General features: G+C 36.3%; 65 protein-coding genes and 3 riboswitches (2 of these 68 cut by a window edge). Of the genes, 49 read left to right on the top strand and 16 right to left on the bottom strand.

The features are described 5' to 3' along the window. Positions 1-571: the 5' end (the start) of an S-methyl-5-thioribose kinase gene (gene mtnK / locus K9B36_RS03355; RefSeq protein ID WP_223700583.1), read on the bottom strand. 623 nt of this gene lie to the left of the window's left edge; 571 of the gene's 1,194 nt are visible here — the first part of the coding sequence; the start codon lies at positions 569-571; its stop codon lies off the left edge, out of view. 94 nt (positions 572-665) lie between these two features. Continuing rightward, a riboswitch (SAM riboswitch) is annotated at positions 666-822 on the bottom strand. Positions 823-1,323: 501 nt separating this feature from the next. Between mtnK and cspD the strand changes: the two genes are divergently transcribed. The 3 genes from cspD to K9B36_RS03340 all read left to right on the top strand — a co-directional run bounded on the left by cspD (position 1,324) and on the right by K9B36_RS03340 (position 2,000). Next, entirely contained in the window at positions 1,324-1,521 is a 198-nt protein-coding gene (gene cspD, locus K9B36_RS03350) for a cold-shock protein CspD (RefSeq protein WP_064100611.1), read from the top strand. 151 nt (positions 1,522-1,672) lie between these two features. After that, complete coding sequence (locus K9B36_RS03345; RefSeq protein WP_223700582.1) at positions 1,673-1,843, top strand: hypothetical protein; 171 nt, start codon at positions 1,673-1,675, stop codon at positions 1,841-1,843. Beyond that, complete coding sequence (locus tag K9B36_RS03340) at positions 1,830-2,000, top strand: hypothetical protein (protein WP_223700581.1); 171 nt, start codon at positions 1,830-1,832, stop codon at positions 1,998-2,000. The genes K9B36_RS03345 and K9B36_RS03340 overlap by 14 nt, the downstream gene beginning before the upstream one ends. Before the next feature lie 600 nt (positions 2,001-2,600). On the opposite strand, the gene K9B36_RS03335 is transcribed toward K9B36_RS03340, so the two are convergent. Continuing rightward, a complete protein-coding gene (locus K9B36_RS03335) occupies positions 2,601-3,383 on the bottom strand; it encodes a carbon-nitrogen family hydrolase (RefSeq protein ID WP_223700580.1) in 783 nt (260 codons plus the stop codon). 183 nt (positions 3,384-3,566) lie between these two features. On the opposite strand from K9B36_RS03335, the gene K9B36_RS03330 reads away from it, so the two are divergent. From K9B36_RS03330 to cbpA, 7 genes are all read left to right on the top strand, one after another. Continuing rightward, on the top strand, positions 3,567-4,739 hold the full coding sequence (locus K9B36_RS03330) for a pyridoxal phosphate-dependent aminotransferase (protein WP_223700579.1): 1,173 nt from the start codon (positions 3,567-3,569) through the stop codon (positions 4,737-4,739). Between the two features lie 83 nt (positions 4,740-4,822). Beyond that, a riboswitch (SAM riboswitch) is annotated at positions 4,823-4,930 on the top strand. Between the two features lie 167 nt (positions 4,931-5,097). Further along, positions 5,098-6,342, top strand: coding sequence for a 2,3-diketo-5-methylthiopentyl-1-phosphate enolase (gene mtnW / locus K9B36_RS03325; protein WP_223700578.1), 1,245 nt, complete (start codon positions 5,098-5,100; stop codon positions 6,340-6,342). Further along, a complete protein-coding gene (locus K9B36_RS03320) occupies positions 6,339-7,028 on the top strand; it encodes a 2-hydroxy-3-keto-5-methylthiopentenyl-1-phosphate phosphatase (RefSeq protein WP_223700577.1) in 690 nt (229 codons plus the stop codon). The genes mtnW and K9B36_RS03320 overlap by 4 nt, the downstream gene beginning before the upstream one ends. After that, entirely contained in the window at positions 7,000-7,650 is a 651-nt protein-coding gene (locus K9B36_RS03315) for a methylthioribulose 1-phosphate dehydratase (RefSeq protein ID WP_223700576.1), read from the top strand. Before K9B36_RS03320 ends, K9B36_RS03315 begins: the two co-directional genes overlap by 29 nt. A gap of 98 nt (positions 7,651-7,748) precedes the next feature. Further along, positions 7,749-8,282: a 1,2-dihydroxy-3-keto-5-methylthiopentene dioxygenase gene (locus K9B36_RS03310; RefSeq protein ID WP_223700575.1), complete on the top strand. Its 534-nt coding sequence runs from the start codon at positions 7,749-7,751 to the stop codon at positions 8,280-8,282. 161 nt (positions 8,283-8,443) lie between these two features. Continuing rightward, the gene (locus K9B36_RS03305) at positions 8,444-9,781 is read left to right on the top strand and encodes a CoA-disulfide reductase (protein WP_223700574.1); all 1,338 of its coding nucleotides are present in this window, start codon (positions 8,444-8,446) and stop codon (positions 9,779-9,781) included. Between the two features lie 126 nt (positions 9,782-9,907). After that, on the top strand, positions 9,908-10,546 hold the full coding sequence (gene cbpA / locus K9B36_RS03300; RefSeq protein WP_223700573.1) for a cyclic di-AMP binding protein CbpA: 639 nt from the start codon (positions 9,908-9,910) through the stop codon (positions 10,544-10,546). Between the two features lie 179 nt (positions 10,547-10,725). On the opposite strand, the gene K9B36_RS03295 is transcribed toward cbpA, so the two are convergent. After that, positions 10,726-11,502 carry a divergent polysaccharide deacetylase family protein gene (locus K9B36_RS03295; RefSeq protein ID WP_223700572.1) on the bottom strand — a complete coding sequence of 259 codons (777 nt, stop codon included), beginning with the start codon at positions 11,500-11,502 and terminating at the stop codon, positions 10,726-10,728. Between the two features lies 1 nt (position 11,503). Further along, on the bottom strand, positions 11,504-11,818 hold the full coding sequence (locus tag K9B36_RS03290) for a YkvA family protein (protein WP_223700571.1): 315 nt from the start codon (positions 11,816-11,818) through the stop codon (positions 11,504-11,506). A 190-nt stretch (positions 11,819-12,008) separates the two neighbouring features. Here K9B36_RS03290 and K9B36_RS03285 point away from each other — a divergent pair, with 190 nt between their 5' ends. Further along, on the top strand, positions 12,009-12,218 hold the full coding sequence (locus K9B36_RS03285; protein WP_223700987.1) for an aspartyl-phosphate phosphatase Spo0E family protein: 210 nt from the start codon (positions 12,009-12,011) through the stop codon (positions 12,216-12,218). On the opposite strand, the gene K9B36_RS03280 is transcribed toward K9B36_RS03285, so the two are convergent. Next, positions 12,202-12,933: a ZIP family metal transporter gene (locus K9B36_RS03280; protein WP_223700570.1), complete on the bottom strand. Its 732-nt coding sequence runs from the start codon at positions 12,931-12,933 to the stop codon at positions 12,202-12,204. The genes K9B36_RS03285 and K9B36_RS03280 overlap by 17 nt on opposite strands. A gap of 374 nt (positions 12,934-13,307) precedes the next feature. Between K9B36_RS03280 and K9B36_RS03275 the strand changes: the two genes are divergently transcribed. The 12 genes from K9B36_RS03275 (at position 13,308) to K9B36_RS03220 (ending at position 26,920) form a co-directional block, all read left to right on the top strand. After that, entirely contained in the window at positions 13,308-14,210 is a 903-nt protein-coding gene (locus tag K9B36_RS03275; RefSeq protein WP_223700569.1) for a phosphate/phosphite/phosphonate ABC transporter substrate-binding protein, read from the top strand. A gap of 95 nt (positions 14,211-14,305) precedes the next feature. Next, the gene (phnC, locus tag K9B36_RS03270) at positions 14,306-15,079 is read left to right on the top strand and encodes a phosphonate ABC transporter ATP-binding protein (protein ID WP_223700568.1); all 774 of its coding nucleotides are present in this window, start codon (positions 14,306-14,308) and stop codon (positions 15,077-15,079) included. Beyond that, positions 15,076-15,876: a phosphonate ABC transporter, permease protein PhnE gene (gene phnE / locus K9B36_RS03265; RefSeq protein ID WP_223700567.1), complete on the top strand. Its 801-nt coding sequence runs from the start codon at positions 15,076-15,078 to the stop codon at positions 15,874-15,876. Before phnC ends, phnE (K9B36_RS03265) begins: the two co-directional genes overlap by 4 nt. Then, positions 15,876-16,673 (top strand): phosphonate ABC transporter, permease protein PhnE, encoded by a 798-nt coding sequence (phnE, locus tag K9B36_RS03260; RefSeq protein ID WP_223700566.1) that lies wholly within the window; start codon positions 15,876-15,878, stop codon positions 16,671-16,673. Before phnE (K9B36_RS03265) ends, phnE (K9B36_RS03260) begins: the two co-directional genes overlap by 1 nt. Positions 16,674-16,831: 158 nt before the next feature. Further along, on the top strand, positions 16,832-18,412 hold the full coding sequence (locus tag K9B36_RS03255) for a bifunctional metallophosphatase/5'-nucleotidase (RefSeq protein WP_223700565.1): 1,581 nt from the start codon (positions 16,832-16,834) through the stop codon (positions 18,410-18,412). A gap of 317 nt (positions 18,413-18,729) precedes the next feature. After that, positions 18,730-19,182 carry a MarR family winged helix-turn-helix transcriptional regulator gene (locus K9B36_RS03250; protein WP_399201224.1) on the top strand — a complete coding sequence of 151 codons (453 nt, stop codon included), beginning with the start codon at positions 18,730-18,732 and terminating at the stop codon, positions 19,180-19,182. A 106-nt stretch (positions 19,183-19,288) separates the two neighbouring features. Further along, entirely contained in the window at positions 19,289-20,983 is a 1,695-nt protein-coding gene (locus K9B36_RS03245; protein WP_223700563.1) for a M3 family oligoendopeptidase, read from the top strand. Positions 20,984-21,404: 421 nt separating this feature from the next. Further along, entirely contained in the window at positions 21,405-22,895 is a 1,491-nt protein-coding gene (locus tag K9B36_RS03240) for a UDP-N-acetylmuramoyl-L-alanyl-D-glutamate--2,6-diaminopimelate ligase (RefSeq protein WP_223700562.1), read from the top strand. Between the two features lie 132 nt (positions 22,896-23,027). After that, positions 23,028-23,948, top strand: coding sequence for a polysaccharide deacetylase family protein (locus K9B36_RS03235; RefSeq protein ID WP_223700561.1), 921 nt, complete (start codon positions 23,028-23,030; stop codon positions 23,946-23,948). Between the two features lie 189 nt (positions 23,949-24,137). Continuing rightward, a complete protein-coding gene (locus K9B36_RS03230; protein ID WP_223700560.1) occupies positions 24,138-24,977 on the top strand; it encodes a hypothetical protein in 840 nt (279 codons plus the stop codon). A gap of 156 nt (positions 24,978-25,133) precedes the next feature. Then, positions 25,134-26,156, top strand: coding sequence for a YkvI family membrane protein (locus K9B36_RS03225; RefSeq protein ID WP_223700559.1), 1,023 nt, complete (start codon positions 25,134-25,136; stop codon positions 26,154-26,156). 269 nt (positions 26,157-26,425) lie between these two features. After that, positions 26,426-26,920: a LiaI-LiaF-like domain-containing protein gene (locus K9B36_RS03220; protein WP_223700558.1), complete on the top strand. Its 495-nt coding sequence runs from the start codon at positions 26,426-26,428 to the stop codon at positions 26,918-26,920. 33 nt (positions 26,921-26,953) lie between these two features. Here the strand turns inward: K9B36_RS03220 and K9B36_RS03215 are convergent, their stop codons facing one another. Then, positions 26,954-27,355: a hypothetical protein gene (locus K9B36_RS03215; RefSeq protein WP_223700557.1), complete on the bottom strand. Its 402-nt coding sequence runs from the start codon at positions 27,353-27,355 to the stop codon at positions 26,954-26,956. Between the two features lie 259 nt (positions 27,356-27,614). Beyond that, complete coding sequence (locus tag K9B36_RS03210) at positions 27,615-28,241, bottom strand: CPBP family intramembrane glutamic endopeptidase (protein WP_223700556.1); 627 nt, start codon at positions 28,239-28,241, stop codon at positions 27,615-27,617. A 121-nt stretch (positions 28,242-28,362) separates the two neighbouring features. On the opposite strand from K9B36_RS03210, the gene K9B36_RS03205 reads away from it, so the two are divergent. Then, on the top strand, positions 28,363-28,485 hold the full coding sequence (locus tag K9B36_RS03205; RefSeq protein WP_223700555.1) for a DUF6254 family protein: 123 nt from the start codon (positions 28,363-28,365) through the stop codon (positions 28,483-28,485). A 65-nt stretch (positions 28,486-28,550) separates the two neighbouring features. On the opposite strand, the gene K9B36_RS03200 is transcribed toward K9B36_RS03205, so the two are convergent. Continuing rightward, on the bottom strand, positions 28,551-29,891 hold the full coding sequence (locus tag K9B36_RS03200) for a DUF2254 domain-containing protein (protein WP_223700554.1): 1,341 nt from the start codon (positions 29,889-29,891) through the stop codon (positions 28,551-28,553). Positions 29,892-30,142: 251 nt separating this feature from the next. Then, positions 30,143-30,188, top strand: a riboswitch (PreQ1 riboswitch). Between the two features lie 273 nt (positions 30,189-30,461). On the opposite strand from K9B36_RS03200, the gene queC reads away from it, so the two are divergent. The 7 genes from queC to K9B36_RS03165 all read left to right on the top strand — a co-directional run bounded on the left by queC (position 30,462) and on the right by K9B36_RS03165 (position 34,633). Further along, positions 30,462-31,130 (top strand): 7-cyano-7-deazaguanine synthase QueC, encoded by a 669-nt coding sequence (gene queC / locus K9B36_RS03195; protein ID WP_223700553.1) that lies wholly within the window; start codon positions 30,462-30,464, stop codon positions 31,128-31,130. Beyond that, positions 31,130-31,570, top strand: coding sequence for a 6-carboxytetrahydropterin synthase QueD (gene queD / locus K9B36_RS03190; protein WP_223700552.1), 441 nt, complete (start codon positions 31,130-31,132; stop codon positions 31,568-31,570). The genes queC and queD overlap by 1 nt, the downstream gene beginning before the upstream one ends. Before the next feature lie 7 nt (positions 31,571-31,577). Beyond that, positions 31,578-32,294, top strand: coding sequence for a 7-carboxy-7-deazaguanine synthase QueE (gene queE, locus K9B36_RS03185; RefSeq protein ID WP_223700986.1), 717 nt, complete (start codon positions 31,578-31,580; stop codon positions 32,292-32,294). Between the two features lie 15 nt (positions 32,295-32,309). Further along, the gene (gene queF / locus K9B36_RS03180; RefSeq protein ID WP_223700551.1) at positions 32,310-32,807 is read left to right on the top strand and encodes a preQ(1) synthase; all 498 of its coding nucleotides are present in this window, start codon (positions 32,310-32,312) and stop codon (positions 32,805-32,807) included. A gap of 242 nt (positions 32,808-33,049) precedes the next feature. Next, positions 33,050-33,259, top strand: coding sequence for a hypothetical protein (locus K9B36_RS03175; RefSeq protein WP_223700550.1), 210 nt, complete (start codon positions 33,050-33,052; stop codon positions 33,257-33,259). Positions 33,260-33,572: 313 nt separating this feature from the next. After that, complete coding sequence (locus K9B36_RS03170) at positions 33,573-34,244, top strand: oxidoreductase (RefSeq protein WP_223700549.1); 672 nt, start codon at positions 33,573-33,575, stop codon at positions 34,242-34,244. Between the two features lie 74 nt (positions 34,245-34,318). Continuing rightward, positions 34,319-34,633: an AbrB/MazE/SpoVT family DNA-binding domain-containing protein gene (locus K9B36_RS03165; protein WP_223700548.1), complete on the top strand. Its 315-nt coding sequence runs from the start codon at positions 34,319-34,321 to the stop codon at positions 34,631-34,633. Positions 34,634-35,042: 409 nt separating this feature from the next. Here K9B36_RS03165 and K9B36_RS03160 read toward each other — a convergent pair whose 3' ends face one another. Further along, complete coding sequence (locus tag K9B36_RS03160) at positions 35,043-35,219, bottom strand: YkvS family protein (protein ID WP_223700547.1); 177 nt, start codon at positions 35,217-35,219, stop codon at positions 35,043-35,045. Between the two features lie 772 nt (positions 35,220-35,991). Here K9B36_RS03160 and K9B36_RS03155 point away from each other — a divergent pair. The 8 genes from K9B36_RS03155 (at position 35,992) to K9B36_RS03120 (ending at position 42,595) form a co-directional block, all read left to right on the top strand. After that, positions 35,992-36,186, top strand: a complete 195-nt coding sequence (locus tag K9B36_RS03155; RefSeq protein WP_223700546.1) for a hypothetical protein — start codon at positions 35,992-35,994, stop codon at positions 36,184-36,186. 222 nt (positions 36,187-36,408) lie between these two features. Then, a complete protein-coding gene (locus K9B36_RS03150; RefSeq protein ID WP_223700545.1) occupies positions 36,409-36,735 on the top strand; it encodes a YolD-like family protein in 327 nt (108 codons plus the stop codon). A gap of 272 nt (positions 36,736-37,007) precedes the next feature. Continuing rightward, complete coding sequence (locus K9B36_RS03145) at positions 37,008-38,537, top strand: spore germination protein (RefSeq protein ID WP_223700544.1); 1,530 nt, start codon at positions 37,008-37,010, stop codon at positions 38,535-38,537. Positions 38,538-38,559: 22 nt separating this feature from the next. Continuing rightward, on the top strand, positions 38,560-39,663 hold the full coding sequence (locus K9B36_RS03140) for a GerAB/ArcD/ProY family transporter (protein WP_223700543.1): 1,104 nt from the start codon (positions 38,560-38,562) through the stop codon (positions 39,661-39,663). Beyond that, positions 39,650-40,723, top strand: coding sequence for a Ger(x)C family spore germination protein (locus tag K9B36_RS03135; protein ID WP_223700542.1), 1,074 nt, complete (start codon positions 39,650-39,652; stop codon positions 40,721-40,723). Before K9B36_RS03140 ends, K9B36_RS03135 begins: the two co-directional genes overlap by 14 nt. Positions 40,724-40,751: 28 nt before the next feature. Continuing rightward, complete coding sequence (locus K9B36_RS03130; RefSeq protein ID WP_223700541.1) at positions 40,752-41,744, top strand: nucleoside hydrolase; 993 nt, start codon at positions 40,752-40,754, stop codon at positions 41,742-41,744. A gap of 353 nt (positions 41,745-42,097) precedes the next feature. Continuing rightward, entirely contained in the window at positions 42,098-42,415 is a 318-nt protein-coding gene (locus tag K9B36_RS03125) for a TIGR04104 family putative zinc finger protein (RefSeq protein ID WP_223700540.1), read from the top strand. A 21-nt stretch (positions 42,416-42,436) separates the two neighbouring features. Next, on the top strand, positions 42,437-42,595 hold the full coding sequence (locus tag K9B36_RS03120) for a hypothetical protein (RefSeq protein WP_223700539.1): 159 nt from the start codon (positions 42,437-42,439) through the stop codon (positions 42,593-42,595). A gap of 39 nt (positions 42,596-42,634) precedes the next feature. Here K9B36_RS03120 and K9B36_RS03115 read toward each other — a convergent pair whose 3' ends face one another. Then, on the bottom strand, positions 42,635-42,790 hold the full coding sequence (locus tag K9B36_RS03115; protein WP_223700538.1) for a hypothetical protein: 156 nt from the start codon (positions 42,788-42,790) through the stop codon (positions 42,635-42,637). A 303-nt stretch (positions 42,791-43,093) separates the two neighbouring features. Between K9B36_RS03115 and K9B36_RS03110 the strand changes: the two genes are divergently transcribed. From K9B36_RS03110 to K9B36_RS03080, 7 genes are all read left to right on the top strand, one after another. Next, a complete protein-coding gene (locus K9B36_RS03110; RefSeq protein ID WP_223700537.1) occupies positions 43,094-43,873 on the top strand; it encodes a hypothetical protein in 780 nt (259 codons plus the stop codon). Then, positions 43,870-44,247 (top strand): GntR family transcriptional regulator, encoded by a 378-nt coding sequence (locus tag K9B36_RS03105; protein ID WP_223700536.1) that lies wholly within the window; start codon positions 43,870-43,872, stop codon positions 44,245-44,247. The genes K9B36_RS03110 and K9B36_RS03105 overlap by 4 nt, the downstream gene beginning before the upstream one ends. Beyond that, on the top strand, positions 44,240-44,935 hold the full coding sequence (locus K9B36_RS03100) for an ABC transporter ATP-binding protein (protein ID WP_223700535.1): 696 nt from the start codon (positions 44,240-44,242) through the stop codon (positions 44,933-44,935). The genes K9B36_RS03105 and K9B36_RS03100 overlap by 8 nt, the downstream gene beginning before the upstream one ends. 12 nt (positions 44,936-44,947) lie before the next feature. Then, positions 44,948-45,712, top strand: a complete 765-nt coding sequence (locus K9B36_RS03095; protein WP_223700534.1) for a hypothetical protein — start codon at positions 44,948-44,950, stop codon at positions 45,710-45,712. Between the two features lie 18 nt (positions 45,713-45,730). Next, positions 45,731-46,645, top strand: coding sequence for an ABC transporter ATP-binding protein (locus K9B36_RS03090; RefSeq protein ID WP_223700533.1), 915 nt, complete (start codon positions 45,731-45,733; stop codon positions 46,643-46,645). 1 nt (position 46,646) lies between these two features. Continuing rightward, positions 46,647-47,591: an ABC transporter permease gene (locus K9B36_RS03085; protein WP_223700532.1), complete on the top strand. Its 945-nt coding sequence runs from the start codon at positions 46,647-46,649 to the stop codon at positions 47,589-47,591. A 227-nt stretch (positions 47,592-47,818) separates the two neighbouring features. Further along, positions 47,819-48,031, top strand: coding sequence for a hypothetical protein (locus tag K9B36_RS03080; RefSeq protein WP_223700531.1), 213 nt, complete (start codon positions 47,819-47,821; stop codon positions 48,029-48,031). 273 nt (positions 48,032-48,304) lie between these two features. On the opposite strand, the gene K9B36_RS03075 is transcribed toward K9B36_RS03080, so the two are convergent. The 3 genes from K9B36_RS03075 to K9B36_RS03065 form a co-directional block, all read right to left on the bottom strand. Continuing rightward, positions 48,305-48,760, bottom strand: coding sequence for a DUF2269 family protein (locus K9B36_RS03075; RefSeq protein WP_223700530.1), 456 nt, complete (start codon positions 48,758-48,760; stop codon positions 48,305-48,307). A gap of 120 nt (positions 48,761-48,880) precedes the next feature. After that, positions 48,881-50,572, bottom strand: a complete 1,692-nt coding sequence (argS, locus tag K9B36_RS03070) for an arginine--tRNA ligase (protein WP_223700529.1) — start codon at positions 50,570-50,572, stop codon at positions 48,881-48,883. 337 nt (positions 50,573-50,909) lie between these two features. After that, positions 50,910-51,119 (bottom strand): aspartyl-phosphate phosphatase Spo0E family protein, encoded by a 210-nt coding sequence (locus tag K9B36_RS03065; RefSeq protein WP_223700528.1) that lies wholly within the window; start codon positions 51,117-51,119, stop codon positions 50,910-50,912. A gap of 531 nt (positions 51,120-51,650) precedes the next feature. Here K9B36_RS03065 and K9B36_RS03060 point away from each other — a divergent pair. After that, a complete protein-coding gene (locus tag K9B36_RS03060; RefSeq protein WP_223700527.1) occupies positions 51,651-51,905 on the top strand; it encodes a hypothetical protein in 255 nt (84 codons plus the stop codon). Between the two features lie 217 nt (positions 51,906-52,122). On the opposite strand, the gene K9B36_RS03055 is transcribed toward K9B36_RS03060, so the two are convergent. The 3 genes from K9B36_RS03055 to K9B36_RS03045 all read right to left on the bottom strand — a co-directional run bounded on the left by K9B36_RS03055 (position 52,123) and on the right by K9B36_RS03045 (position 53,772). Next, positions 52,123-52,908 (bottom strand): alpha/beta fold hydrolase, encoded by a 786-nt coding sequence (locus tag K9B36_RS03055; protein ID WP_223700526.1) that lies wholly within the window; start codon positions 52,906-52,908, stop codon positions 52,123-52,125. Between the two features lie 19 nt (positions 52,909-52,927). Continuing rightward, positions 52,928-53,383 carry a hypothetical protein gene (locus K9B36_RS03050; RefSeq protein ID WP_223700525.1) on the bottom strand — a complete coding sequence of 152 codons (456 nt, stop codon included), beginning with the start codon at positions 53,381-53,383 and terminating at the stop codon, positions 52,928-52,930. A 287-nt stretch (positions 53,384-53,670) separates the two neighbouring features. After that, a complete protein-coding gene (locus K9B36_RS03045; protein ID WP_223700524.1) occupies positions 53,671-53,772 on the bottom strand; it encodes a YjcZ family sporulation protein in 102 nt (33 codons plus the stop codon). A gap of 761 nt (positions 53,773-54,533) precedes the next feature. On the opposite strand from K9B36_RS03045, the gene K9B36_RS03040 reads away from it, so the two are divergent. Beyond that, positions 54,534-55,544: a C40 family peptidase gene (locus tag K9B36_RS03040; RefSeq protein WP_223700523.1), complete on the top strand. Its 1,011-nt coding sequence runs from the start codon at positions 54,534-54,536 to the stop codon at positions 55,542-55,544. 520 nt (positions 55,545-56,064) lie between these two features. Further along, positions 56,065-56,978 carry the 5' end (the start) of a zf-HC2 domain-containing protein gene (locus K9B36_RS03035; RefSeq protein WP_223700522.1) on the top strand. Its footprint extends 1,222 nt past the window's final position, so the window shows 914 of its 2,136 coding nt (coding positions 1-914); the start codon lies at positions 56,065-56,067; its stop codon lies beyond the right edge, outside the window.

The following is a 56,978-nucleotide window of genomic DNA, read 5'->3' as shown; positions in this document are numbered from 1 at the left end:
TTGTATCACTATTGAAAAATGGATCGGTGAATACTAGGTCTTCAGTAATCTTGCAAAGTTCAGGATTACTGAACTTTTGTTGCAACTTTTTTTTCTCCTGCTGATTTAAACCAAAATCAGAGGTGTAGAAAAGGGTTTTAGCTAAATATTCTCCAATATGGACGGATAGCAGTGGAAAATGATTAAGTTCAATCAAACCATTTCTTGCAATTTTTAAGTTGGAAAGGTCCTCCATAATTGTTATCGCTCTTTCTTCATCGGTATAATATATTTTTGGTACGAAATTAGGAACAATGGTGGTTGCGTTTTTTAAATAATTCCCTTCGATAGTGGCACGGTACAAAGTAAGTGGCCAGCTTTCCCCAACCACTTTTGCATAAGGAAGGGCTTGCTTGATTATGATGGATTTATTTTCCTCATCTTGAATATGAAACACTAAGTTTAGGTTTCCATCTCCAATTTCTTTACAATATAACAAAGAGTGGTCTTCAAAAAAACCGAGATTTTTTGCAAGTTGCTGTGCAGTACTTTCTGTTAGTGGTTCATACCCAGTTTTAAATACTATCGACATGTGTTTTTTCCTCCTTGAAAAACGTTTTTAGGAGGGGCAAAAATTAAAAGCCCCTTTCCATAAGAAAGAGGCTTGAAGTGTTTATTCTTCTCCCCTCTTATCTGCCAGAAAAAAATTCTGCTGGAATTAGCACCGTGCCTTAAGGGACTAAAGTGTCCCGGCTTTAAATATAACGCCCTATCTCGCGATAGTATTACGGTCGGTTGCTGGGTATCATCGGGCCAAATCCCTCCACCTGCTCTTGATAAGAGATCGTGATAAATGAATCACGATAGATATTTAATTATTTGAAAATTATCAGTTGTTGAAAATAATAGCAAGAGTAAAAGATAATTGTCAACAAAAATTTGATTATTTTAATAAAAGGCTATTTTCGCATTGAGTGTTATCTTTTCGTAAGTTGGTACCAATCGTTACCATTGTTGTTGTCGTGCTACTTTCCTGTTTTAAAAAATTACACTTAATTTTGAGGGAATAGGGAAGTAAGAATTCCAAATGTGAATTTTTTACTGGTTTCTAGCATCAATCCTTAAGAAAAGAGCTAAACAAAAAATTAAAGGACGCATTTTGGTTGCTGACGAAAAGAATTACAAAGTGTATAGAATAGTAAGAATAATCAGTTTTAATATTGAAAAAGAGGATCACATCTGTTATTATTAAACTATTATTTTTGTTCGTTATCAAAGAGTTATAGATAGGTAGAGCAAGAATAGTAATAATTTTTACGTGGTAAGCCACAAGGAGGAGCAAACATGTTACAAGGTAAAGTAAAATGGTTTAATGCTGAAAAAGGTTTTGGATTTATTGAAGTGGAAGGTCAGGATGATGTATTTGTACATTTTTCCGCTATCCAAGGAGATGGCTTCAAGACTTTAGAAGAAGGCCAAGAAGTTTCTTTTGAGATCGTTGAAGGCGCTCGTGGACCTCAAGCAGCAAACGTTACAAAATAATGCTAGGCAAATAGAAATGATCCCAATTTTGGGGTCTTTTTTTTGGGGGAAAGAAGACTAGGTTGAAGAGGGAGTGGAAGGCTTTAGACGTTGCTTTCATGGGAAGCAATGAGCCCACCGAACGTGGAAAAAGTGTCAACGGAAGGTCTCAATGCAGGGGAATGAGACCATCGAACATGGAAGTATCGCCAACGGAAGGTCACAATGCAGAGGAATGAGACTATCGAACGAGGGAAAAAGACAGTCGATGGTCTCAATGCAGGGAAAGAGACCATCGAACGAAGGAAAAGGGTCAACGGATTGTATCAATGCAGGGGAATGAGACCATCGAACATGGAAGTATCGCCAACGGAAGGTCACAATGCAGAGGAATGAGACTATCGAACGAGGGAAAAAGACAGTCGATGGTCTCAATGCAGGGAATGAGACCATCGAACGAAGGAAAAGGGTCAACGGATGGTCTCAATGCAGGGGAATGAGACCATCGAACGAGGGAAAAGCGACAGCCGATGGTCTCAATGCAGGGAATGAGACCATCCCCCGAAGGAAAAGGGTCAACGGATGGTCACAATGCAGGGGAATGAGACCATCGAACGAGGGAAAAGCACCAACGGATGGTCACAATGCAGGGGAATGAGACCATCGAACATGGAAGTATCGCCAACGGATGGTCACAATGCAGGGGACTGAGACCATCGAACGAGATAACAGCCTCAACGGAAGGTCTCAATGCAGGGAATGAGACCATCCCCCGAAGGTAAAGGGTCAACGGATGGTCACAATGCAGGGGACTGAGACCATCGAACATGGAAGTATCGCCCACGGATGGTCACAATGCAGGGGAATGAGACCATCGAACGAGATAAAAGCATCAACGGAAGGTCTCAATGCAGGGAATGAGACCACCGAAGAGGGGCTCTGGGTCCGCCCGTGGCCTCGAACGGATACCAACGGTCTTACTTATACACGTACACAAAAAAATGTAGACAACCTCGACAACCTCGAGTTTGCCTACAGTATGAATCAACAAAAAGAAATTGGTCGACATGCGCGGTTCTTTTAAGCCTTTTGATTCTCTCTTAATAGTACTGAGGTCTTCTATCTTCAAAAATAGGAATCTGTTTTCTTACCTCATCCACTTTATCTAAATCAATGGTTGCGGTAATGGTCGCCTCTTCCTCACCAGCCTCAGCAAGGATCTCCCCCCAAGGGCTAATAATCATTGAATGACCGGCAAAGGTGTTTTTAGGGTCAGCACCAGATCGATTGCAGGCGATTACGTAGCACTGGTTTTCAATGGCTCTCGCAATAAGAAGCGTTCTCCAATGATCAACTCTAGCCAGTGGCCACTCGGCTACAATGAAAATGGCTTTGGCATTCTTTGTAGTATGAGCCCTAATCCATTCAGGAAAACGAAGATCATAGCAAATAAATCCAGCACATGTTATATCGTCCAATTCAAAAAGCCCATCTGTTTTTCCGGGTTGGAGGAAGAGATGCTCATCCATTAAACGAAATAAATGCAGTTTACTATACTCTCCTGCAACTTCTCCTGCCTTATTTACAGTAAGCATGGTGTTATAAATGCCTTTATTCGTTTTCTTAGCAACAGAACCTCCAACAATATGGGATTTTTGCTCTTTTGCACAAGATTTTAATAGCTTGGTTGTGACAAAGGCTCCTGCATCCGCAATTTTATCTAGACGTGTTAAATCATAGCCTGTAGTCCATAACTCAGGAAGTACGATAATATCAGGTTTATCCTTTCCTGCCTCTTTAATTAAATTGCAAATTTTTTCGATATTTGCTTCAGGGTTTCCAAAGGCAACATCAAATTGAATGCAAGCAATTTTCCACTTCATTTGTAGACCTCCTCTAGTATTAACTCACTTTGTTAGATAACATCTTTATGTAATATTTTTTATACACTTAGTCATGAAAAGCCTTGTTTATAAATCTATGAAAAAAAACTACTTTACAAGTTGTTTTTAACACTATATGATTTGTGACTAGGATTTCAAGAATTCTATAAGCAGGTGAACTTAATGAAAAATTTTAAACAATCAGATCTTTTAAAACAGTTGCCCTCTCAATTTTTTGCGAGCTTAGTTGAAAAGGTTGCAAGGGTAATTGAACAAGGTCATGACGTAATTAATCTTGGACAGGGCAATCCTGATCAGCCAACCCCAGCTCATATTGTAGCTTCTCTACAAGAAGCAGCGGGCAACCCGGCACACCATAAATATTCTCCTTTTCGCGGTAATGAATCTTTTAAACAATCAATTGCCGAGTTTTATAAAAGGGAATATGGTGTTAAATTAGACTCATCATCAGAAATAGCTATTCTGTTCGGTGGAAAGGCTGGGCTTGTCGAAATTCCTCAATGTTTATTAAATGAAGGGGACACTGTTCTGGTGCCTGATCCAGGCTATCCCGATTATTTATCTGGTGTTGCACTAGCGAAGGCGAAAATGGAATATATGCCTTTAAAAGAAGTATATCATTTTCTGCCAAAATATGAAGATATCGATGTAACTGTTTTGGAAAAGGCAAAGCTGATGTTTCTGAACTATCCAAACAATCCTACTGGTGCAGTAGCCTCTCCTGAGTTTTTTGAAGAAACGGTAGAACTAGCAACAAAATATAATATATGCGTTGTACATGACTTTGCCTATGGAGCAATTGGATTTGATGGAAAAAGGCCAATTAGTTTTTTGCAGACTCCTGGAGCCAAAGAAATAGGGATAGAAATATATACGCTTTCCAAAACCTTTAACATGGCAGGCTGGCGTGTAGGTTTTGCTGTTGGGAATAAGAGTGTAATAGAGGCAATCAACCTTTTGCAAGATCATATGTATGTAAGTTTATTTGGAGCGGTACAAGAAGCAGCAACAACTGCTCTTCTAGAGTCTCAACAATGTGTTAATGACCTTGTAAAATTGTACGAAGAACGGAGAAATGTTTTTATTTCGGGACTTAAGGAAATCGGTTGGGAAGTGATGGCACCGAATGGAACCTTTTTTGCATGGCTTAAGGTTCCAGAAGGCTATACATCTGAGGAATTTGCAGATTTATTGCTAGAGAAGGCGCATGTCGTGGTTGCTCCTGGCATAGGGTTTGGATCATATGGAGAAGGCTTTGTGCGCGTCGGTCTTTTAACAAGTACAGAGAGGCTGCGTGAAGCAGTTCATAGAATTAAAGCACTAAACATTTTCTGAATATTGTGTTGACAATCTTGTAAATCGTTTGTATAATCCCAATTATATTTTAAAAATATCAACAATTAAATTATATATGCGTTTTCTTATTAAGAGCAGGTGGAGGGACTAGCCCGATGATACCCGGCAACCGACTTGACTTTCGTTAAGCACGGTGCTAAATCTTGCAGCTTTTTGCTGAGAGATAAGAAGATGTTAGGCTGCCTAACCTCTTCTTTTCTGAAGAGGTTTTTTATATTTTTACCGATTTTTACAAAAAGGAACGATTATTGCTAAGACGGTTCTCTTAAGAATATTAACCATCAGCTAGGAACATCAATACACTCCAATATGGCAAATGTTTGAAAGGATGAATAAAATGAGTGAAGTCATCGCTACATATCTTATACATGATAAAAAAGGACAATTAGAGAAAAAGGCAGAAGGTATTGCTCTTGGTTTAACGGTGGGTTCTTGGACAGATCTTCCTCAGTTAGATAAAGTGCAACTGCAAAAGCATAAGGGAAGAGTCGTGAGTGTAAAAGAAATCAGTCAAAGTAAGAGAATAAATAACTATTTTAACGGTACTATCACAAGAGGGCTTATTAAAATTGCTTATCCTACACTTAATTTTAGTAGTGATCTTCCAGCGATACTAACAACCGTATTTGGCAAGCTTTCACTTGATGGAGAGATTAAACTATTAGATATTGAGTTTAGTGAAGAATTTAAAAAAAATTTCCCTGGTCCAAAATTTGGAATTAAGGGAATACGGCAGTTAACCGGTCTGCGGAAACGGCCTTATGTGATGAGCATTTTTAAAGGCGTTATCGGCCGGGACTTGACGTACTTAAGCAATCAGCTTAGGGAACAAGCGTTAGGCGGGGTGGATTTTATTAAAGACGATGAAATCCTTTTTGAGAACAATCTTACACCTTTTGAAGAGAGAATTAAGGTGGGTAAAAGAGTTCTTGAACAAGTGTATGAGGAAACCGGACATCGAGCTTTATATGCGGTAAATTTGTCAGGAAAAACCTTTGATTTAAAGGAAAAGGCAGTAAGAGCAGTTGAGCTTGGTGCAGATATACTATTGTTCAATGTTTTTGCTTATGGTTTAGATGTTCTGCAAAGCCTTGCGGAAGATCCTTCCGTCAGCATTCCTATAATGGCACATCCGGCAGTAAGTGGCGCGATTACCCCATCAGAGTTTTATGGAATCTCAAATGAGTTACTTTTAGGAAAGCTTGTAAGATATGCTGGAGCAGATTTTTCACTATTTCCATCTCCTTATGGTAGTGTTGCACTTCCTAAAGAAGAAGCACTCGGCATTGCGCACGCTCTTACACAAGAAGAGGAAAGATTTGAAGAAACATTGCCTGTACCTTCTGCAGGTATTCATCCTGGGTTGGTTCCCTTACTTTATAAAGATTTTGGCGTAGATTCCGTTATTAATGCAGGTGGAGGGATTCATGGTCATTCTTTAGGAGCAACAGGGGGGGCAAAGGCATTTCGTCAAGCGGTAGAAGCTGTTCAAGCAAGTCAATCGTTAATTAGTTATGCACAAACAAAAGAGGAGCTTCGTCTTGCTATTGAACAATGGGGCGGTGTCGAGGTTGCGAAATGAGCAAGTTCGAGCCAATAGTATTCTGTGACTTTGATGGAACAATTACCCGAAGTGATAACATTATTGCCATTATGAAAAAATTTGCTCCTGCTGAGTGGGAGTCTATAAAAGACCTAATTTTACTACAGGAGATTTCAATTAGAGAAGGAGTAGGGAGAATGTTTACTCTGCTTCCCTCAAAGCAAAAGGAAGAGATAACTTCCTATATTTTAGAACATGCCGAATTTAGAGAAGGATTTACAGAATTTGTTGAATATACAAAGCTACACCAAATACCTTTGTATGTTGTTTCAGGGGGAATAGCCTTTTTTGTGAAACCTTTGCTGAAAGGAATAGTTTCAGAGGATGTAGTGTTTTGTAATGAGTCAGATTTTACTGCTGATACAATAAAAATCCTTTGGCCGTATGCTTGTGATGAAAATTGTCAGAATGATTGTGGTTGCTGCAAACCATCCATCATCCGAAAGTTGGTTAATGATACGTCTTATAAAATAGTGATAGGCGATTCTATTACTGATTTACAGGCTGCTAAGCTTGCCGACCAAGTAATCGCCCGCGACTTTCTTATAGAAAAGTGCAACGAAGAATCCATTTTTTATGAGTCATTTGAAAACTTTTTTGATGTGATAGAAATTTTAAAGAAAGTGAGGTGTAAAGATGAGCGTAGTCTTAGCAAGGTGGAATGAGCTTGCCGAAATAAAAGAGGAGCTTGCGGGCAGGGATTGGTTTTTTGGAACAAGTGGAAATCTTTCAATTAAGGTTTCAAGAGACCCTTTAACTTTCTTTGTTACAGCCAGTGGCAAGGATAAACGTAAAAGAACTTTAGAGGATTTTTTATTGGTAGATCATGAAGCAAGAGCAGTTGAAAAAGAGTCGGGTTTAAAACCTTCAGCTGAAACGTTGTTGCATCTGGAGATATACTCAAAAACGAATGCAGGTTGTTCTCTTCATGTTCATACGATAGATAATAATGTAATCTCTGAGCTGTATAGCAGTCAGAAGGAGATTGTCTTTAGTGGTCATGAGATCATCAAGGCATTCGGTATTTGGGAGGAAAATGCCGTTGTGAAAATTCCTATTATAAAAAATCATGCAGACATTCCAACGCTGGCTTCAGAATTCTCAAAGCATGTACACGGTGACTCAGGAGCGGTTTTAATTCAAAATCACGGAATTACCGTTTGGGGAAAGACTGCTTTTGATGCCAAAAAATTCTTGGAAGCGTGGGAGTTCTTATTCTCTTACCACCTTAAACTATTAAGTGTAAGAAATTGCGTCACAGCATCTACTCAAGTTCAGTTAAGTTAAATTAAATATATGATTATAATAGTGGTACCTCTTACGTAAAAGCAACAATCAAAGCGAAAATAGCCTAATATAAAGAAGAATGTAAGGAGGAAAAAGGGATGGCGCAAATAAGATTACATGAAACAGGTGAAAGAATTATAGAACAAAAAGAGGTTGAGGCTTTTCTTACAAAGAATGAGGTAATCTATGAAAAATGGGACGTTGCAAAACTACCTCAACATCTTCAAGAAAATTATGCGTTAACTTTAGAGGAAAAAGAAGAAATCTTAACTGTTTATCAACAGGAAATGTCCGACATATCTTTACGTAGAGGATATCAGGCACAAGATGTTATTTCTTTGTCAGATTCCACACCAAATTTAGATCAGCTTTTACAGAATTTTAATAAAGAGCATCACCATACTGACGATGAAGTACGTTATATTGTGAGTGGTCATGGAATCTTTGTCATACAGGGAAAAGCGGGCAGCTTTTTTGATGTAGAGTTGGAACCAGGTGACTTAATATCGGTCCCGCCTAATGTTCGCCATTATTTTACACTGATGGAGGATAGAAAGGTTGTAGCCATTCGAATCTTTGTAACAACGGAAGGGTGGGTACCTATATACGAAAACGAAGAAATGAAGGGTTAACTTTTTTTTGGCACTAGAGTAGAAATTACTTTAGTGCTTTTTTTGTTTAAGTTTAAATTAATATTTTTATACTGAAGTCGTTTACACATTTCCTATGTGTATTTCACAGGTGATGAGGGAATATAATGGTTATAGCAATTAGTTAATTAGGGGGAAGATGGATGGAACATGTCGTTATAATTGGGGGAGTTGCAGGCGGAATGAGCGCTGCTGCAAAACTTCGCCGCTTACGTGAAGATATTAAAATAACCGTGTATGAAAAAGATGAACATATTTCATATGGTGCATGTGGACTTCCTTATTATATTTCCGGAGTAACAGAAAACTACAAAGACCTTTTAGCGCGCTCAGTAGAGGATTTTCAAAAGCATAAAATTGAAGTTAAGATCCAACATGAAGTAAAAAAAGTTAATAAAAGCACGAAGGAAATTGAGGTTTTAGACATTAAGGCAGGTATAACGAACGTTGTAAAATATAGTACTCTCTTAATTGCGACAGGATCAAAACCGATCAAGCCACCATTTGTACCAAAAAACGCTTCAAATGTTTTTACATTAAAAACAATCAAAGATGGAATAGCCATGCGGAAATTCTTTCAAGAACCTTCTATAAAAAAGGTCGTTATAATTGGCGGAGGCTATATTGGGATGGAGCTAGTTGAGACGATGGTGGAACTAGCTAAAGAGATAACTGTCATAGAATTACAACCTCACATACTTCCCAACTATGACCAAGACATGGTAACGTTAATAGAGGAGTCTTTAAAAGACCGGGTGAATCTTTATACTAGTGAAGAAGTGAAGGAATTAAAAATTTCAGGTGATAAGGTCACGGAGGTAGTCACTGATAAAGGGAATTATCGAGCAGACGCTGTTATAGTTAATATAGGAAACAAACCGAATACAGAATTTGTTGAAAACATTGGTCTAGATATGTTGGAAAATGGAGCGATTGTTGTTAACTCCCAACAACAAACAAATATTTCTTCCATCTATGCTGCTGGTGACTGTGCAACTAGTAACCATTTGCTTCTTAAGAAACCGGTCAATATTGCTCTTGGCACGACAGCAAATAAACATGGAAGAGTGGCAGCAGAGAATATTGCAGGAAACAAAGCAATCTTTCCAGGAATACTTGGAACCAATGTTGTGAAAATTCTCGAATGGACTGCTGCAATGACCGGGCTAACTGAAAAAGAGGCTGAGAAAGAAAATATTATGGTGCAAACAGTAAAAGTCGAAGCAAATAGCCATGCCTCTTATTACCCTGCTGCGAAGCCGCTAAATATTAAGCTTGTTTATCAACCGGAAACAAAGGTATTATTAGGTGCTCAGATAATAGGAGAAGATGAAACTGTTGCTAAACGAATAGATATATTAGCAACCGCCATTACATGTAACTTAACAACCGACAATATTGCCATGCTGGATCTAAGTTATGCTCCCCCATATGCCACCGTCTGGGATGCTGTACAAGTAGCGGCGAATGTTGCTAAATAGAAAGAAAAAAGCAGAGTCGAATTGTGTTAATATTATGAATTTTCTTTACCTATTAAAGTAAATGTGCTACTGTAAAAGTAGTTTTACTTACTTACATAATCAAGGATTTTGAATGGAGGATGGAGCATGAAAGTACGTTATAATTTTGTACCAAAACAAGATGTTCAGTATTGTGAACCAAACTATACTGTAAAGCAAGCTTATCAAAAGATAAAAGACACGGGGTATCGTTGTATTCCAATCCTCAAAAATAATGGACGAACCTTTGTAGGTTTAGTTTATAAAGTGCATTTACTCGATTTTCTATATGAAGAAAAAGGATCTGAAGACTCTTCGCTAGAATCATTAATCAAAAATGAGGATGCCTTTATATTTGAAGAGGATTCCTTCTTTAAAGCATTTTTCACCATTAAGCGTCTGCCTTTTATTGCAGTTGTAAATGAAGACAAGGAATTTTTGGGGATTCTTACACACGCAAATGTGATGGATGTCCTGGCAGATTCCTTTGGTATGAAAACAGGTGGATATACTTTAACTATTGCAACAATCGAGCATAAAGGTGCAATAAAAGATCTTGTATCTATGTTAAAGGACATTAATATAGATGGAATGCTCACCCTTGATAACGGTGAAAAGTATCTGCGCCGGATTGTTTTAAATCTACCTGCAGAGCTTCCTGAGGAAAAGATGAAAAAATTGGTTAAGAAACTGGAAGAAAAAGAATTTCGTGTTACACATGTTGATCAAATAGATGTAACGGAATAATATACTTAAGGGGCTCGGAATGTCAAAATTCCGAGCCCCTTTTGAAGGCACTATTAAATGTAATTGTCAGTAACAGGTCTATGCCTGAAGGGGCATCATCCACCGAAACGTCAGTGCTTAAGCTGAAAAATATATATTACACAGGACATTTAAGCCACTGCATTTCTTTTCTTCTAGTTCTAAGGGATAATCAATTCCTTTTCCACGAGTAAAGTTGATAATGTTACGGGTTCCGCTTTTTCTCTTAATGCAGGTATATATTGCCTTAATACATTAGCTGTTTTTTCCCCTGCGATACCAACATGCCCAATAGCAATAATGGAATCATCAAATTCTATTTTTCTTATCAATTGATTTGCCTGTTTTACGATATGGTTTGTGGTATAGACTTCATCAAAGAAAAGTTCATTTTCCAAGTAAGGGACACCAATCTCCGTAGCAATTTTGGGTACGACACTTTCTCTTGAAGTTTTGCTGTCTAAGTAATATAGTTTTCTTTCTTTACATATGGAAAGAATAATTCTCATTACCCTTTCATCTGCCGTAGCCTTTGAACCCATATGATTATTTATGCCAACAGCATGAGGCACAGCATCTATTGCAGCATTAACACGCTTGGCAATTTCCTCATCAGTTAAATCAGTTGTAATTGCCCCAGGACCTAACCAGCTTTTTTTTCCTTTTAACGGTTCCATAGGAAGATGAAGGATTACTTCATGCCCTAATTTATGTGCCAGGAGGGAATCTTCTTGAGTTGTAGAAAGAAAAGGCATAACAGCAACCGTTAATTTAACCGGTAATTGAAGAATTTCTTCTGTGCCTTTCATATTATTCCCAAAATCATCTATTACAATAGCTACCTTTTTTGTTGGTACCTTGCTTGCTTCTACTTCTGAAAGGAACAGGGATGAAGATAAGAAAAAAGCGATACAAACAACGAAAGAAAATTTTTTCATTTTAGCCCTCCTGAACTTGAGATTCTCTCCATAATTTGTACTTGTCGATTTCTTTACCCATAAGGAAGTACAAAAAGCTAACTACTACTACATCGTCTAAAAAACCCAGACCAATTAGAAAATCAGGAATGATATCAAAAGGATTAAAAAAGTAGACAATCGTTATAAAAATCATGAAGATTGCCACTCTTGAAAGATCCGTATATTTTTTGTTTTTCCAATCTGTGGCCAATTTTAATAAAATTCGTATATCTGTCCATGCTTCATATAAAGAAGGAATTCCTTTTTTCGACAGCTCATTCTGTTTTTTTAACATAACCAACATCTCACCTTTAATTTATTATTACTATTTTGCACTATTTTCAAATAAAAATCCGATTTAACAAGAAAAATAGTGTGAAGATTGTCTAATTTTGCGAATCTATTTACAATAATAGAAATTTTTGTAATAATTTATTTTGGGGAACTAGTTAAAGGAGAGAATTACATTGTCGCATGATAGGTATGTGAAAAATCTATTACTTCGAATAAAAGAAAAAAGGCATATGATGATGATTATTGCGAATAGGACAGGTTATATTAGCCAGCAAACAATTAAATGTAGTCAAGACTTGGACAAGTTGATTTATGAATATCAGAAATTGCTCACCCAAAATTGTGAAAAGTCCGTGCTAAAAAACCACTCCAATTCTGAAGTGGTTAAAAAATTTGGATGAGAAATATCATAAATAATAGTCCGAATATGAAAGAGTAAGTGGAAGTTGTCTCATGACCATCACCGTGGCTTTCCGGAATAAGTTCTTTATAGATGATGTAAAGCATGGCACCTGCAGCAAAAGCCAGTCCGTAGGGTACTAGTGTGGAAACAAAAGAGGTTAAGTAGAAGCCTATCAATGCCATTGGTACTTCAACAGCTCCTGTTAACGTAGCAACAAGAAATGCCTTCATTCGACTAATCTTTTGGTTTATAAGGAAGAGAGCCACCAAGAAACCTTCCGGAGCATTTTGCAGCCCGATAGCAAAAGCAATTAAGTTGCCAGTTTCAGCAACATCGGATGCATAACTTACACCTACAGACAACCCCTCAGGAATATTATGAAGAGTGATCGCGGCTACTATAAGCATTGCTTTTTGATCAAATTCTATTCCTTTTATATGATGCTCAAGATCAATATGCGGTATTGATTTTTCGAGTAATGTTAGGGTTATTACCCCCAATAGCAAACCTACTCCTAGAGGAATAAAGCCTTCATATTTCAATGCCTCCGGTATTAGGCTCAAAGTAGCGGCCGCCATCATAATACCTGCTGTAAATGCTAGTAATATATCCTTCCATCGATGTGTAATTGAATTTTTAAGAAATAGGATAGGTAGTGCACCAACCCCTGTTGACAGTGCAGCTAAAACGCTGCCAAGTAGAACTTCATTCATAATAGTAGTTATCCCTTCAAGATTATAATTTTTTTCCTGTGTATAGTTACTAAGTATTATAACGTTAATTTAGCAAAGATAATTCCAATTAGCAAAAAATAGGGTGGATCAACAAGTGAAAGTAGAGGGTTGTATGATTCATCATCAAACATCAGACTTCTAAACTCATTTATTACTATTACTCTTTTTAAAAGAATATTCCTTTATATTGTAAACTAATTGTAAAGAAATTAGTGAGAAAGGGGTAATTTCCGTAATAATTGATTCAATATTTTAATCTTTTGTAAAAAATCTGAAAAAAGTATAGCCAGGTATCTACAAAATTAGTTATAATTCTACTTGTGAGAAAACAACTAGTTTTAGGGGGAAAAAACATGAAAAAGTTTCTAACAGTATTTATGGCTGCGCTTCTAGCAATCGGCTTAGCAGCATGTGGCAGTGATTCAGGTGGCGGAGAAGGTAAACCGGAAAAACTTATTATCGGTTTTGTTCCATCACAGGATTCTGATACTATTGCTGATACAGTAAAACCTTTGGCAGACCGTTTAGGGGAAGAGCTCGATGTGGAAGTTGAAGGCCGTGTTATGACTGATTACACTGCACTAATTGAAGCAATGGGTTCCAATGAAGTACATGTAGGATTTATTCCGGCATTTGGTTATGTTATGGCTAATGAGCAATACGATGTTAACGTAATCCTTAAGTCCATTCGTTTTGGTAGTGGAACGTATAAAGCTCAGTACGTTGTTAGAGCTGATTCAGGTATTGAAACACTAGCAGATCTAGAAGGAAAAGTTTGGGCATATGCAGATGCTGCATCTACATCTGGTTTCTTATTCCCAGCTGCACAACTTATGAATGAGTTTGATATTGAAACTGTACAAGATCTTCAATCAGGATTCTTTAAAGATACACTACAAGCTGGTGGACATGATACAGCTGCAATCGCTGTATACGAAGGGGACGCTGATGTAGCGACTACTTTTGATGATGTACGTACAGGTCTTGAAGAAGAGTATCCAGATATTATGGAAAAAACAAAAATAATTGGTTACACAGATGATATTCCAAACGATACAATTTCTGTTACAAAAGAATTAGATGAAGAGTTTGTTCAACAAATTAAGGATGCATTCCTTTCTTTCAATGATGATGAAGAAATGATCAAAATTATGAATGATGTTTACAACTGGGACGAAATCAGTGAAGCTTCTGATGAAGAATACAAAGTTGTAAAAGACACGTACGAAAAATTCAAAGATTCTATTTCTTTCTAATCAAATAAGTTTTGCAATCTAGGGGAGGGTTGCTTCCCCTTTTTTGCATGTTAAGAAACACTTTTGCGTTTTATTGAGATGAGGGGGTTTACACCATGATTGAATTTAAAAATGTGTCACTAGTGTATCCAAATGGAACGCCGGGATTGAAAAAAATTAATGTAACGATAAATGAAGGTGAGTTTGTCGTGATTGTTGGTTTATCGGGTGCAGGAAAGTCAACTTTTATAAGAAGTATTAATCGATTGGTTACACCAACTGAAGGTGAATTAAAAGTTGATAATGAAAATATTCTTACTTTTAGAAACAATAACTTGAGAAAATTACGAACCAAAGTTGGGATGATTTTTCAGAACTATAATCTTGTTAAAAGATCTAATGTTCTTAAAAATGTCCTTGCTGGGCGTTTAGGATATACAGGTACACTACGTTCGATGGTAAATATGTTCAGTAAAGAAGATCTTGCATTAGCATATGAAAGTCTAAAACGTGTGAATATTGAAGAGAAACTATACAACCGAGCAGATGAACTAAGTGGCGGGCAGCAACAACGTGTGAGTATCGCTCGAGTTTTGACACAACAACCCAAATATATTCTTGCTGATGAGCCAGTTGCTTCTCTTGATCCACCTACCTCACATCAAGTAATGACCTATCTGAAAAAAATCAACAAAGAGGATAAAATAACGACTATAGTCAACCTCCACTTTATAGATATGGCTATGGAGTATGCTGACCGAATTATTGGGATGAGAGCTGGAGAGGTTGTGTTTGACGGTCCTGTTTCAGAGGTGACTGAAAAGACTTTCGAACAAATTTATGGTCGTGCAATTCGTGAAGACGATTTGCGCGGAGGTGTTGAAGAGTGAAAGTAGAAGAAAAGAAAAAAGCACCTTCTCTCTTACCCGCTAAAACAAAAGCTAAACTCACCATTATTTTTTCCGTAATAATCGGTTTTTATATTCTTAGTACAGTTAAAACTAATGCGACTCTTCCTGATCTAATACAAGGTATTCCAAATATGGGACGAGTAATCGCGAAGTTCTTTCCTCCTAATTTTAATGTATTTATGAATATTCTTGAACCAATGGCTACAACGATTCAAATGGCTATTATCGCAACTACTGTAGCAGCGGTTTTATGTATACCTCTGAGTCTACTAGCAGCACAGAATGTAACATCAAATAAATTTGTGTATACTTTCGTTCGTTCTTTCTTAAATATTCTACGTACGATTCCTGACCTTGTTTTAGCTGTTATTTTCGTAGGATTATTTGGAATTGGTGTGTTACCAGGGATTTTAGCACTAATTATCTTTTCTTTAGGAATTTTAGCTAAACTTATAAGTGAGACGATTGAATCAGTGGACATGAATCCAATGGAAGCGATGAGTGCCTCAGGTGCCAATACGCTTCAGAAAATCTCATTTGCTTTAGTACCGCAAGTATTGCCACAGTTTGCTTCGTTTGTATTGTATGTTTTTGAAATTAACATACGAGCCTCTGTTGTACTAGGGTTAGTAGGAGCAGGTGGAATTGGGATTGTATTAAGTCAACAGTTGAAATTCTATAATTATCCGAATGCAATGTTAATTATACTAGTAATTTTTGCTGTAGTAGTCATTATTGAGTATATCTCTACTAAAATTAGGGAGGCGATTGTGTAATGGAATTAATATTACCTCCCAAAAAGAAAAAATCCGGTTTGAAAATATTACGAAACTGGGTAATTTTTATTCTTATCCTGTTGATGTATGTTTGGACTTTTGTGGGTATTAATGTCGATTGGGTAAGAGCATTTGAAAGAATGATTAATAACTTTCATCGCGTGATACCTAAACTATTTAATCCTGAATGGTCTGCTTTTGGAAAAGTATGGTCTGCAATGGTTGAAACGCTATATATCGCGTTTGCCGGATCTTTGATGGCAGCAATCTTGGCTGTTCCACTAGGATTTTTAGCTGCCCAAAACATGACAAAGAGTAAAACTTTAACAACTTTTGGAAAATGGATTTTAAGTGGAATAAGAGCTTTTCCAGATCTAATCCTGGCAATTCTATTTGTTGTGGCAGTAGGTCCTAATCCGTTTGCCGGTGTTCTAGCTATTGCAATTGGATCAACAGGGATGTTAGGAAAACTTTATTCTGAAGTATTAGAATCGATTGACATGAATATTGTGGAAGCGATGGAAGCGAGCGGAGCAAATAAAATCCAAATTCTCTTCCAGGGTGTTATTCCACAGATTATTCCGGAATTTTTATCCTACGCCATTTATCGTTTTGAGATTGATGTACGTGCATCAACCATCCTAGGGATCGTCGGGGCAGGAGGAATTGGTACGCTAATTCAATTTGCTCAAATGAATCGTAACTGGGAAGAAATGGGACTGATTCTACTAGTTATTGTTGTAGTAGTCACGATAATTGATTTCTTATCATCCTCAATACGGAAAAGAATTGTATAATAAAAATTATCAAAGAGTTGATCATTATTAAATGATCAGCTCTTTATTTTAGATTCATTTTTTATACTACAACAATCATGGCAAGAGACCAGAAATTTCAGTAATATGTTTAATATAGTATATCTATTGAAAATTTGAATTGAGGAGGTAGAAATTAAATGGTGGTGAATATAACCATTCTGGAAACAAGTGATGTTCATGGTAATGTTTTACCAATTAACTATGGGGATAATAGCAAATCAGATGTAGGCCTAGCAAAATTAGCTTCCCTAATAAAGGAAGAACGAAAAAAACACGAGAATGTACTGGTTATTGATAATGGTGACTTAGTGCAGGGTACTCCCTTAACCTATCATTACGTAAAAAAACTACAAAATACAGAAAATCCAATGGTTCGTGTTCTAAACCATTTGAAGTTTGATGCTGCTGTAGTAGGAAACCATGAATTCAATTACGGAATGAATATTTTAAAGAATGCTGTTAAAGATTCTGATTTTCCTTGGCTATCAGCAAATATATTATCTGAAACAGGAGATCCCTTTTTGGGAAAACCTTATATTATTAAAACTTTTGAGACAGTAAAAATAGCGGTTTTAGGAGTGACAACTCACTATATTCCTAACTGGGAAAACCCAACCCATGTTGAGGGATTAACTTTTGAAGATGCACTAGAATCAACAAAAAAATGGGTTAAACATCTAAAAGATACAGAAGAACCTGACCTTATTGTCGTGAGCTATCATGGTGGTTTCGAACGAAATCTAGTAGATGGCAGTCCGACAGAAACTTTGACAAGTGAAAATCAAGGATACGAGATATGTAAGAGTGTTAAAGGAATTGACGTACTTTTAACTGGACATCAACATCGCTCTATTGCAGAAATGACAGTAAATGGGGTTCTAGTTCTACAGCCAGGAGTTAACGGTGAAACATTAGGTAAGGCAACTATTCAATTAGAAAAAAAGAATAACAAGTGGGAAGTTGTAAGTAAACAAGGTTCTTTGCTGTCTACAAAGTATAGTAGAGTAGATGCTGATGTTGCAGAATTAATCAAGGAGTATGAACAATCCACCCAAACATGGTTAGATCAGCCGATTGGGAATATAAAAGGAAATATGGCTGTTAATAGTCCCTTCGAGGTTCGACTCAAGGATAATGAATTAATAGAATTTATAAACAAGGTGCAAATGGAAGTATCAAACACTACAATATCCAATACAGCGCTTTTTCATAATTCATCACCAGGTTTTCCAACCAATGTCACGATGCGTGATATTGTATCAAATTATATCTATCCAAATACACTAAAGGTCATTCGAATTTCCGGACAAGATATAAAAGATGCATTGGAAAGATCTGCCTCTTACTTTTTACTGGATGTAGACGGGAGTATTAAAGTAAATCCTAGCTTTACAATACCTAAACCACAACATTATAACTATGACATGTGGGAAGGGATTAACTATACTATTGATATCAGAAAACCTATTGGTGAGAGAGTCGTCAAACTAGAACGTGACTGTGAAAGACTTGATTTAAAAGAAGAATATGATGTAGTTATGAATAATTACCGCGCCGGTGGTGGTGGGGATTATATTATGTATCAGAACAAACAGGTTGTCAAAGATATACCATTAGACATGTCGGAACTTATAGCAAATTATATAATGGAAAAAGGAACTATAGAAGCCACTGTCAACCATAACTGGAAGGTAATTTGGAATGAGCAGCAAGCTTGAGTTTAGCTATGTCTTTTCCAAGCAGTAAATTATTTTAGGCTCTGTTAAAGTTGGGAGTTAATAATAGTTTGCTTCTCTAGCAGATGATTGGAGCAAAAGGTGTAGACTCCGACGTTAGACTGAAATAGACAGGAGATTCTGCCGGCCTTACCGATTTGGCTCCAAGTATCGGCTCTTGTACGTTGTTCCTTTTGTAGAGATCAACCGCGATGTTTTACACATCCTTCTATATATGTTCTAGATCTAATTGACGAATCGGTAAGTTTCCTATAATATTAGCTTTAATTCAAGATAATTGAAAAAAAGGAATGACAAGTATGGCAAATAGAAATGAAATAGATGCTTCTTTGAAATTATTTATTGTACTATCAAGGGCATTCAGGGCAATCAATGATAAAGCTAACCAATCCATTCAACGTTTTGATTTAAATCCGACAGAATTTGCTGTACTAGAACTTCTTTATCATAAAGGAGATCAACCTCTTCAGCAGATCGGAGGAAAAATACTACTTGCCAGTGGTAGTATTACGTATGTCGTAGATAAATTAGAAGGAAAAGGGCTCCTTGCTAGAAAAGCCTGTCCTAAAGATCGTAGAGTAACCTATGCCCATATTACCGAAAGCGGAAAAAGTTTGTTGCAAGACATCTTCCCCAAACATGAAGAACGGATTCACGAACTACTCCAGGGCATAACAACCGATGAAAAAGAACAAGCAATTACACTAATAAAAAAATTAGGATATTTTGCCGCTAACACAGAAAAAAACTGACTTAATGTCAGTTTTTTTCTTTTTGGGGCCAGACCCCGGCAGGAATATTTCAATTTATGTAGAAGTATATTAAGTTGAATCTTTTAGGTAAAGGGGACGTTTTGGAATGAGGTTTGAGGATTTCGCTTATACGCGACCGAATATGGAAGAGGTAGAGAGTAAGTATATGTCAGCTTTGAGTAACTTTGAAGCTGCGAAGTCGTTAAAGGAACAAGAAGTAGCGATGAATGAAATTAATGCACTGCGTAATAACTTAAGTACCGATTTTAATTTGGTTTATATTCGTCACTCTATTGATACTAATGATGAGTTTTATAAAGAAGAGCAAGATTTTCTTGATGAAATCGAACCGCTTACAAAAGCACTTGATACCAAATACTATAAAGCTTTAGTAAAGTCTAAATACAGACCTCAGCTGGAAGAAAAGTGGGGTAGTCAGTTGTTTGCACTTGCAGATTGTGAACTGAAAACTTTCGATGATAGCATTATTGAAGATCTCCAGCAGGAAAATAAGCTTTCCACTAAATACTCTAAGTTGGTTGCTTCTGCGAAGATTAACTTTAATGGAGAAGAGCTTACGTTAGCCCAGCTTGATCCTTACACGGAATCGAAGGATAGAGCAATAAGAAAACAGGCAAGTGAAGCTAAATTCGAATTTTTTAATGATAATAAGCATGAATTCGATGGAATCTTTGACGATCTTGTAAAAGTACGTACGAAAATAGCTAAAAAACTTGGCTACCAAAATTTTGTCGAGCTTGGCTATGCTAGAATGACGCGGACGGATTACGATGCGGAAATGGTATCGAAATTTAGAAAACAAGTAAAAGAGTACATCGTACCACTTGTAGAAAAACTAAAGAAAAGACAGCAGGAACGAATTGATGTTGAAGATTTAAAGTACTATGACGAAGGCTTTAAATTTAAGACTGGTAATGCCACCCCTAAAGGAACTCCCAAGTGGATTATTGAGAACGGTAAAAAAATGTACGAAGAACTTTCCTTAGAAACAAAAGAGTTTTTCAAGTTTATGATTGATAATAATTTAATGGATCTTGTTGCTAAAAAAGGAAAAGAGGCTGGAGGATACTGCACCTATATCCCTAATTACAAATCACCTTATATTTTCTCGAACTTTAATGGAACAAGCGGAGATATTGATGTTCTTACCCATGAAGCAGGACATGCGTTTCAAGTTTATATGAGCAGGGATTTTGATGTACCGGAATATAATTGGCCGACCTATGAGGCATGCGAAATACATTCTATGAGCATGGAGTTTTTCACCTGGCCTTGGATGGATCTTTTCTTCGAGGAAGATACAGATAAATATAAGTTTTCCCATTTAAGCGCCGCAATATCATTTTTGCCATATGGTGTAGCAGTGGATGAATTTCAACATTTTGTATATGAGAATCCTGAGGCTACTCCTGCTGAAAGAAATAGTGCATGGAGAGAAATCGAGGAAAAATATCTTCCTGGTCGTGATTATGATGGAAATACGTATTTGGAAGATGGAGGGTTTTGGCAGCGTCAGGGTCATATTTATCGAACACCATTCTATTATATAGATTACACTTTGGCTCAAATCTGTGCCCTTCAATATTGGAAACTTTCACAAGAAGATACCACAAAAGCATGGAAATCCTACTTAGAGCTTTGTAAGCAAGGTGGAAGCAAATCTTTTATAAATCTTGTAAAGTTTGCAAATCTTCGTTCTCCCTTTGAAGAGGGGTGTGTAGAATCCGTAGTAGGTGAAATTGAAACCTACTTAAATAATGTTAAGGATAAAGAACTTTAATACATTAAAAGCTGTCGATAGTATTCGGCAGTTTTTTCTATATTGATTCAAATATCTTTAAGTTTCTACTTTCACTTTTTACGTAATTTTTGTAGAATGGTATATACATCTAATGAACTTAATTTTATTATGTTTTCTACTGTTCGCTTTTACATTATTAGGTAAAATACATACTAAAATGAATGTAGATACTATTTATTAACGATTTTCATTTTATACAAGCATAAAATCAAACTTGAAACTCTACGTTTTTATTCGAAAATATCATTGGCTTTAGAAGACGCTTGCCTTCTGAAGTTGGTTTAGTGCCTAGCACAAACAGTCAATACTCCTTCCACAAAGATTGCCCTGTTTTGGAATTGTGACAAAGACTCGAGCTTTTATTTTTATTATGTCAAGTACCAGGAAAGGAAGTGACCCTATGAATACAAAATTATTATTTTCTACTGTACAAACACAAAATATATACGGAGAATTCCCACTAGCGGTTTCTAATATTTTTTCCGATTCAAGGCAAGTAACAGAGGACTCTGTTTTTGTATGTATTAAAGGGTATACAGTAGATGGACACAGGTATATCCCCCAAGCAATAAAAAAGGGTGCCAAAGTCATTGTACTCCAGGACCTACCTGAAATAATGCACGAGGACATTTGCTATGTTAGGGTTCGTGATACGGAACGGGCTTTAGGTAAACTTGCCAATGCATTTTTTGATTATCCTTCCACTAAGCTCCGGATTGTAGGGGTAACAGGAACGAATGGAAAGACAACGGTAACAAGTGTTTTAAACAAAGTAATGCGTAAAGAAGGTTACAAAACAGGCCTTAGTGGAACAATTGAGATAGACATTGATGGAGAAACTTTTGAAAGCAAAAATACGACCAGTGATGTGTTAACCGTCCAAAGAATGCTGAAGGATATGGTGGATGCTGGGGTTACAGATGTCATCATGGAGGTCTCCTCCCATGGACTAGTGTTAGGACGCCTTGCAGGAGTAGAGTTCCAAAATGGTGTTTTTACCAATCTAACTCAGGACCATTTAGATTTTCATGGAACGATGGAACATTATAAATATGCAAAAGGTTTGCTTTTTGCTCAATTGGGTCAAGATTTACGCAAAGATAAAGCCGCTATCTTGAATATAGATGAGAATTCATCCAAAGATTATGAAAGCATGACAAGCGCAAGAATCATTACGTATGGAATAAAAAATGATGCTGATTTCAGGGCGTCCGATATTAAATTTTTTGATAATAAGACAAACTTTACTCTACATACCAATTTTGGTGTTTATGAATTGGAAGTTCCTTTTGTAGGTGAATTTAATGTATATAATATACTATCTGTAATCTGTGTACTTTGGGACAAAGGGATGCCATTTGAACGGATTCTACAACATCTTATGGAGACTACTCCCCCAAGCGGGCGCATGGAAACGTTGCAAACAGAAGATAGAAGAAATATTATAATCGATTATGCTCATACAGAGGATGCGATTGGTAAAGTTTTGGATAGCATAAAAATGTTTTCTAGAAAAAAGGTTATCTCCATAATAGGAACAGGTGGCAATAGAGATAAAGATAAGCGTCCTAAAATGGGGAGAATCGCTACAGAAAAATCAGATTACGTCATTTTCACTACGGACAATCCGTTAGATGAACCTTATGACGAAATCGTTCAGGGTATGGCAGCAGGAGCAACTCACGATAACTTTGAGTGCGTAGGTGATCGAGAACAAGCAATTTTTCGTGCCATAGAATTAGCAGAAGAAGACGATGTTATCTTAATAGCTGGAAAAGGACATGAGGATTATCAATTGATTGGAACAGAATCGATACCTTTTAATGATGGTGAAGTAGCGTTACGAGCTCTAAAAGCATATCCACTCACAGAGAATATTCCTACAACTTAGAGGATACAACATTAAGCTGGCTACGTATAATGATGGTTTTCATAATGATGGTTTTCAACTTCGGAAATCACATTAATCTGGTCAGCTTATTTTTTTGATAGTAAAATGTCGCAATTAACAAGGGATGTAAAAATGAGGAGTATATCAGTAATTATCTTACTATTTTTAATTGCAGGATGTAATAAGGAAACCATCAATTTTACAGAAAAAGCTTTCACCGCCTATCCTATGGAAAAAAAAGAGGAGAAGGTACTCCTTAAAAAGAATGTGGAAAAAATCAAAAGGTGGAACAGTATCCCATCAAGTATAGATGGGAAGTTAGTACAAGATTTAAAAGAAGAATTATATTTGAGAAAAGAAAGGGTCTTAAATCAAGAATATAATCAATCCAAAGAATTTGGTGAATATGTTGCAGGAGTTAAAACACGGATGAAAACCTCCGATAAAGTAATTGCCTTAACGTTAGATGCTTGTGGTGGAGAATTTGGAAGTGGCTATGACCATGAATTAATGAATTTCCTAATTGCCAATAAGATAAAAGCAAACCTTTTTATTAACGCTAGATGGATAGATGCACAACACGATAAATTCCTCGCTCTAGCAGATAATCCTATATTCCGGATAAATAACCACGGTACAGAACATCGACCATTGTCCACTGTCCCAAGATCTGCCTGGGGAATAAATAGTACTTCTACTAAGGAAGAAATCGTAACAGAAATTACCGATAACCAGGAAAAAATAGGGGAGTTGACTGGAAAACTACCCCGTTTCTTTAGATCAGGTACTGCATTTTATGATGAGGTAGCCGTTAAAATTGCGGAGGATTTAGGAGTGGAAGTTGTTAATTTTGATGTAATTGGTGACGGTGGTGCTACTTTTTCCAGGCCTCAAGTAGTAGAATCGATGTTAAAGTCTAGAGCAGGTTCCATTATTATCCTTCATATGAATCAACCATCAAGCGAAACAGCGGATGGCGTGAAAGAAGCAATAGCCGTATTACTTGAGCAGGGATATAGTTTTGTTCATTTGGACGAATATGAATTAGAATAAACTTTTATAATTGGCTGTTTTGCTTTCGTGCTCTTTTCCTATTTATTTTAATTCAGTAAAAAATTCAAATGCCTGATTTTTAACGGACGTATAGTAACAATCCTTCCGAGAAGAGACTTATTATTACATTTACGTTACAGATACATATATAGACAAATGCAGGTCACGATAACACTGGGAGGTGAAATCGTGACCTGTTTTTTACATCTTTTATTTGCTTGTGTCTTATTATTCAACGTTTCGACATGCCAGTCCAAAACAAAAATAGAAAAAGCTAAGGAAACCATGACAGAACCTATTGCTAGTGAGCCTTTAACCACACCATTTCAGATGAACCATATCGTGGATATAAACAATCTAAATCAAATTCGTTCACAATCAGATTTAAGGGATTTTTTAATAAATACGTATAAATTGCCTTCTAAGTGGGAGAAAAAAATAAAAAATGTCGCCGTTCGAAGAAATGAAAACAACCGGGTACTTGCTATTACATTAGAGGATTGCTCACCAGACGAGGTTAGTAGAACAGAAAATAGAAAAATAATATATCTGAAAGAGCAACAAGAAAATCAGCCAATGCGCATCAAAGGACTATGGAGTTACAAAGGTAGTTATATGACGATTAGTGCGTCGGACTCACATGCTAGATGGAGTCCAACGTTAAATGGGAAATCTAGACGCAAAAAGGATGTAGCTCTTGATGAATCAACGGCAGATAAAGTATCTGATGCCATTATTCAACAGCAAAAGCTTGATAAATTTTCAAAAAAAGGGAAAAAGAATATAGTTCTTCAAAAGGACAAAATCATAAAGAAAATGGGAGAGAAACAAGGAGGGAGTTACTTTTTACAAACTCAGTTAGACTCTCAAAATGTTAAACAGCATGTAAGAGATGCTCTACTGCACTCAGTATCAGGTGCTGTCGTCATTATTCATTTCCAAAGTCCTTTTTCAAAGCAGGGTAAAAGAATAAAGGTTCGTGTTCCAGAATTTAAAAGTCGAGGATTTCGTTTATTTATTCCTGATTAAAAGAGCTGGTTATCCTATAAGCTGTGTCGGCTTATAACCATTGCTTATGCTTTTTATGTACTTTCCAACCTGCTTGTCTCATATATATGTGACAAGCAGGTTTTTTAATTTTCTTCAAATGGAAAGGCGCTAAATAAAAGCAGAGGGTGTGGCGCATTGAATAGAAGTTGGCTTGGTGCATTTCAAATAGGTGCTGTATTCGTAGGAACCATTGTGGGAGCCGGTTTTGCAACAGGTAAAGAAATTGTTCAATTTTATACACAATATGGCTGGATTGGCTTTTTTTCCATAATAATTAGTGGTTTTTTGTTTATTTGGCTTGGTACGAAGATGATGTTGGTTGCAAAACGTATTAAAGCTACTTCATACAAGGAATTTAATGAATATCTGTTCGGTGTATCGGCAGGCACCGTTGTAAATATTTTCATGCTCGTTATCTTAACCTGTGTTGGTGCGGTAATGCTTTCAGGAGCTGGTGCCGTTTTTGAGGAGCAGCTTGGCTGGTCCTTTCAACTAGGTGTGTTAATTACCATCGTGCTTTCCGTTGCCATTATTTCTTTTGGCGTAAAAGGGTTGGTAGGCGTAAACCTTATTGTTGTTCCCGTGATGATTGGGTTTAGTCTTTTTATTGCAATAAATGCTCTCCTGGATCATGGATTTTCTTTTATGACATTAGCTGCTCCTGATGATGCGTGGAAGGGATGGATATCGCCTGTAATTTATGTTGCATTTAACCTGTCGATGGCACAGCCGGTTCTAGTACCATTGGCAACTGAAATAGATGATGAATGGGTAATTAAACGCGGTGGTTTCATTGGAGGGCTTTTCTTATGTTTAATCCTGCTAACCTGTCATATATCTATTGCGTCTTTACCGAATTTCCAAGCATTCGAAATCCCGATGGCTGAAGTTGTAAAAATAAGTATGGTATCTTTTTTCGGTATTTATATATTCGTTATATATGGAGAAATATTCACTTCAGTGGTAAGTGATATTTTCGGTTTGCAAAGACAGCTTGAAAGTATGTGGAAAGTACCTAAATATCTTGTTACCATTGTGCTTGTAAGCATCATTTATATGATAAGCCAGGTAGGTTATGGAAGCTTAATAGAACATTTATATCCATTGTTCGGCTATATTAGCATTGCGTTTTTGATTCTTTTAGTCTTTAGGAAATAGAATATATTGCTCGATATCTTTCATTTTCTATTATAATGAAAAAATAAGGAATATTAAAAGAATTGGCTGTATTAAACGCCGCTGTTGATTTCCGCAAAAGGCTACGCGTTCCACGGGGCGGTGCTGGAGCCTCCTCGGCAAGCCTGCGGGGTCTCCAGTCTACCGCTATCTCCCGTTGGAGTCTCCGCCTTTTTCTCCAATCATCGCTAGAATAGCGGTATTATCAACACTCAACTTTAACAAAGCCAAAGAAATAAGGGGTGAGGTTTTTGGATAAAGGAAAAATATTTAGTGGATTACTATTAATTTTTATAGGGACGTTTTTTTTATTACAAACATTGGGTATTCTTAAGGTTTCTTGGGATTATTTATGGCCATTATTCATTTTAATTCCTGGCATTGTTTTTCATCTAGCATTTTTTTTATCCGGAGCACAAAAAAATATGGCAGGTTTGCTAGTCCCAGGTGGCATTCTGGTGGTTATAGGTTCATTGTTCTTTTTTGAAGTTATAACAGGGTGGTCATTCAGCCATATTACTTGGCCAATTTATTTAATTGCTGTAGCGTTTGGTTTATTTGAATTATGGTTTTTTGGCAATAGGGAAAAGGGTCTGCTTATTCCTGTTTTCATTCTTACAACATTGGCGATTATATTCTTAATGGAGAGGTTTATTACTACTTCCGTGCAAAAATTTTGGCCATTAGCTTTAATTGTATTAGGTTTATTCTTGATGTTCGGTAAAAACAGGAGAGAAGGAACTTAAGTCCCTTCTCTTTGGCGTCAGGTATTGTATCCCTTAACGAACAAACATGGCTACAATTGCTACAATAGGTATTGCTAGCATCAATGCAGTACCTACACGGAAAAGTGAATTTAATATGTTTCTTAGTTCCGGCTGTGCAGTAACCAATTCATTTCGTTTCATGAAATTTAATATTCCATTCACGAGTACACTGATTACTACAATAATAAGTGGAATGGTGGTATCTGCAGTTGAGTCAGCTAAAAGCATAAAGCCAAATACAATGAAGACGATTGGAAATGCTTCGATAAAAGCAACCAGCATAAAGAGTTTAGATTGAATCTGACCTAGATTCCCGGGCTCAAGTGAGATTTTCTCTAAACTTGAACGTAGAATAAAAGCAATTCCGAAGCAAGCAATTACTGCAGCTATAGTGAAAATATAAATCGCATCCATTTCATTATCCCCCTTTATAAGTATGTAAAAACTAATTTTACAATAAAGATATCTCGAAGGATACTCCTTTTAGAAAAGCTCTTTTCTTAAAGATTGTTGCTATAAGCCCGCAAAAAAATCGATAATTAGATTTTTTACTGTTCTATTCCCTTAAAATAGGAGTAACTTTTCACCATTGTGCTTGAAAAGTGCACGAAGCAACGATTGTAACGGGTTGTATCCTCTAAGGTAAAAGCAACAATTAATGCGAAAACAGTCTTTAGAAGAGAAGGGGGAAAATAATAAGCAGCCACAGATTAAACACAAGATGAGATATAATAACTAGCGGTAAGGAATCCTTCCAAGAATACAAAGTACCCCAAACCACGCCAGCTGTGGCTGCCGCAGCAACTAACATTAGATTTCCTGTCCAGATGTGGGCGAATGCATAAAGGCAAGCAGCGACGATGATGCTAAATCTGCCACGAACAATAGTCTGGATTTCCCCTTGAATGAATCCTCTCCAAAAGATCTCTTCCCCAGGAATTATTATTAGTACTAACATAAAATAATGCCACCATTGCGAAGGGCCAACAATATGATAAAGTTCATGTACCTGGTTAAGTAATAGCGGGATATTTAGCGTTTTTATTAGTAGATAAGTGAACAGAAAAAAACAATATAAGATAGACCCAGAAATAATACCAAATAAAAAATCAAATCTATCTACTGAAAACAAGGATTTTTCCCACTTTTTGTTTCTCATGCTTTTTAAACTAATAAAAGATAAAACTGCTAAAGCGAAAGGGAAAAGCATCCAGAAATAATAAGATGATAAACTAAAGCTTAGGCCAAGCAGCACATTAGCTAAAATCCACACCCCTACAATCAACTTTAATGTCCTCACATAACCCCTCCTTGTCCTAAATCTTAAGGTTATTGTATCAAAAAGAAATAAAATAAACCTGAATAATCTTTTTAGGAATTACAAACGATATATCTTATCTATTCGAAAGGAGAGGATAAGGATGACTCAATCAAAAAGTCAGCAAGAAAGACAATGGAAAGTTCGAAAGCAATCCCAAAACGAGCATGGCAAGGTAAAGAGCTTCGAACAATTGGCAAACGAAACAGGAAAGAAAACTGAATAAGTTATGATTTACTATTATAAGCATTTTCCTTAAGACAGGAGAGTGCTTTTGTTTTTTTGCTGAAATTATCTTAGTTTCAATCTTTCATACTCCTTGCTATAACCTAAAGCAAAAAGAAGCTGTTTAAGATTTGTATTAATTCGTTCCTTTTCCAGTGATAAGTAGCATTCACTTTGGATAGCTTCTATTGTATGGCGGGTGAATTTCCAAACTGCCTCTTTTCGTTTAACTGGTGAATGATTAGCAATTACTGTAAAGGCATGGATAATAGAAGCGATAACATCAATATCGCTTTTTCCATATCGAACTAATGGAGAAAATCCAAAGTCAAGATAGTCAAAAAAATCAGGAGTTTTTATCATAACTCTAAGATTTCCATTATGATCATTAAAATAAGACTGGTGTCCCTTTAGAGTAGTAAGTTTAGCTAAAAGAGTACTCAGTTGTTCAATGCAATGTACAGCAGTACTGGGATCATTAATTCCAGAAGATAAAGCGCGGACTCCAATTTCCGTTACCTTGCGGATACCAAACTCTATATCTTCTAGAGGGGCACGGGCAACAGAAACATTAATATTTGTCATAATTTCGCGCCTGTCAATAGTTGTATCTGAATGATCATTCCAAACAGATAGTAGAGGAGTATCTTCATTAATATAATCACCTTGCTGCCTCTCTACGCGAATAATACAGTTATGGATACTCGCACTTTTTACGAGTGAGGGGATATTGATGTATTGTACATAGCCTGACATTTCACTCTTAAAAATAATAGGTTCTTTTGTTTCTAAATCGTTACTCTCCCAGTCATCCCATGGAGAATCATGCTCTCGAGTTTCAGATGCATGAAAATTTTCATTCATATATTCTAATATTTCGACAGTGATATTATGTAAAAGATTACTCACCTGAATCCATGTAGTAACATGCTGAATGAAGAAAACGAATACAATTAAACAGAGAATTGCAATAGCCACGGCAAATGCTGGAACAAGAAAAAGCTGTTCTTCTGTTGTTTCTTTTAGCAAAAGCAGTAAGAGAATACAATAGATGAAACCTCCTGTGAATATCCCCAATACTCTTTGTGTCGCATGATCAGTGATGAAGTTCTGAAGAGCACGAGGGGAAAATTCAGACAGATAGGTTGTCAATACCACCAATATAGTAGAAAAAGTAATGGTAGTCATAGTAAGCAGGGAGGAGGCTATGGAACTTAGGATGGTCTGAGATAATGAAATATCAGATAGAAATACAAGTGGTATATGAAATCCATTTTTAGCTGCTGAAAGTAGAAAATAATCAGCGAATAGTGTTATTAAAGCAAGAAGTGTAGCAATAAATCCGTAAAATAATGGAAGATACCAAAAGCTTGTTCTAATCCGTAATAGGGTTACAGATCTTGACAAAAAACGCACGTCCTTTCTTTTTTAGCTATGTTAAAGTTGCGTGTTGCTATCCCAGCGATGATTGGAGTAAAAGGCGGAGACTCCGCAGAAGGGATGCTCGAGCACCGCCCCGTGGATCGCGTAGACTTTTGTTGCAAATTAACAGCGGCATTTATCACAGCCTCTTTTTCTGGAAAGGTAGTAGCTTGTTTTTATAAAATATGTTATAGTAACAAAGTTAAATTTAATAAAGTCTACGTCATCTTGTGGCGATAGGAGAGGTTCTAGCACATACCCTCTATAAAAAACTAAGGACAGAAATTCGACTATATTCCTTAGGATATAGTTTTTTTTATTTCTTCCAATGTTATACGCTAGCCTCTAATTTTAAGGTGGCGTTTTTCTTTTTTACGTCTCAGTTAAAGAAGTATGTGGATAATTACTAAAGCTGATGATTGGAATACAATGCTTATACTGTCGCGGGCTTTTGGTTTGGATGTATCAGCTCCGCTCCAAAGTTCGCCTGAGTCTATAGCAATAATCAACAGTATGTTTAATATAAAAAAACGGTTTAGTTAAGGAGAGATTGTTATGAGTATACGCGAAAAGGCAATGGTTGTATTCAGTGGTGGCCAAGATAGTACAACTTGTCTTGCTTGGGCAATGCGTGAATTTGAAGAGGTTGAAGCGGTAACCTTTCATTATGGTCAGCGTCATGAACTAGAAATTGAATGTGCAAAAAAAATAGCTAGTGACCTTGGTGTTACACATCGTGTACTAGATATGTCGTTACTTGGTCAACTTACCCCCAATGCTCTTACTCGTTCTGATATTGAAATTGAAGAAAAAGAAGGAGAATTACCAAGTACTTTTGTAGACGGAAGAAATCTTTTGTTCCTATCTTTCGCTGCTGTGGCCGCAAAGCAAATTGGCGCAAAGCATATCGTAACTGGTGTATGTGAAACAGATTTTAGCGGCTATCCTGATTGCAGAGATGTGTTTATTAAATCACTGAATGTCACCTTAAACTTATCAATGGATTATCCTTTTGTAATTCATACACCACTAATGTGGCTTAATAAAGCAGAAACATGGAAACTGGCTGATGACTTAGGGTATTTAAATTTTGTTAGAACCAAAACCTTAACCTGTTATAACGGAATAGTAGCGGATGGGTGCGGGGATTGTCCTGCATGTAAATTAAGGAAACGAGGATTAGATGATTACTTAGCGACGAAGGAAAAAGGAGTTGTGTCATAATGATACAGCAAATGTATCCCCAAATTTTCCATGATTATCAATATGAATTAAATAAAGATATGAATATCTCGGCAGCGCACTTTATTCCTTCAGAATCTGCCGGGAAGTGTAAACAGATACATGGACATACTTATTTTGTCAATGTTACCGTTGGCGGTGATGAACTAGACGAAGCAGGCTTTTTGGTGAACTTTAAGGTATTAAAACAACTTTTGCACGATAAATTTGATCATACGATTTTAAATGATCATACCGATGTTTTTAATTCCAATGACCCCAACTTTTTTCCGACAACAGAGGTGGTCGCCAGATTAATGTGGGAAACGATTGAAGCTCATTTAAAGAACTTGCCGAATACTCCGACGTGCTTACAATTATTTGTAAGAGAAACACCAACTAGCTATGTAGTGTATCGTCCTAAGAAAGGAAAGAAAGAGTAGAATGAGTATAAAAAAAATACCTGTCTTGGAAGTTTTCGGCCCAACCGTGCAAGGAGAAGGTATGGTTATTGGCCGCAAAACAATGTTTGTTCGCACCGCTGGCTGTGATTATCAATGTTCGTGGTGTGATTCTGCTTTTACATGGGATGGTAGTTCGAAAGATGACATAGAACTTTTGACTGCTGAGGAAATATGGAGCAGATTGGTAGAATGTGGAGGGAAGTCATTTAACCATGTAACTATTTCCGGCGGTAATCCTGCATTGTTGAAAAATATGGGAGAGCTTGTAAGGCTTTTACACAATAAAAATATTAAAATAGCAGTAGAAACACAAGGAAGTAAATGGCAGGATTGGTTAGTTGAGGTTGATGATTTAACACTATCCCCTAAACCACCGAGTTCCAGCATGAATACTGATTTTTCGATGCTGGACACTTTAATTTCAAAAGTAGAACCTTCCAATACTTCATTGAAGATAGTAGTGTTCAATGAAGAAGATTTAAATTATGCAAAACAGGTTCATCAACGTTATCCACATCTTACCTTTTACATTCAAGTAGGAAATGAAGACACCCAAACAGAGGATAATGAGAACCTTGTAAATAAATTATTAACACAATACGAATGGCTTATAGATAAAGTAATGAAAGATGATGAATTAAATAATGCGCATGTCTTGCCCCAGCTCCATACATTGATATGGGGAAATAAGCGAGGCGTCTAAAAAGGAGTGTAACAAATGTCAGGAAGAAAAGATCATGAGTTAGAAGGGGTAACTCTCCTCGGCAATCAAGGTACTGGATATTTATTTAATTACTCGCCAGATGTATTAGAAACATTTGAAAATAAGCATCCTAACAGAGACTATTTTGTTAAATTCAACTGTCCGGAGTTTACTAGTCTTTGTCCAAAAACAAATCAGCCTGATTTTGCTACTATCTACATTAGTTATATTCCAGGTGAATTAATGGTAGAAAGCAAATCATTAAAGTTGTATCTGTTCAGCTTCCGAAATCACGGTGATTTTCACGAGGACTGCATGAATATTATCATGAATGATTTAATAGAGCTAATGGATCCAAGGTATATAGAAGTATGGGGGAAGTTTACCCCACGCGGTGGCATATCCATTGATCCTTACACAAATTACGGTAAGCCAGGGACCAAGTACGTAGAAATGGCAGATTATCGTTTAATGAACCATGATTTATATCCAGAAAAAATTGATAACCGGTAGTATAAGCTATGCTTTATCCTCGGCTACGGCTGCGGAAAGTGAAGTGCCGGGAACGGAAATAAACGGGCTTTAAGATACAGGTACGAAAAAGATGTAGACAAACTCGAAAATACTTTGAGTTTGTCTACATCTATTTTTAATTTGAGAGATTCACACATTTTTATTAAAATGGTAGAATTGCCCTCGCAGCTTGTCTGTAATTACATAAGATACAATATGTAACTAACAAGGGGGTGAAATATATGGGATGCTGCCGAAATAATGTAGCCGGTATTGACAAGGATTACGACCGTGTAGCCGGAATTTTTGATGAAAATTTCAGAGTCCCGGTACATGCTTCGATTGATGGAAGAGACTTTTGCCAAGCAGTCCGTCGCTGTTTAATCAATGACTTAGTAGCTGGAGCTCAAGATGACCGTCGTCGCAAATGCCACCGTAGAAGCTGGATTTAACCTCTCCTCCTAGTCATTCCACCGATTGTAACCTTCCAAAGAAAATCCTGATTGACGAAAAGTCTTTCGGGATTTTTTTTATAGATGAGGAAGCAAGATGATGGACCCAAAAGAGCGAAGTAGTAAAGCAAGTTGGAATGTCCTAGGTTTATTTAGAGGATTATAGCAATGCAAATCTCACCATTATACTCTATTTTATAGTTTGAGCAGGTTAAGCAATGAACTGGAGTCTAGTGAATGAAAAATATTCTAATAGTTGTAGAAATAGTGGAGATTTGATATAAAGGTAGTATCTAAGCGAAAGGAGAATTTAATGATGAAAAGAGAAAGAACAGCATTAATTCTAGGTGCATCAGGATTAATTGGCGGATATATAACGAAAGAAATTTTGAAAAATTCAGATTATAATAGCTTAACCTCTCTTGTAAGGCGCTCTCCTATAAAAGCACATACAAAACTAAATGAAATAGGTATTGATTTTGATCATTTATCAAACTATCAAGATCATTTTCGCGTAGATGAAGTCTTTATATGTTTAGGAACAACTAGAAAAAAAGCCGGATCCAAAGAGAACTTTAAAAAAGTAGACTATGAATATGTAGTGGAGGCAGCAAAAATCGCAAAGGAGCAAGGAGTTAAAAGAATAGCGATCGTATCCGCTATTGGAGCAAACGCCAATTCTTCTTTTTTTTATAATAAAATTAAAGGACAAATGGAGAATGCTGTTACTCAAATTAATATACCTTCAACCTATTTTTTTCGACCATCATTACTGCTTGGAAAACGTGAGGAGTTTCGTATTGGAGAAAAAACAGGAGAAATACTAGAAAAACTAATACAACCAGCTTTAAGAGGGCATTTACGAAAATATCACTCCATTCATGCATCAACTGTTGCAAAATCAATGGTTTCTTTTATGAGAAATAGTAAAAAAGGGGTACATATCATAGAATCTGACTTAATGCATAAAATTGGTACCCTCTAAAGGGTTACCATGCTAAATATCGTTTTCATTTGTGAAGAGAAGGGAATATACTTTAAAAACTAGGAGTGTAAACTATGTGCCATTATGAAGAATGCAGACGAATTCGTAAATCTGGCCATTTAACCATTCCCAAAATCATTCGCGAGCAATTGGAAATATCTGATGGAGATGTATTAATGATAATGGAAAAACCTTTAGGAGTTGTCATGAAACCAATTGACGACAATCATATTTTTAATGAATCTGTAGTTTCTAATAATGGGAAGGTTAATATACCTGTGGAAATAAGGCGCAACCTGAAAATTAGTGAAGAAACAAACTTTAGTATAAAGTTAGATAAAGAAAGATCTAGCGTCGTACTTGAAATAGTGGAAGAGGAAAACAGATAAAGCATGAAGGCAGGCAGAATGTTTCAAGCTTTGTAAAATTAAAACAAGCTCATCCTAATTACATGGAATGGCAGGTTTAAATACCGCTATTGATTTTTTGCGAGGAAACTGAGGGAGCTAATTGGTAGTTTATATGCGATTAGAGCAGCCAATAAAAAGAAGCTCCTTTTTTGAAAAGAGCCCCTTTTTCAAATATTCTAATATTAATTAACATACTAACGCATTATTTATAACAGGCTGCATTCCTATTCATTGTTCAGTGAGTGTAATTAGAAACTAGAGTTTACAAGTATTAAGACTCTGGGTAATAACAAAAATAAATACTGCGATAATCGAGCAGTGACAATACAGCTGCTTGTTTTTACAACCTTAAACCTTCATTATTTACGTAAGAAGCCAGCGCTTATAACTACTTAATCACTTTATAATTCTTATGATTAACCACAGTCCGTTGTTCTAGCTCCAGATCACGATAATTATTCATGTATGTTAAATCAACGATAACAGAATTCTCGTTAACTTTTTCTACCACACCTTGTAGTCCTTCTTTAAACTCAATGATATTCCCCACCAATGCCTTTTTCATTTTCTCTCTCCTTCTCTGTTTTTTTATATACAAACTTTATTGACAGACTGTGTTAAATATTACTTTAGATATACACGAACTGCTGTAATGTACAAAAATCACTTATGATTTGCCAGAGAGGTCACAAGTATACAGCTTCCTCCCGCAGTAGACTCCAATTTAGAGGAAGAAACGGGATTAACAACTTCATTTAACAGAGTCTATAGATATTAAAAATGTAATTATATACAGTTTGCATTATTTTATTAAAAACGTAAATAGGTTGATTCACTTATTTCGAAATTTTCTTTTAATTGTATGCTTTGTTAAACGCCGCTGTTGATTTCCGCAAAAGGCTACGCGTTCCACGGGGCGGTGCTGGAGCCTCCTCGGCTAGCCTGCGGGGTCGCAAGTATTCCGCTATTTCCCGTTGGAGTCTCCGCCTTTTGCTCCAATCATCGCTGGAGTTAACATCACCATTCAACTTTAACAGAGCCTAATTGTAAAGACTCTTCTTGTTAAAGAATAGTAAACCAATGGTAAATTCATTTTTCATACGATTATTTGAAATATTTCATTGTCACCTCTTACAATAATAGGCATATTATATTTTGAGTTTAATTTTGCAAGTAGTAAAATTACTCTAATTATTTTATTCCTTATCCCCCATTGAATCCCTTCTTCGGTAAAGAAGGGTTTTTTTTCTTTTCAAATTGCCTAATTTCTGAAATAATACGATAGTATAATAAGAGTATATTAAATTTGTTAAATAGAATGAAATGAGGTATACAGAATGAACGAAGAATTAGCTGCTGAGATTTTAAACAAGCTCAAAAGTGGTGATTTAACACAGTATAAAGTGACCAAAGAGGAGTTTATGGCATTTCGTAAAGTTCTTGTGAACCGGGAAGACTTTAAGCATTTCAGAGGCATTGCCAGACACAACGGTGAAGTTATTTATCATTATATGCAAGAAGCACGAAGTTAATATCATATCTTGCTAGCCGGTTGTGGTATTTTCAGAAAAAATTCTTGTATAGATCCTAATCTTACTTTCCTGGAAGTTGGATGAGAATCCATAGGCTCATTAAATTGCAAGAAAAGTAATTATCCTTGGAATTTTAGAATATGTATGAAAATAGTGGTCCTTATGGAGATGGAAGTTACCTGTTAAAAAAGATTTTATTAATAATATAAAGGGGTAATAGCCATGGAATATAAAAAAGAAGATAAACTGACCAACCAATCTATGTACCTATGGAAAAATGAACAAAACTTAACCGTTCAGGGGTTTTTACTATATCCTGAGAATGTACCTGACATACAGTACATAAAAAAGTTGCTTCGTCATATCTATCTGGCAAGAGAAACAATAAAAATAACCATTTGGTTTGAGGGCGATGTTATACAAGTTACAGGTCATATTCAATCATTTCGATATAAAGCAAACAAGATAACCATTAAAGATTCGGATAAAAATATTTACCATATTCGAATTTTTGATGTGATTGAAATTATTAGAAAATCGCATCGATAAAATATAAAAAGAGGCTGCCGCAAAGTGAATTTTGCGGCAGCCTCTTTTTTTTGGATTTTTCACATAGACTGTTGCTTTTAGGTAAGTAGATTAAACTGTTACAACTGTTACTATCTGCTCTTTTCTTAGGCATTTGCGAGTTTCTAAAGAAAATAATGGTCCCTAATCTTTAAGATAAACATCTTTTTTCGATGGATAGAACTGATTGTATATTAAGTGGGATTCTAGGAAAAATAAAAATAGCAAAAATGGAAATGTGAGGAGGATTTAGAATGAAAAATATTTTGAAAAGTATATTTATGTCAAAATCCAAGTCTAAATCCGATTCCGATAAAGTAGAGAACTTAACGGTTCTTGAATTAATTTCTCAGATGAAAAAATCAGTGGATTTCTTAAGCTTTAATTCAGCTACAAATGATGGAAGGAAATCGGTTTGGGTGAATTATTACTACACCTTAATTGATACAGACTTTTTACACCGGGATATACTACAGGCCATCTCCACTAAACCTTGGAACACGATCCAGGAGCTCAAAAATATTCTGCCGGTAGAAGTTGTTACGCTATCTTCAGATTCCGATGAGATAAGAGAAAAGTTGCTCTCAGGATTTATGTTTATTCAACTGCACGAAAAAGACCAGCAAGGATTGCTTGTACGATCTGAGTTTGTTCAAGGCCGAGCCGTTTCTTTACCAGAAGTAGAATTTAGTGTGATAGGGCCAAAAGAATCTTTTGTAGAAAATGTAGACTCCAATATGAATCTAATCCGCAGAAGGTTAAAAACCCCGATGTTGACAGTGGACCAGAAAATAATGGGGACTATATCACAAACGAAAGTCGTTATTTTGTATTTGGAAGGGATAACGAATAAAGACAATGTTGCAACCGTGAAGGAAAGATTGGGTGCTGTCCAATTTGATCATATTAACGATAGTTCATACATAACTCAATTAATATCCGATAACGAACATACTGTTTTCCCTTTACTGTTGGATACGGAAAGGCCGGATCGTGTAGTTTCTGCTTTAACGGAGGGGAAAGTTGTCATCATGGTGGACGGTTCGCCACATGGATTAATTGGTCCTACTACGCTCGTGGAGTTTTTCTCTTCGTTTGAAGATTATTATTTAAGCTACTGGCTGGCATCATTTTTCCGGCTCATACGGTTGTTCGGTGTTGCCTTTTCCATCCTTGTTACACCAGTGTATGTGGCGGTACTATCTTATCACTATGAATTAATTCCTCAGGATTTATTAAGTACTTTAATTTCTTCGAGGAGAGAAGTCCCGCTGCCGCCCATCCTTGAAGCAATCTTTCTTGAATTAACGCTGGAATTATTAAGGGAAGCAGGAGCGCGGCTTCCGACAAAAGTAGGTCAAACTATCGGGATCGTTGGAGGAATTGTAATTGGGACAGCATCGGTTGAAGCGGGGTTAACTAGTAATGTCCTGCTTATTATAGTTGCTTTAGCAGCGCTTGCCTCCTTCACAACTCCCGTTTATAAAATGGGTAACACCATCCGTTTATTACGTTTCCCATTTTTATTATTTGCAGAGTTATGGGGGCTTTTAGGAATTGTATTCTGCTTTTGCATTTTGGCTACACATTTACTAAGGTTAACTTCCTTGAACAGACCCTATTTAGAGCCAATCTACCCGCCAAGAATAGAAGATATGAAAGATGCAATATTCAGGTTGCCATTTTCATTTCAAACAACACGACCTACTCAACTGAGGACGCAGAAAAAGAGAAGATCGTATATGAAAAAGAAAAAAAAGCCAAAAGATATTGATGTGGAGTAAACCATAGGAAGGAGGAAGTCCATTGCAGAAGATACCAAAGCAGTTTCAAGTTTCTCCTTTTTTAGTGTTCTTTTTAATTCATAGTACACAATTTGGGGTAGGGGCATTAGGTTATCAGCGGATTATTGCAATGACTGCCGGTTATGATGCTTGGATGGGCATCATCATCGTTGGGATAGTGACTCATCTTATGATTTACTTTATCTATAAAATATGCGAAAAAAGCGAAGGGGACCTTGCGAGTGCCCACAGGTTAGCCTTTGGAAAGTGGATAGGGAACTTTTTTAACTTGATTTTTGTGCTGTATTTCATCCTTACGACAGTTACAGTACTCCGTACATATATAGAAGTAGTTCAGGTATGGCTGTTTCCGGAATTTAAAACTTGGCTTTTTTCGCTATTTTTTCTTCTTTTAGTTTTCTACATTATTACAGGAGGGTTTAGAATTGTTACTGGTATTGCATTCCTTGGGGTAGTACTACCTTCTTATTTAGCACTTACTCTGATAATCCCTTTGGAGTATGCCAATTTTCGGAATTTACTGCCGATTTTTGACCACCCCATAAAGGATATCCTTTTATCTGGGAAAGATATGACGTTAAGCATGCTAGGTTTTGAAACACTGCTCGTCTTTTATCCTTTTATTAGTAAACCAAATAAATCAAAAAAATGGGCCCATTTAGGAGTGTTTACGACTACGTTCATTTATCTGGCAGTGGCGATCATTACATTCTCATACTTTAGTGAAGGAAAACTGGAAAAAAATATATGGGCAACTTTATCTATTTGGAAAAAGATCGAACTGCCTTTTGTGGCGCGGGTCGAGTATATCGGGATTTCAAACTGGTGTCTGATTATCCTTCCGAATGTTTGCATGTTTCTATGGTGTGCTAGTCGGATGACTAAGCGGGTAATCCCTATAAAACATAAAACGGCACTTATCTATCTCACTATCTTTATTTTTATGATAACGCAAATGTTTGAGGATCGTAAACTTATTAACGAATTAAATAATTATATTGGCCAAGTAGGATTTTATATAGCGTATGTGTATATACCCATCCTATTTCTAATAGTTGTGTTTGCAAGTTGGAGAAAGGAGAAGAAAGAAAATGCCTCAATGTAAATGGCTGGTTATATTATGCTGCTGCCTCCTTTTAACGGGGTGTCTAGAAAAAGAAATCGTGGATGATATTAATATTGAAAGTGCAGAAGGATTTGATTTGGTAGAAGGAGAGAAAGTCAGGGGTACTTTCTTAATCCCGATTTACCAAGCTGATAAATCTATTACAAATAAAACATTTTCTTCGGTTGCAAATATGAATAAAGATCTTCTAGCCAATTTACAAAAAGAATCTTCCGCACCTATTGTAAATGGAAGTCTGCAAGTGGTTATTTTTAATAAAAAACTAGCTGAAAAAGGAATGATGGAACTTATTGATGCTCTGGAGCGGGATTCAAGTATAGGAACTAGTCTTTACTTGGCTGTCCTGGAAGGAGAAGTTAAAAGTGTGTTGGAAAAAGAGTATGGGACAGAGGGAACAGGTCACTATATTATGAATTTAATAAAACATAATGTCCACCGCCGTGATTTGCCTGCCAGCAATTTGCATATTTTCCTTTCAGACCATTACCAAGAAGGAAAAGATCCTAATCTTCCTTATCTAAAGGAAGAAAACGATGATATTGCCATTCAAGGTGCGGTTGTAATAAAAGACAATAAACTTGTTGCCGTGGTTCCAAATGATATGCTATTTTACTTTAAATTGTTAGTAGACAAGCATTCTGGTGGTACACTTTCCATAATGATTCCGGACGAAAATGAACATGTGTCTTTAAAAAGCATCAAGACTGATAGTCAGGTGAAAGTTGAATGGAAAAATGGAGAGCCGCATTTTCACATAGAACTGAAAATGAACGGAACGATTAGGGAATATTCAGGAACAAAGGTAAATGGAAAGCAGATAGAAATATTTCAGAAGGCTTTTGAGGAAGAATTGAAGAAGCAATCATTAGCACTGATAAAATTGTTTCAAGAAAAAAATGTAGACCCTATAGGTTTAGGGTTTGAAGCGAAATCAAGAAAAAGAGGTTTTGACTTAAAAAAATGGGAAAAAACCTACCCTAATGTAGAAGTTAATGTAACTACAGAAGTAACCATTCTTGGTACTGGAATAACAGAATAGGAAAGAATGAAAGGAAGGGTGAATATATTTGAAAAACTCAACAAAAGGGGTTGGAATAGTGGCGCAAAAAATATTGTTGTTTTGTGATCCTGGCATTGATGACTCTTTAGCGATTATTTATGCTTTACTGAACCCATCCATCCAATTAGTGGGAATAGTAACAAGCTATGGGAATGTTAATCAAGAACAGGCAACTCAAAATGTTGCTTACTTATTAGATTTAGCAAATAGGAATAATATCGTATTAATCGGAGGAGCAAAAGGTCCGCTCTCAGGAGAGTATACACCCTTTTATCCGGAGATTCACGGAGAAGAAGGACTTGGTCCGATTAGACCACCTGAAAAAATTCAAGGGGAATTACTAAATTTTGATACTGTTTTTAAAATTATAGAGCAATATGGGGATGATTTACTCATTGTAGATGTGGGAAGAATGACTTCCCTCGCAATCGCTTTTAACCTTGCAGGAGCGGACATTTTAAATACAGTAAAGGGCTTTTACTTAATGGGCGGCGCATTCTTGGTTCCAGGCAATGTTACTCCAGGAGCAGAGGCGAATTTCTATGGAGACCCTATGGCTGCAAAAATTGTGACAGCCAGTGTAGATAATGGAGTCGTATATCCTTTAAATGTAACAAATAAAGCAATCATTCCACCAAATGTAATTGATAAAATAATTGCTACCAATAACAATCCATTTCAGCCTTTAATGAAAGCAATATTCGATTATTACTTTGAGGCCTATAAAAAACTGGTACCAGGAATTCAAGGGAGTCCTTTACATGATGTCCTGACACTATTTGCAATAACGACTCCCCAAGCTTTTAAATATGTGGAAAGAAAAATTTTCATTGGGGAAACGGATGACGCACTAAGAGGGGTAAGCATCGCTGATTTTCGTCCAAAGCCACAAGAAGAACCAGCTGAAAACCAAGTTGCTATAGCTCTTGAGCTTGATTATCAACTATTTTTGGATGATTTTATAAAGGTAATGACAAGTAAACTACCAATTATAGAATAAAAGTTACCCTTGTAAAACTTTTATTTAGATAGTTAGTTATTCATTAGCACTCAAATCTGAACGGTTGCTTTTAGAAGGCGATTAAACGGTGGATTCTTGAGAGAAAACATCCATCTATTATTGCTCTGTTAAAGATGTGTGTTGATGAAAATTAACAGTGGTGTTTCATATCTCTTAACTCTCCATGTTCAAAAGCATTCTGTTATATTTCTGTAGTGAAATTTCAGTAAATTACCTATTCCTTTTATATTAGATTTGGTATGATATTAGTAAGATATATAGATATGCAAGTGATAGAATGAAAGTAGTTCCTATGCCTAAAAGCAAAGTAAGGTAAAAAAAGGAGTAGAAGAATGTCATTTCAGCAATGTATCAACTGCAAGGAAAAAATAACCTATAAAAGAAAGCTCTATTCAATCTTTTTTGGATATCGTCCAATAACATGTGAGTCCTGTGGCACTGTCCATGAGGTAGACGAGCGATATCGCTTTATATTTTCCCTATATACTATTATGATTCCGATAATATTGGTTTATATGGTTACTGGCATGTTTGAGATCGAATCGAGGTTTATACAGGTTTTATTTGTTCTTCTGTTTGCGACAATTGGAGTTTTATATACTGCTAGTCGAATAACCTATCATAAAAGCAAATACCAGCAAAAGCAGTAACAATGTAAAAGGAGTGAAAAAATGCATCCATTCTTATATACGGTTGTATTTATTATAATGATCTACATTCCTGTATTTTATAGAATAAATCGTAATATCCGTAAACTAGAAGACAAAGTGATGGATTTAGAGGCTAAGTGGGAAACCAGAAATGTTATTCCCTTACATAAAAAAAAGTAAAAAAGGAGAGGGCCGCTATTATGTCGGCCCTCTCCTTTTTTATACCAGATTCAATACCAATATTAAGAAAGTAGCAATAATTGCAAGTGAAAGTGCATGAAGAATGAATGAACTGAAAAATTCCCTTGCTACCAATAAATAATGATATTGCCCCCGAGATTTGTTGCGAACAATTCTTCTGCCTCTAGTATCCATTCACTTCACTCCTAAACCAATGAATAAAGTAATAATCCTATTATACAAAATATTCTAACAAATATTAAGTGATTATAGAGAAATTTGTAAAAAAAACTAAATTTATGTACTTAATTGTCTATCGAAGCTAAAAAAAGAGCATATATACTTTATCGGCATAATATTTCCATTGTTAATGTCCTGAAAAATAAAATTAAGAACACGAGACCATTGACATACAAGCTTAAATCAGTGTACCATCTAACTAGAACACTTTGTACTAGTTAACTAATACACTAATAATACACGAGAGGGGGGGATTTTATGCGGAGACCTCTTATCGGTCTATTGAAAAAAGAGTGGATACTTACTAAACAACCTTTCATATTTACAACAATCACTTTCTTGGCAGGATGGATCATCAGCCTTGGATTTTCCTTTTATTATCGCGAACCAACAATAAGTTTAATTGTCTCTATCGTAATTTTAGTACTACACCTTTTATATTTTCCGATTATCCTGATGTTTGGATTGATTGTTGAGGGCAAAACGCAACTATGGTTACATTCCACCCAATCTACTAGATCATTGTTATTAAGTAAAATCGTTACAGGAATATATTTACAAATAATCAGTTTTAGTGTATTTGGTTTTGTCTTTATAAGTATATTTCATATTTTTCCTAGCTTAGATTTTATTCCATACAACTCCATTCTTCTTACCGAAAGCTATAGTTTGAATAAAAGTGGAATCGAATTTGCTTTGAATATCATGTTTTACTGGGCAGTTTATCATGCGATTGGGATGGTTGGATTGCTTGGTAGATTTAAAGTACAAATCTTTTTCTTATTTTTAATCGGTTTTCAATCACTTATTATGTTTCTGGATAACACTACATTAATTAATACGCTATCTCAATTTGGACCCCTACCATGGAATTATGACTATGCTTTGGATTATCTAATAAGAACAGAGGGGGCTTCTACCTTTCACACTAATAATAATCCTTTTACGCTAGGTGCTTTTATAATATTTCTATTCAAATCTTTAGGATGGTTCTTTCTTACAGCATGGCTTCTTGAAAAGGCGGTGGAAGTGAAATGACAAAGTACGACGCAGACAAACCAATTTACTTACAAATTATTGATCGTCTTAGTAGAGAAATTGTCCGGGGGGAACTTAAACCAGGTGATAAGCTGCCATCCGTACGGGAAATGGCCATTCATTCTGGAGTAAACCCCAACACCATTCAACGAACCTACAGCGAAATGGAAAGGATGGAGATTGTGGAATCGAGGAGAGGACAAGGGACTTTTGTTGTGGAAAATGAAAAAAATATTTCCCATCTGAAAGATACGATGGAAGCCAAGGTTGTGGAAAGTTTTGTACAAAGCATGAGGGAAATTGGTGCCTCTGAAATGGAAATTATAAAAAGAGTGGAAAATTTTCTTGCAAGGGGAGACAAGAAGGATGATTAGATTTGAAAATGTCACGAAGCAGTATGGTAAGGAACTGGCTGTTAAGGATGCAAATCTTGTGCTGGAAGCGGGAAAAATAATCGGTTTACTTGGGCCCAATGGTAGCGGAAAATCTACAACGCTTAAATTAATGGCAGGACTAGCAAAGCCTAATAAAGGCAGAGTGACGGTGAATGGGGAAGTGGTAACTAGAAAAATCGCGAAAAATGTTGCATATTTGACAGAATTGGATTTTTATTATGAACCTTTTACTGTTAATGATATGGTCTCTTTTTATGCCTCCCAATTTAGTGATTTTCGTTTAGAAAAAGCGGAAGAACTATTAATCTTTATGAATATTGAACGTGCAAAAAAAATAAAACAATTGTCAAAGGGAAATCGTGGTCGTTTAAAATTGGTTTTAGCCTTAGCAAGGGAAGCGGATTATATTTTATTAGATGAACCATTTTCCGGCTTAGATCCTATGGTACGAAAATCAATTGTAAAGAGCTTATTAACTTACGTGAACTTCGGGCACCAAACACTTATTATTGCAACACACGAAATAGATGAAATTGAACCATTGCTAGATGAAGTGATTTTAATAAAAGATGGAAACTATATAGCTCAAGAAAATGTAGAACAGATCAGGGAAGTGGAAGGTGTGTCTGTTAGTGATTGGATGGTTAAGCATTTTATAGAAAGATAGGAGAGGGATCCTTTGCAGATAATGAATGGACTTATTCTAAAAGAATGGAAGCTGTCAAAAAAAATGCTGTGGCAAAACTTTGCTACGATTATGCTCTTATGGATAACTGGCTTTGGAGCGTCCCTCTACTGGAAGCAACCGGAAATTTCACTCGGAGTTGGCATATTATTAATTTCCACCCACCTATTTTATGTAGCGGTAGATATCTCTGTTAGCCTTTACAGAGATACCAAATCAATGATATGGCTGCATAATCCAAATTCTGCCTATGCCCTACTTTCAAGTAAACTTCTTGTCTCCTTAATTACAAGTCTTATATCCCTTGTTATAACAATAGGTTTGGTATTTCTTTCAGGCGTTCTTCTTAAGGGAGAAGATCTGATGAATTTTGAGGCAGCTGAAACAAGTATTTTTATTTTTAGTATTGCAATAATCGGTGTTTATCTAGGGTTTTGGATGACTTTTATCTTTGTGTTTATAAAAAGTGTGGCTAACAAAGGTATAGCAGGTAAAACTATACAGATTCTTATCGTTATTTTAACTTGGCCTGTTATTCAATTACATCAATATTTTCACGACTCGTTGATGTATCAAAAGCTTCTAATGATTGTAGTATTTCCATTTCCGACAATCGGAACAAAAACGGAAGAATATGGGTTTTCCTTCGGGCTGGATATAGGGGAATTCTCTTTAGGGCTAATTGGCTTTTATGGAATGGTGTGTGTCGGGTTATTTATGCTTTCAACTTGGTTTATTGAAAAGAAAATGGAAATGTAGAAGAAATGGAGGAAGACAATGAGTGAAATTGCAGTAAAACTTACAAATGTAACTAAAGAGATTAGAGGAAAAAAAATAATCAAAGATGTTTCCTTTGAAGTGTACAAAGGGGAAGTATTTGGATTCTTGGGTCCAAACGGTGCTGGAAAAACTACTACTATTAGAATGATGGTAGGGTTAATGAACATAACCTCTGGGGATATTTTAGTTGAAGGGGCGAGTATAAAAACTAATTATGAAAAGGCAGTAAGCCATGTAGGAGCTATCGTAGAAAATCCAGAAATGTATAAATTTCTAACAGGCTACCAGAATTTAATGCAATATGCTCGAATGACCCCTGGCGTTACCAAAGAGCGTTTAACAGATGTAATCGAGTTAGTAGGTTTAACGGATCGCATCAATGAAAAGGTGAAAACTTACTCGCTTGGTATGAGACAACGTTTAGGAATTGCGCAAGCTCTTTTACACAAACCGAAAGTGTTGATTTTAGATGAACCTACTAATGGCTTAGATCCTGCAGGGATAAGAGAAATACGCGATTATCTTCGCAGTTTGGCAAGAACAGAGCAAATGGCTATCGTTGTTTCTAGTCACCTACTATCCGAAATGGAACTTATGTGTGACCGTATTGGAATTATCCAACAAGGTGAGCTAATTGATATTCAAGGCATTCGGGACTTCATTCAAGATGGTGTATCTTCGTTCAACTTTTATGTCACGCCTCTAGACAGTGCGAAAAAGATTTTAGAATCTGCCGCCTTGAAAGTCAAGGTGGAGGGGGAAATACTCCAGGCTGTATTGGAAAAAGAGAAAGTACCGGAGATCATCCAATTACTTGTGGAAAACAAAGTCTCTATATTTGAAGTGAGAGAAGTGACAAAAACTCTTGAAGATAAATTCTTAGAAATAACATCACAGAAACGAGGTGTCTAATATGGCTAAGCTAATACAGAATGAGTTAATTAAATGGTTTAGACGACCAAGCTTTTATGTGATGAGTTTAATTCTAATCGCGCTAGCCGTTGTCAGTGTGGTCTTTACGTTGATGATGGGCTCCACGATGGAAAATGCCCCGGATGAAAATGCCAATCAGGCAAGCTGGAAAGAATCCCTCCAACAAGAAAATGAACAATTAAAAATGACGATGGATGCTGATTCGCATTGGGAGCAGCGCACATATGCGATAAATGAATATCGGATAAAAAACAATTTAGCACCTGTTCAGGAAAATACTGTCTGGACATATGTTGACTCTACCATTGGACTATCAAGTATCATCACACTTTTTGTGGTTATTATAGCTGCTGGTATGATTGCCAGTGAATTTTCTTGGGGGACAATAAAGTTACTTATGATCCGCCCAATAAAGAGAAGCAAGATTCTATTGGCTAAATACTTAGCTGTCCTTGTTTTTATGGCAATATTTTATGTGATCTTATTTATTACCTCTTTCCTAGTAGGTGCGATAGCTTTTGGGATGGATAGCTCTACCGAATTGTTGTATGCAAACGGAGAAATTATCGCTTTACATCCATTTATGTTTATAACCCTTAAAATGCTCTTAAGTTCACTTGATGTTCTATTGTTTGCCACTATCGCATTCATGATTTCAAGCGTATTTAGAAACAACTCTCTTGCCATAGGTCTCTCCCTATTCTTGTTGTTTACCGGAACACAAATTACACAACTAGTAAGTATGAAATACGAATGGGCTAAGTTTTCCCCATTTGCGAATATAAACTTTACAGCATTTATCGATGGAATACCGGTTGTTGCGGGAACTTCATTTTGGTTTTCTATTGTAATGTTCCTGGTCTATTTTATATTATTGCAAGTAATCAGCTTTTTAACTTTTGTGAAGAGAGATATTGCAGCTTAATTTAAACTATGAAGCAATTCCTCCCGTTTGGGTTGGATTGCTTTTTTTGTGTTTGAGTTAACGAAGTAAGAGCCTCTTCGGTTTGGTCTGCAGGCACCAGTATACAGTGGCAGTTTTTTTATTTGTTTTTAGTGGAATATAAGCAATATAGGATCCACCTATTCTTACTAAAGTAGGTGATAATAATGGAGTTAATAAAGGTTTCGCATATGAAGAGAGGGAGGGTTTTGGGTTACTTTGATAAATATCCTCATTCTAATGTGTTGTTTTCTCGAGTGAAAAGATATTATTTTGTCTATACAGTATATTGGGATGAGCGTGATCCGGTAGTAAAGCCCAATGATCTGGAGCTAATGGAAACTCTACTTAATCAGTACTTCGGAACGGAGGTGGAATATAGAAAAAGGATAAGAGCCTCTGGTTCAAGAACTACTTATTAAAGAAATTTTATAAGTTAGGCTGAGTTAAACGCCGCTGTTGATTTCCCCAAAAGGCTGCGTGTTCCACGGGGCGGTGCTGGAGCCTCCTAGGCTGTACCAGCGGGTTCTCCAGTCTTATCCCGGTCGAAAGTGGAGTCTCAGCCTTTTGCACCAATTCTCGCTGGAATAGCGTTTTTATCATCACACAACTTTAACAGAGCCATAAATAGAACATAAAAGATAGGTCAATGCCTTATACTCTTTTTAAGAGAGCTAGAGGAACTGACCTATCTTTTAGTTTGGTTTAATGATCATAAGCAGGAAAATTAATATACCTAGGACCGATACCAACATATACAAATTACTTATAGTTTTTAAATTTTCGGCTTGGTTAAAAGGCAGTTGGGTAGAAGCACGGTTTTCAGGATGAAGCAACCAACGTTGTAGTTCGTAAACCTTTGGCGAAATAAAGCCAATGACGAGAACCTGGATAACAAAGTAGATGAAAAGTGCTCCAAGTAGCCAAATTTGTAGAATGGAGCCGTAGTTTCCGAAAATCACTAGCAAAATTCCGGTTATGACAGCAATTGTCCCACCGATCTTCGGGAAAAAGTCTAATTTATGCTGAAGTAAGATATTATGACGCAAATCTGTGACAGTTTGATTTTTCCGCAAAAGGATATTTCCAAAAAAGGTAGGGCCGATTCCGATTATCGCGACTAAGATATGAATCCAAACCAACCATTGCATAGGCATTCCCCCAACAAAGTGTTACTTCAATATATGAAAGGAAAGTTTGTTTCATGTACTATTGGCGCGATAAAATATTACATTGTTTTGATATTCAACCATCTCTCTGCTATCGGTGCTTTACATCTCAGTTGGAGCTTCCATCCCTAAAAGCCTTAAGCTCTCTTCAATGACGACTGTTGTAGCATAAACTAATGCCAACCTACTCTTTTTGCTATGATCTTCATTTAAAATTTTCTCATGACCATACCAGCTATTAAAACTTTGGCAAACATCAATTATATATTTGGCAACGACGGATGGATCAAAACCAATATAAGCTCTTTCTATGACTTCTGGAAATTCATAAAGTAGTTTTGAAAGTTCCCATGAAAAGGTATCCTGAAGACCATGAGATACCAGTTCTTCGGAGAAAGAAGCTTTGCGTAAAATAGAGCAGGCCCGTGCAAAAGTGTACTGAACATAGGGGCCGGTTTCTCCTTCGAATTTAAGCATATCCTCAAGAGAGAATTCAATAGAGTTTAAACGGAAATTTTTTAAATCTTGAAATATGATGGAACCGACGCCTACTTGTTTAGCCACTTTTTCTTTGTTAGGAAGGGATGGGTTTTTGGCTGCAATATTATTTTGGGCTAATTGGATGGCCTCTTGGATAACATTTTCCAACAGAATTATTTCTCCTTTTCTTGTCGACAGTTTTTTCCCATCTTTAAGAAGTAGACCGAAAGGAATATGATGCATATCGTTATACCAGGACTCCCCCATTTTTTTAACTACCGCTTTGACTTGCTGAAAATGGACGGTTTGTTCTTGACCTACTATGTAGAGTGTTTTAGCGAATTGGTATTTTTCCTTCCGGTAAAAAGCAGCAGCCAAATCACGTGTAGCATAAAGTGTCGCTCCATCTGACTTTTTTATTAAACAGGGAGGCAAGGATGGTTCTTCTTCTAATTCTACTATTTGGGCACCATCAGAAAAGGATAGGAGCTGTTTGTGTTGCAACAGGTTGACCACAGCTTCCATCTTATCATTGTAGAATGCTTCACCATTATAAGAGTCGAAGCTGACTCCGAGTAAGTCATAAATACGTTGAAATTCAAGTAGCGATTCTTCTCGGAACCATCTCCAAAGAGAGAGTGCTTCTTCGTCCCCGTCTTCAAGCTTCTTGAACCAAGCTCTTCCTTCTTCCACAAGTCCATCTGTATCTTTTTCAGCTTCTTGGTGGAACCTTACATAAAGTTTTAAGAGCTCTGGTATAGGATTTTTTTCTACCTTCTCTTGTTCTCCCCACTTTAAATAGGCAGCTATCAACTTCCCGAACTGTGTACCCCAATCGCCTAAATAGTTGATACGTACAGTATTAAAATTACATTTTTCAAGGATGTTAGCAAGAGAATTCCCAATCACAGTGGAACGAAGATGGCCCATTGAAAAAGGCTTTGCAATATTAGGAGAAGATAAGTCCAGAACAATATTTTCTCCATTTCCTATGGTGAGATCACCATAATTTGTCTGTTGTTCAAGGACGGTTTGTACGATCTGTTGTTGGACCTTTTGTTTATGAAAAAAGAAATTCACATATGGTCCAACCGCTTCACATCTTTCAATCCAAGGACTGCTAATTCTTTCTGAGAGTTGGGAGGCAAGAAGGGGGGGAGCTATTTTCTTTCTTTTTGCAATCTCAAACGTTGGAAAAGAGAAGTCTCCATGATGAGAGTACTTCGGCTTTTCAATCAAGTTCTGAATGATATCAACTGGTAACTCGGTCACAACCTCATGAATAGAATTTGCTATTATTTGCTTTAAGTTCATTTTAAAAACTCCTTGTTTTTATATTTCCTAAATTAATTTACGGAATAAACAAAAAGAGCTCGCCTCTTCAAATAAATGAAGAGACGAGCTCTAATTTGCCCGCGGTACCACTCTTTTTGCTTTCTCCTTCTGAGAAAAGCCGCTTAAGTATCCAGTAAAGGGGATAAGTCTATGTTATCGGCCACAGTGCGCTTCACTCTATAGCATTGCATTAGGCTCCCACCATCCCTAATTCGCTTTGTGTCTAGCTAAAGGCTACTTTCTTTGGCATTAAGGTATTTTACACATGTGATTTTTTAAAAAGGTTTTCTTAATTATATATAAATTTTCATGTATTTCAAGAAGTTTTACTATTTTTTTGTTTTTTATTGTTTAACTGGTCATGTTGATAACCAGTAGCAGGAGGAACAAAGACATTAAGAATTTTATCTAACTCCTGACTTACTTTTATCGTTTCATTAGAGGTAAAGCCGGTTTTTGATGCAGTTTGGATCATCTGTTTTCTTTTATTCTCTACTGCAAGTTGTATTAATTTAATCTTAATCACTCCCTCTAATGATATAACGACGATTTTATTCTATTATAGAGGAAAAAGAACTGTAAGAAAATAGGTCAAGTGTAAAAAGGAGGGATTATTGTGAAAAAGTAAGCATTTTAAAAAGATATAATTTTTATACTTCTTTTAATAGGGCAGTTTCATAAAAGTAAGCTGAGTTAAATGTCACTGTTTATCTCCTAAAAAGACGCAGCGAACACGAGGCGGTGCAGAAGCCTCTTCGGTCATGCCAATGGGATTTCAAGTATACCGCGGGGCCGGACGCAGGAATCTACACTATTCTTTAATCGTCAGCTAACAAAACGCTAATATCGAAACACACCTTTACCACAACGTTAAAGTTAGCAAGATAAAGCGAAAAAAGACTGAATAAGTCGAAAAGTTCAATCGTATTTTCTTTGTCGATTGAAAGGATTTGAGATCAGAAAAGAAGAATTAGAACTTAGAAACAGTCTGATAAACAGGAATAGGATGAACAAGGCTAGCATAAGTTTAGTAAATAAATATAAGGAGGTCTGTATAATGAATGGACAGGACGTAACAGTGGAGAAGTTGAATGAATATGCTAATGATCTACTTAAGATGTTAGTAAAAGATGGTGCAAGTCTAGAAGAAGTTAATCTCAAATTAGCCTTGGAAAATGTTGCCCGAGCAATGGTGGACCTTACGAACAATCAATTGCATGAAAAAAGTGACTCTCTAGTTTCTTTACAAACAACTTTAAGCAAAATGAAAATAGCAAACAATTGTTTTAGTATACCAACGAATAGTAATTAAACCTTCCTGCCATTATATAATATAGGCCAGGTGTATAACTACAAAAATAACGGCCGCTTTCATTCCTCTAACTAGAACAACCTCAAGTCATCAGTTATTCATTTCCTTACTACGATAAATTCAACAAAATAAAAAGGGCCTCGAAAAAAATCGAGCCCTTTGTTTTTGTTTTATCCTTCGACATTTATAGCAATATTCCTGCCGGGGTCTGGCCCCATTAGTTAATTTTTTTTATGTTTTTATTGACGAAGCCTTTTAGGATAGCGTTAAATTCGTTGGGAAATTTGGTTGGGACTTGGTGTTTGGCTTTGGAGACATAGATAACCTGTGTGTTTTGGTGAAGCTTGATAAATTCTTTTTGATAGTGGTGAACATAAAAGTCTTTTTGACCATACACAAGTAAGATGGGGACAGCGATCTCATGAAGCTTGCTAGTACAATCATATTTCACCCCTTCGTTATACATCTCATGAAGTGTGATGGCGGAGGTTCTTGAGATATATTGCGTCAATTCCTTCCCATAGCCTCTGGAATATGCATGAGCATGCCCAATCACATTTGCAATCAAGGGGAGAGCTTTAAGTTTTGTTGCCCAAATTCCTAAGATGAATTCGCCGTATAATAAGAGAGAATTAACTTTCGGGAATGCCCCTACAAGTACAAGTCCCTTTACCTTTGCAGGGAAGCGTATAGCAAATTCGAGTGCAATCGATGCTCCATTAGAATAACCTACTAAACAGAGATTATTGAGATTAAGGTGTTGACAAACATCATAAATATCCTCTGCTAACATTTGAAATGTTATAGATGCTTTATTTCTTTCGCTTTTTCCGTTTCCGCGTAAGTCGATTAGTAATAAACGATAGTTTTTGGATAATGGAAGTTGGTGTTTGAATGTTAGATGGCCCATTCCAGGAGGATGAATAAAGACAAGGGTAAAAGAGCCTGTTCCGATCAGTCTATAATATAGATGGACACTATCTCTTGTTATGGCATAAGGCATTAAAACGCATCCCTTCCTGTTATTTATAATAATGCAAAAGCACTTCCTTCACAAAAAAACCAACGACTAGACCTGGTATAACAAAAACAATAGGCAACCATACAGGACCTATATTTACCCCATATACTTGTACATTATGAGATACTAATATGCCAACCGTTACGAAATAAGCGCAACTTACAAAAGGTAAAAAAGAGTAAGGCTTTGTCCCGCCTCCAGCATCCTTAAAGGCATCCCACATAGCAAAAAAATACAAACAAGGATAAAACAATAACCAAAGAAAATTTGCTTCCTCAAACGCAAGATTTATCTTTCCTTGAAAGCTATACATAATAATTGAATTGAAATTAGCTTGGACATTAATAATAAATTCCAAAAGGATAAAGGTTAAGCCTTTTATATACTTTTTATTAAGCAACTGTCCAAATCCAGGAAGTGCAATGCTCCAAAGTAATCTTTCAAGAGGCTTATTCATCTTTGCAACCTGTATCTAACAGAAGAATTGCTCTTTCCTTCGTCAATTAAGCAACTCAAGAGTTTATAATTATATTTTTTTTCCTTGATCTGAATAATAGGGACAGTTCTCTTCATAAAAAGACTCCTCCAACCAAGCTTAATCTTTCTTTAGATTAGCCTATTTTATGAAAAATTATGTTAAATGAAAAAAACGCAGAAGGACTCTGCGTTTTAAAAAATGAGATTGCGATAGCTTTACTAAAAGCACATTTATATATCATGCGATTTTTAGAAATTTTTTTTAAGTTAACAAATATAAGCTGCTCCTATAATTACAAGAAGAATAAATAAGATGATGTATAAGGTAAAGCCTGCACCTGGATAAATACCGCCTTCTACTTTACTCATTTAATCGTATCTCCTTTCAACGTAAGATACTTCACTTTATGTTACAAATACCCATTGTGTATGGGCATTTGACCTATAAATGATCATACTTTTTTTTACGTATTAGGGCTTTGCCTACTTTGCCAAGCTGATAATGAAAGGCTGTTTTCGCATTGTTTGTTGCTTTTACGTAAGCGGGTACAACCCGTTACAATCGTTGCTGGCGAGCTCTTTCCTGATAAATTAAAAAATCTCTCTTAATTTTGATTGAATAGGACAGTAAAAAATCCAAATACCGATTTTTTACGGGCTTATAGCAACAATCTTTACCAAAAGAGCTTAATGAAACAATAGGTTTCAAAGATACAAAAAGGGGGAAAGGATATTTAAGAAGCTAAATGAACTGGAAAAAATAGGGGCCCTTAAGCGAATATAATTGCAAATAGAATGATTTCAAGGGTATTGAAGGACGCTTATTATGAAAAATCAAGGTAAATTAGTCGTAAGTTTGCAAATTGTGTCCAAATATTGAAGCAAGGGGATCCTTCTTTATTGTTTGTATAACAAGTTGATTAAACCTCTCTACTAAAGGGTTTTGGAAGTATATAAATTTAAAACCGAAATTCAGATATTAAACAATATCTGGATTTTTTTGTGCTTTAATCCAAAAAGTGGACAGATTGGTAACCTTTTAAGGGTTATTTGTAAAAATATTTCGTGCTAAGCTTACTCTGTGTTAAAGAATTACAATAATCTGAACTTAGAGGAGATATGTACAACACATGAAAAAGAAAATTTTAGCAGGTGCACTTGTTACGACCTTTATGTTTTCTGGACAAGCTTTAGCTTCTGATTATAATGTTAAATCAGGCGATTCGTTATGGAAGATAGCAACCAACAATCAAGTAACGGTAAATAACATAAAAAATTGGAATGGTTTAACATCCAATATTATATATCCTGGACAAACTCTAAAATTGCAAGCTAACACAAATGCTTCTGCAAATACACCTAGTCAAAGTAATAGCACAACAACTTATACAGTCAGATCCGGAGATTCTTTATCTGGTATTGCAAAAAAATATCAGACAACTTTAAGTAAACTACTTGGTGCGAATCCTACTATAAAAAACGCAAATCATATCTATGTAGGTCAAAAGATCTCAATATCAGGTAATACTGCAGTTGCACAAAGTCAACCACAAAGTCAACCAGTAAAAGCAGCGACTACAACTAGTACATACACAATCAAGAGTGGAGATTCTTTATCTCTAGTGGCAAAGCGTCATGGCGTGTCTTTATCTACACTATTAAGTGTGAACTCAAAGATAAAAAATGCAAACCGTATTTATGTTGGACAGGTTATTACGATTCCAGGAAGCGGGCAAGCAGCTCCTGTAAATAGCTCTGTTTCTTCACAATCTAAAGCTGACGCTATTATCGAAACAGGTAAGAAATATATAGGAGCTAATTACCTATATGGAGCATCTACTAGCAGAACGGATGCGTTCGATTGTTCTTCTTTCACTGTAAGAGTATTTCAGGAAAATGGTATAAACCTACCAAGAACTTCTGCTCAGCAAGCAAATGTCGGTACAGAAATCCCACTCTCACAAATACAAAAAGGGGACCTTATTTTCTTCGATACAAATTATGATGGCAGGGTCAACCATGTTTCTATAGTTGTGGACAAAAATACCCTGCTACACTCTGGATCAACTACTGGGGTAGCCTTTACCACATTAAATTCCTACTGGCAGCCAAGAGCAGTTAAGGCAGTTAGAGTTTTATAAGATAGTTAAGAATATATTACCGCTTGAAGAAGATGTGTAAAAGCATCTTCTTTTTTGTGCTCTATTAGTTTATGAAGGATTCCTCCCTTGAGATAAAAAGTCGATTTTTGGGAAAGAAGTCTCACGGTGAGCTATATTCATTTACCGAAAGGGATCTCATCATCTGCCACTAGAAATTCATTTCAGAAAAAACTTTCGAAAGCAGGTAATTCTCTATCTTCTTTGTTTTTGGCTCTGTTAAAGGTCAGTGTTGATAATAGTACTTCACCAGCGATGATTGGAGCAAAAGGCGGAGACTCCAGCGGGGGAGTAGCGACAAGCTTGAGACCCCGCAGGGCATAGCCCGAGGAGGCTCAAGGTCGCCCCGCGGAAAGCGAAGCCATTTGCGGAAAGTAACAGCGGAGTTTAATATAGCCTTGTTTTTTGTAAATTTTCTCATAATTCAGTGAAAAAAAGGTAGTAAATGTTATAATGGATATTAAGAATGATTTCTTGTAATACATAAAAGGGTGGAAATGAAATGAGAGATGAAACAACCTTAATAGAAGATATTCTTAAAGGGGATAAAGAAGCGTTTGATTCCATTATTGAGCTTTATAAGAATAGATTGTACGCGGTAACACTTCGGATGGCAGGATCTGAATCAAAGGCAGAAGAGATAGTGGCAGGGAGCTTTATTGCTGCCTATCAAAACATACATACTTACAAAAATTCTGGAATTTTTTCTGAATGGTTTTACCGTGAAACGATTCGTTTTATACAAAAAGAAACTTTTTCTTCCGGTAAGCTTTTACCAGAAGAATATATTCAATTTTTTAATCCAAATTATCTGGAGATAGAAGAAGCAATTATCTCCTTAAATTCTACTAATCGACTTGAGTTCCTTCTAGTGAATGCATTGGGGGAACGTGCTGAAAAGATAGCAGATTACCTTGAAAAGGATAAAGAATTAGTAGAAAAACGGTACCAAGAATCTTTATTCTTCATTCGAGAGAAACTATTAGCAGTTTCAAAGCACAAAACCTCAGGGGAATGTCTATCTGTTGGAGTTTTAACCGATTATTTTGATGCGAAATTAAAAGGTTTAGAGATAGAGAGGGTGGAGGATCATTTAGAATTTTGTCCACCTTGTAGAGATGTCCTAGATTCTTTAAAAATGGAAAAAAAGTCGATCGAAAATGTAATTCATACTCCAAAGTTGGAAGATACTTTTAATCGAAAGGTTCTCGGTAAGGTAGAGCCTTATACACCAAAAGTGGCTAAGCATCGAACTTGGAAATATCAACTTAGTGTGATAGGAGTGCTCGCAGCAATATTTTTTATTAGCGCAGTAGTAATTCCCTCCCTAAAGCCGTTAGCAGGTAAAGTGGCAACGTACATGGAATATGGTACCATTTACAACGTTTGGACAGAAGGAACCTACAAGGCGACCGA

It is taken from the genome of Sutcliffiella deserti (assembly GCF_020037475.1).
GTDB lineage: Bacteria > Bacillota > Bacilli > Bacillales > Bacillaceae_I > Sutcliffiella_A > Sutcliffiella_A deserti.
This window is presented reverse-complemented; position numbering and strand designations above follow the sequence as displayed.

Excerpts from the sequence above, each read along its gene's own strand:
- cspD (WP_064100611.1), top strand. The coding sequence starts at position 1,324 with ATGTTACAAGGTAAAGTAAAATGGTTTAATGCTGAAAAAGGTTTTGGA.
- K9B36_RS03345 (WP_223700582.1), top strand. The coding sequence starts at position 1,673 with ATGCAGGGGAATGAGACCATCGAACATGGAAGTATCGCCAACGGAAGG.
- K9B36_RS03340 (WP_223700581.1), top strand. The coding sequence starts at position 1,830 with ATGCAGGGGAATGAGACCATCGAACATGGAAGTATCGCCAACGGAAGG.
- K9B36_RS03335 (WP_223700580.1), bottom strand. The coding sequence starts at position 3,383 with ATGAAGTGGAAAATTGCTTGCATTCAATTTGATGTTGCCTTTGGAAAC.
- K9B36_RS03330 (WP_223700579.1), top strand. The coding sequence starts at position 3,567 with ATGAAAAATTTTAAACAATCAGATCTTTTAAAACAGTTGCCCTCTCAA.
- mtnW (WP_223700578.1), top strand. The coding sequence starts at position 5,098 with ATGAGTGAAGTCATCGCTACATATCTTATACATGATAAAAAAGGACAA.
- K9B36_RS03320 (WP_223700577.1), top strand. The coding sequence starts at position 6,339 with ATGAGCAAGTTCGAGCCAATAGTATTCTGTGACTTTGATGGAACAATT.
- K9B36_RS03315 (WP_223700576.1), top strand. The coding sequence starts at position 7,000 with ATGAGCGTAGTCTTAGCAAGGTGGAATGAGCTTGCCGAAATAAAAGAG.
- K9B36_RS03310 (WP_223700575.1), top strand. The coding sequence starts at position 7,749 with ATGGCGCAAATAAGATTACATGAAACAGGTGAAAGAATTATAGAACAA.
- K9B36_RS03305 (WP_223700574.1), top strand. The coding sequence starts at position 8,444 with ATGGAACATGTCGTTATAATTGGGGGAGTTGCAGGCGGAATGAGCGCT.
- cbpA (WP_223700573.1), top strand. The coding sequence starts at position 9,908 with ATGAAAGTACGTTATAATTTTGTACCAAAACAAGATGTTCAGTATTGT.
- K9B36_RS03295 (WP_223700572.1), bottom strand. The coding sequence starts at position 11,502 with ATGAAAAAATTTTCTTTCGTTGTTTGTATCGCTTTTTTCTTATCTTCA.
- K9B36_RS03290 (WP_223700571.1), bottom strand. The coding sequence starts at position 11,818 with ATGTTAAAAAAACAGAATGAGCTGTCGAAAAAAGGAATTCCTTCTTTA.
- K9B36_RS03280 (WP_223700570.1), bottom strand. The coding sequence starts at position 12,933 with ATGAATGAAGTTCTACTTGGCAGCGTTTTAGCTGCACTGTCAACAGGG.
- K9B36_RS03275 (WP_223700569.1), top strand. The coding sequence starts at position 13,308 with ATGAAAAAGTTTCTAACAGTATTTATGGCTGCGCTTCTAGCAATCGGC.
- phnC (WP_223700568.1), top strand. The coding sequence starts at position 14,306 with ATGATTGAATTTAAAAATGTGTCACTAGTGTATCCAAATGGAACGCCG.
- phnE (WP_223700566.1), top strand. The coding sequence starts at position 15,876 with ATGGAATTAATATTACCTCCCAAAAAGAAAAAATCCGGTTTGAAAATA.
- K9B36_RS03255 (WP_223700565.1), top strand. The coding sequence starts at position 16,832 with ATGGTGGTGAATATAACCATTCTGGAAACAAGTGATGTTCATGGTAAT.
- K9B36_RS03250 (WP_399201224.1), top strand. The coding sequence starts at position 18,730 with ATGGCAAATAGAAATGAAATAGATGCTTCTTTGAAATTATTTATTGTA.
- K9B36_RS03245 (WP_223700563.1), top strand. The coding sequence starts at position 19,289 with ATGAGGTTTGAGGATTTCGCTTATACGCGACCGAATATGGAAGAGGTA.
- K9B36_RS03240 (WP_223700562.1), top strand. The coding sequence starts at position 21,405 with ATGAATACAAAATTATTATTTTCTACTGTACAAACACAAAATATATAC.
- K9B36_RS03235 (WP_223700561.1), top strand. The coding sequence starts at position 23,028 with ATGAGGAGTATATCAGTAATTATCTTACTATTTTTAATTGCAGGATGT.
- K9B36_RS03215 (WP_223700557.1), bottom strand. The coding sequence starts at position 27,355 with ATGGATGCGATTTATATTTTCACTATAGCTGCAGTAATTGCTTGCTTC.
- K9B36_RS03205 (WP_223700555.1), top strand. The coding sequence starts at position 28,363 with ATGACTCAATCAAAAAGTCAGCAAGAAAGACAATGGAAAGTTCGAAAG.
- queC (WP_223700553.1), top strand. The coding sequence starts at position 30,462 with ATGAGTATACGCGAAAAGGCAATGGTTGTATTCAGTGGTGGCCAAGAT.
- queD (WP_223700552.1), top strand. The coding sequence starts at position 31,130 with ATGATACAGCAAATGTATCCCCAAATTTTCCATGATTATCAATATGAA.
- queF (WP_223700551.1), top strand. The coding sequence starts at position 32,310 with ATGTCAGGAAGAAAAGATCATGAGTTAGAAGGGGTAACTCTCCTCGGC.
- K9B36_RS03175 (WP_223700550.1), top strand. The coding sequence starts at position 33,050 with ATGGGATGCTGCCGAAATAATGTAGCCGGTATTGACAAGGATTACGAC.
- K9B36_RS03170 (WP_223700549.1), top strand. The coding sequence starts at position 33,573 with ATGATGAAAAGAGAAAGAACAGCATTAATTCTAGGTGCATCAGGATTA.
- K9B36_RS03165 (WP_223700548.1), top strand. The coding sequence starts at position 34,319 with ATGTGCCATTATGAAGAATGCAGACGAATTCGTAAATCTGGCCATTTA.
- K9B36_RS03160 (WP_223700547.1), bottom strand. The coding sequence starts at position 35,219 with ATGAAAAAGGCATTGGTGGGGAATATCATTGAGTTTAAAGAAGGACTA.
- K9B36_RS03155 (WP_223700546.1), top strand. The coding sequence starts at position 35,992 with ATGAACGAAGAATTAGCTGCTGAGATTTTAAACAAGCTCAAAAGTGGT.
- K9B36_RS03150 (WP_223700545.1), top strand. The coding sequence starts at position 36,409 with ATGGAATATAAAAAAGAAGATAAACTGACCAACCAATCTATGTACCTA.
- K9B36_RS03145 (WP_223700544.1), top strand. The coding sequence starts at position 37,008 with ATGAAAAATATTTTGAAAAGTATATTTATGTCAAAATCCAAGTCTAAA.
- K9B36_RS03135 (WP_223700542.1), top strand. The coding sequence starts at position 39,650 with ATGCCTCAATGTAAATGGCTGGTTATATTATGCTGCTGCCTCCTTTTA.
- K9B36_RS03125 (WP_223700540.1), top strand. The coding sequence starts at position 42,098 with ATGTCATTTCAGCAATGTATCAACTGCAAGGAAAAAATAACCTATAAA.
- K9B36_RS03120 (WP_223700539.1), top strand. The coding sequence starts at position 42,437 with ATGCATCCATTCTTATATACGGTTGTATTTATTATAATGATCTACATT.
- K9B36_RS03115 (WP_223700538.1), bottom strand. The coding sequence starts at position 42,790 with ATGGATACTAGAGGCAGAAGAATTGTTCGCAACAAATCTCGGGGGCAA.
- K9B36_RS03110 (WP_223700537.1), top strand. The coding sequence starts at position 43,094 with ATGCGGAGACCTCTTATCGGTCTATTGAAAAAAGAGTGGATACTTACT.
- K9B36_RS03105 (WP_223700536.1), top strand. The coding sequence starts at position 43,870 with ATGACAAAGTACGACGCAGACAAACCAATTTACTTACAAATTATTGAT.
- K9B36_RS03100 (WP_223700535.1), top strand. The coding sequence starts at position 44,240 with ATGATTAGATTTGAAAATGTCACGAAGCAGTATGGTAAGGAACTGGCT.
- K9B36_RS03090 (WP_223700533.1), top strand. The coding sequence starts at position 45,731 with ATGAGTGAAATTGCAGTAAAACTTACAAATGTAACTAAAGAGATTAGA.
- K9B36_RS03085 (WP_223700532.1), top strand. The coding sequence starts at position 46,647 with ATGGCTAAGCTAATACAGAATGAGTTAATTAAATGGTTTAGACGACCA.
- K9B36_RS03075 (WP_223700530.1), bottom strand. The coding sequence starts at position 48,760 with ATGCAATGGTTGGTTTGGATTCATATCTTAGTCGCGATAATCGGAATC.
- argS (WP_223700529.1), bottom strand. The coding sequence starts at position 50,572 with ATGAACTTAAAGCAAATAATAGCAAATTCTATTCATGAGGTTGTGACC.
- K9B36_RS03060 (WP_223700527.1), top strand. The coding sequence starts at position 51,651 with ATGAATGGACAGGACGTAACAGTGGAGAAGTTGAATGAATATGCTAAT.
- K9B36_RS03055 (WP_223700526.1), bottom strand. The coding sequence starts at position 52,908 with ATGCCTTATGCCATAACAAGAGATAGTGTCCATCTATATTATAGACTG.
- K9B36_RS03050 (WP_223700525.1), bottom strand. The coding sequence starts at position 53,383 with ATGAATAAGCCTCTTGAAAGATTACTTTGGAGCATTGCACTTCCTGGA.
- K9B36_RS03045 (WP_223700524.1), bottom strand. The coding sequence starts at position 53,772 with ATGAGTAAAGTAGAAGGCGGTATTTATCCAGGTGCAGGCTTTACCTTA.
- K9B36_RS03040 (WP_223700523.1), top strand. The coding sequence starts at position 54,534 with ATGAAAAAGAAAATTTTAGCAGGTGCACTTGTTACGACCTTTATGTTT.